Here is a 57,671-nt window from a genome sequence, read left to right on the forward strand (position 1 = left end):
AGAGGGCTATGATTATGAGCCATGAATACGATCGCGTTTTCCCCATGGATATTTTCCCCGAGCAGCTTATCAAAGCCACTATTGCCTACGATATCGACAAAATGGAGGCTCTGGGGATTTACGAAGTGGCTCCCGAGGATTTTGCGTTGTGCGAATTTGTCTGCTCTTCGAAGATGGAATTGCAGTACATCATACGCAACGGGCTCGACCTCCTCTACAAAGAAATGAACTAACCCTTCCCTATAGATATGAAAGGATTCTTTGATAAATATCGTGCGACTTTCTCCGAAGGGGGTAAGTTGCATGCCTTCCATTCGCTTTTTGAGGGGATGGAAACATTTATGTTTGTGCCCCACGATACCGCTCGTAGGGGTACCCACATTCACGACGCAATAGACTCGAAGCGAGTGATGAGTATGGTGATTCTCGCGCTAATCCCCTCGCTACTCTTTGGTATGTACAACGTGGGATACCAGCATTACCTCGCCATTGGCGAGCTCGCCACTCGCTCGTTTTGGGCGCTTTTTGGCTTTGGTTTCCTTGCTGTATTGCCTAAGCTCATCGTAGCTTATGTAGTGGGATTGGGGATTGAGTTTACTGTCGCTCAATGGAAAAAAGAGGAGATCCAAGAAGGATTCCTGGTAACGGGTTTCTTGATTCCCCTCATTGTTCCCGTAGATACCCCTCTATGGATGATTGCCGTAGCAACGGCTATGTCTGTGATTTTTGCCAAGGAAGTCTTCGGAGGTACGGGGTATAATATTTTCAATGTAGCGTTGATCACTCGTGCTATCCTCTTCTTTGCTTATCCAACCATGATGACGGGGGACAGCGTTTTTGTCCGTACGAGTGATAGCTTTGGCGTAGGAGCCGGTACCTTGGTGGATGGATATTCCGGAGCTACTCCCCTCGGGCAGATTGCTACTGCCGGAGAATCTCTCCCCGCATTGCACAATATTGTAAACGAACCTCTCTCTCTTCTTGATGCCTTTTGGGGATTCATCCCCGGCTCTATTGGGGAGGTCTCTACGTTGGCCATCCTACTAGGGGCTGCATTGCTCATTTGGATGGGGATTGCAAGTTGGAAGATTATGCTCTCGGGCGTTGTGGGAGCCTCCCTTATGGCTCTGCTTTTCAACGCTATCGGCTCTACGGCAGCCATGCAAATGACACCCCTCATGCACCTTTTGTATGGGGGCTTTGCCTTTGGTATTGTTTTCATGGCAACGGACCCCGTAACCTCGGCACGCACCGAAACGGGGAAGTGGATCTATGGATTCTTTGTAGGGGTTATGTGTGTCTTTATCCGCGTGCTCAACCCTGGGTATCCTGAGGGGATGATGCTTGCCATCCTGCTAATGAATGTATTCGCTCCCCTTATCGACTACTTTGTAGTGAACGCGAATATCAAACGTCGTGCTCGCCGTCTAAAAAGGGCAAACTAATCAATCCGAGCTTTGTAATAGACAAGAAACTATGAATAGAGAGAGTAATACATACACTATAGTATACGCAGCCATTATGGTTGCTCTCGTAGCTGTTGCTCTTGCTTTCACCTCACAGGTACTCAAGGCACCCCAAGAAGAGAATATCAAGATAGACAAGATGGAGCAGATCCTTCGCTCCGTACATCAGGTTGCCCCCAGTAAAAAAGAGGTGACTAAGCTCTACAAAACCATCATCAAACAGGAGCTTCTCATCAATGCCAAGGGCGAAGTGCTTCGCACGTTTGAGGGCGAGGAGATTGCCAATAATGCCGCATTCAATCTAAATACTGCCAATCAATTTAAGTTGCTCGCAAGCAATCCCGATGCTGAGCTTCCTCTGTATGTCGCAGAAGTTGATGGGGCGAAAAAATTCATTATCCCTCTCAATGGAGCCGGACTTTGGAATGTAATCTGGGGCTATATGGCTATTGATATGGACGGAACCACTGTCTTTGGCAGCGACTTTGGGCATGCCGGAGAAACTCCGGGGCTGGGTGCCGAAATAGCAACAGAGCACTTCTCCTCTCGCTTTATCGGTAAGCATATTGCCAACACAGAGGGGCAAGTGATAGGGATTGCCGTGGTGAAAAATGGAAAGTCGCCCGATGAACGTGAATTTGTAGATGGAGTAACCGGAGGTACGCTTACCAGCAATGGGGTTGATGCGATGCTCACGAGCTCGCTCAAACCCTACGAGAAATATCTTCAAGCCAACGCTACCAAATAAGGAAGAATAGAGATTATGGCAAACAAAAATAAAGAGGTTTTACTAGGGCCGCTCAGTAGCAACAATCCTGTACTTATCCAGGTGCTGGGTATTTGTTCGGCTCTTGCTGTTACGTCGCAGCTCAAGCCCGCTCTTGTAATGGGGCTTTCTGTAACGGCTGTATTGGCTTTTGCCAATGTTATTATTTCGTTGATTCGTAATACCATCCCCACACGTATTCGTATCATTGTACAGCTCGTGGTGGTAGCGGCTCTTGTAACAATCGTAAATGAAGTACTCAAAGCCTACGTCTACGACATCAGCAAACAGCTTTCGGTGTACGTTGGTCTTATCATTACGAACTGCATCCTCATGGGGCGTCTTGAGGCCTTTGCTCTCGGGCATAAACCTTGGGAATCGTTCCTCGATGGGGTAGGTAACGGAGTTGGATACGGCATGGTGCTACTCATTATTGGCTTTGTTCGTGAGCTTTTGGGCAATGGAAGTATTTTCGGCTTCCGCGTTATCCCTCAATCTTTCTACGATGCAGGGTACGCCAACTTTGGTCTTATGAATATGGCTCCCATGGCTCTTATCATACTTGCTTGTATCGTGTGGGTACAACGGAGTTACAATAAAAATCTACAAGAAGCGTAGAGAGAAGAGTAGGATAATTTATACTAGAAAGACTGATTATGAATTACGCAGTAGATCTTCTGAGCCTCTTCTTTCGCTCGGTATTTATCGATAATATGATCTTCGCTTTCTACCTCGGGATGTGTTCGTATCTCGCGGTATCGAAAAATGTGAAGACGGCATTGGGTTTGGGCATTGCAGTGACATTCGTGCTTACCTGTACCCTCCCGATCAACTATTTACTAGAAAACTACATCTTCAAAGAGGGTGCACTCACCTGGCTTAGTCCCTCTTTTGCTACAGTAGACCTTAGCTTCCTTTCCTTCATCCTTTTCATTGCAGTCATTGCCTCCTTCACTCAATTGGTGGAGATGGTAGTGGAGCGTTATGCTCCCTCTTTGTACGCATCACTCGGGATTTTCTTGCCTCTCATTGCTGTGAATTGTGCCATCTTGGGAGGTTCTCTCTTTATGCAACAACGTGAATTTGTAGACCTAGGACAAGCAACCGTCTACGGCTTTGGTTCGGGTATTGGTTGGCTAGTCGCAATCCTTGGGATGGCTGCAATCCGAGAAAAATTGCAGTTCTCCAATATCCCGAAGCCGCTGAGAGGTTTTGGTATAGCCCTCATTGTTACGGGGCTAATGGGGATGGCTTTCGTTTGCTTCTCGGGGGTTAAACTTTAAGAGGCAACCCGGAGAGTTCGTAGAAGACTAAGTAATAAAAAGGAATACACGATATGGCGATTAATTCTATCGTAATCATTGCGAGCGTAGTTATATTCCTCGTAATCACCCTTATATTGGTCATTGCCCTACTTGTTGCCAAGAGCAAACTTGTTCCCTCGGGCAATGCAACCATTACAGTAAATGACGAGCGTAAACTCGAAGTCCCCATAGGAGGCACCCTGCTTAATACGCTACAAAACAACGGCATCTACCTTTCCTCCGCCTGTGGTGGGAGTGGAAGCTGCGGCCAATGTCGCTGCCGTGTGGTAGAGGGCGGTGGCGAAATTCTTCCTACCGAGAAGGGGTTCTTTAGCCGCAAAGAGCAGAAAGCGCATTGGCGTTTGGGCTGCCAAACGAAGGTAAAAGAGGATCTCAAAATCATCGTTCCCGAGTCTGTATTTGGCGTAAAAGAGTGGGAATGCGAGGTCGTTAGCAACCGCAATGTATCCACCTTCATCAAAGAATTCGTTGTAAAACTGCCCGAGGGCGAAGTGATGAACTTCAAGAGTGGTAGCTATGCACAGATCAAAATTCCCAAATATAATATCTCTTATTCCGACTACGATATATGCGATAAAGAGGGGAACGATCGCTTCCGTAAAGACTGGGAGCGTATGGCAAAAGTGGGACTCTTTGGCTTGAAGGCTGTAAATACAGAAGAGACAATTCGTGCCTACTCAATGGCGAATTATCCTGCCGAGGGTAACATCATTACACTCAATGTGCGTATTGCCACTCCGCCCATCGATCGGGCTACGGGCACTTGGAAGGCCGGTGTTATGCCGGGTATTTCTTCTTCCTATATCTTCTCTCTCAAGCCTGGAGATAAGGTGACGATGAGTGGTCCCTATGGAGACTTCCATATTCATGAAGATAGCGATGCCGAGATGCTTTATATCGGCGGTGGGGCAGGTATGGCTCCCCTTCGTGCTCAGCTCTTGCACCTTTTCAATACGGTAAAGACGGGGCGTAAGGTCTCTTATTGGTACGGAGCACGCTCTAAGAGTGAAATTTTCTACGAAGAGGACTTCCGCGAGATAGAAAAGAACTTCCCCAACTTCCGCTTCGTTATCGCCTTGAGTGACCCTCAACCCGAAGATAATTGGACGGGAGCCACCGGATTTATCCATCAGGTTATATACGATATGTACCTCAAAGATCATGAGGCTCCGGAAGATATCGAATACTATATGTGCGGACCGGGCCCCATGTCCAACGCTGTCAATAAGATGCTCGAAGACTTGGGCGTGCCTCGTGAGCAGGTCAACTTCGACGACTTTGGCGGTTGATCTCGGAGGAAACATCAGAAGCGAAATGTACAAGGAGCTTCTCTAGCGAATATCAAGGTACTACCCAAAAGGGGAGATGGCCGAGAGCTTTGCTAGAGAGGCTCTTTTTGTAGAAGAAAGATTCCTTAGATACGATGGATGCAACCCGACATGAGGGGCTGGATGTCCTCCGCGCTCTTGCTGCCTTTTTTGTGATTGGCATTCATACTTCGGGGCAGTACCTCGCTCCGGAGCATTGGCAGAGTAGTAACGGATATGTTGCAGCTTTGGTGCAGGGCTTCGTGCAGATAGGGGTACCTCTCTTTTTTATGCTAAGTGGAGCCTTTCTTCTCACTCAGCCCATTGAGAAACCCTCTACATTCTATCGCAAACGTTTACCTCGACTTCTCATCCCCCTCGCTGTTTGGCTTCCTCTTTACTACCTCTATTTTTGGATTAAAGGGGCTGATGTTGCGGAGTATGCCCTCCATCTTTTTTGGGCAAAAGGCTATTTCCATCTTTGGTTTCTACCCCCTCTTCTCGGGCTATACCTTGTAACGCCTCTCCTTCGCAAGCTCATAGAGCGAGTATCGCGCTCTAGGCATCTTACCCTCATCGCTTTGGCTCTTCTCCTTTTGGAGGTGATCGGTAGCCTTTTTCTCTTCGTATACCAAGTAGAGCTACCTATTCCCATTCTATTTATCCCCTATCTTGGATACTACCTATTAGGGTATGTCTTGAAGGAACATGCGTTGGCGAAAAAGTCTCTTTGGGGTGTGCTTTATGGCACGAGTACGCTGGCTATGATAACTTTGCTCATCCTATACCATGGCTCCTCTTGGGCGGAGTATGTGACGAGCAACCTCTCGCCTCTTGTAGCCGTGGCTACTATTAGTCTTTTTGCGCTCTTCTCTTCGCTCCCTCGCTTATCCCATAATCCTAGGTTCCTAAGCTCCTTTGCTGCTCGTTCTTTGGGTGTTTATCTCATCCATATCGTGGTATTGGATGTGGTTACCAAGCCCTTTCTTTTGTGGTTCCCTTGGATTATGGAGCAGGCTTTGCTCTCTATCCTTTTGCGCTGGAGCCTTACGGCGCTACTTTCTTTTATTGGGGTCTCGCTCCTGTACAAAGTGCGCCCCCTACGCACCTTCCTCTGAAGACACTACACCGCTCCCAAATCCCTTAAATTTTACTCACTGAAAAAGGGATGGATGTCTGCCCTAAAAATTTTCCGTTCTTGCCCTAGATTCTACGAAAAACCACCCGAAAAACATTTCTTTTTTACCCTGTACCCTCCCCAAAAATAGCGCAATATTTTTCTGCGTTTCGCACCTGTCTTTGTTTTTTGTGGGGTAAAGAATCTAGATTGATGGCGCAACGCTTTCAAAATTGTATCTTTGTCCTGCATATGTAAAAGCTTAGTTTGTAAACTCCAATGGATGTTCAACGCAATACATTAACCGAAGAATATAAGAGGGCGGTGCAGGAGGCTTCCAAGGTAGTCAAAGCCGGGGGGATTATTCTCTATCCCACCGATACTATTTGGGGGCTAGGGTGCGATGCCACCAACGAAGAGGCAGTGCAACGTATTTTTACTCTCAAAGGACGTGCCGAGAGCAAGGCCATGTTGCTGCTTATCGATAGTGATGCCAAGTTGCCGGGATTGGTGCGTGAGGTGCCCGATATTGCCTATCAATTGATTGATGCGGCGGTGTCTCCTCTGACTCTTATCTACCCGGGAGGGCGCAATGTCGCCCCTTCGCTGATTGCTCCCGAGGGTACGTTGGGTATCCGTATCACGCACGAGGCTTTCTCGCGAGCCCTCTGTGCAGCTGTTCGGGTGCCTTTGGTTTCTACGAGTGCGAACCTCTCGGGGCAGCCTGCTCCCAAGATTTTTGCCGAGATCTCGGAGGAGATCAAGGCTGCTGTGGACTATGTCGTCCCCGTTCGTCAAGACGAATGCACGCCGGCGCGTCCTAGCGAAATTATATCCATAGGGTTGGGAGGGGAAGTAAAGATCCTGCGTTCATGAGTCGTATCTTATTGTATCGCCTAAGGTATATTCTCTCGGATAGTTTGGCTATGTTGCTGACTATCCTTCTGTTTAATATCTTGCGGTACAATATAGAGGGGGTAACTTCTTCTTGGGGGAGCCTAGGTGCCTATCTCTTGAGCTCGCGCAATTTGCTTGTTAGCGGCTTGGTTTGGTTGGTGTGGATGGCTCTTTTTGCTCTCTCCGGATACTATAATAAACCCATCAATAAGAGTCGTCTTGACGAGTTGTGGGTTACGCTCTGCTCTGTTTTTGTGGGTAGCGTTGTCTCATTTTTATTTTGGGTGGTAGACGATATTGTACTCGATACCCGCGTTTATTTGGAGCTCTTTGTGGGGATATTTGTCCTCGCTTTCTTTTGGGTTTATTTGGGGCGGCTCTGTATTACCCTTGGGGGAATACGAAAGAGGGATAACCCCGAGCATTGGGAGCGCGTGTTGCTTGTGGGCACCAAAAAGAAGGTGGAGCATCTTGCTCAATGCACCAAAACTATGCGCTTTGTAGAGAGAGGGCGAGTGCTGATTGACGAGGAGGCTACACCCGAATGTGCCGATTTGGAACACCTATCCCACAGGATAGCCTCTATATTTTCTACCCTCTCCCCCACGGCTATTTACCTTACAGTCTCTCCTGAGTGGAAGCCTGTAGCTGGGCACCTTCTTTACTCAATGTATCGCTTCCATTGCCCTATCTATATAGAGGCAGAGAGTGTACCGCTCTCTCAACCGCGCCCTAAACTTACCCATGCTGTACTTATGGGGGTACCCATGATCGAAGTGACAGAGACGAATATGAGTGAGCTGGCAAAGAACCTCAAGTACTGCTTTGATCGGGTGGCTGCGCTCTTTGCTTTGGTTGTGCTTTCCCCTCTTTTTTTAGTGCTTTCTATTGCCGTTCGCCGCTCTTCGTCGGGGCCTGTTTTTTACCGGCAGGAGCGCATTGGCAAGCGAGGTAAGCCATTCCTCATTTACAAATTCCGTACCATGTACACCAATACCGAGGGTGAAACCCCACAACTTTCGTTCGAAGGGGATCCTCGCGTTATCCCTTTGGGGCGATGGTTGCGACGCTATAGACTAGACGAATTGCCCCAGTTTTACAATGTATTGCGGGGCGATATGAGTTTTGTTGGTCCGCGTCCGGAGCGGCAATACTACATTGATCAGCTCGTGGAGCACGCCCCCTACTACTACCTCTTGCACAACGTTTTGCCCGGGATTACCTCTTGGGGAATGGTGCGATATGGGTACGCCTCTACCCTCGAAGAGATGCTCGAACGCTTACGCTACGATTGGCTTTACTACGAAAATATGTCGCTAAAGCTCGATTTTGTAGTACTCTTTTATACGATACGTACGATACTAAACGGAGAAGGAAAATGACCTCATCGTCCACTACTACACAATCTGGTGCTCTCATGCGCTTTATCCTCTGGCGTGAGAAGCATATCAGTGAACGTGTATTTGTTTTAATACTTGCTTTTATCGTGGGACTGGCTACGGCGGTAGCTGCGTTTGTGCTCAAAGAATTGGTGCATACACTCCAGCATTTTGCCACCACGGCGGCACAGCGAAATCAATATCTCTATTTGGTGCTTCCCCCGGTAGGTATCTTTGCCACCGCCATGATCGTGCGTTACGTGGTGCGAGACGATATAAGCCATGGGGTTACCAAGATACTTATTGCATTGTCTCAGCGCAAGAGCCGTATCAAACCGCATAATATGTGGTCTTCTGTTTTGTCTAGTGCCATTACCATTGGGATGGGGGGATCTGTGGGAGCGGAGTCTCCTATTGTGCTTACGGGGGCTGCCATTGGTTCTAATTTGGGGCGGTTCTTCAAGATGGAGCAGCGCAACCTGATGCTCCTTGTGGGGTGTGGAGCAGCCGGTGCTATTGCCGGTATTTTTAAGGCCCCTATCACGGGATTGGTTTTTGTCATAGAGGTGCTTTTGATGGATTTGACCCTTGTGAGTATTCTGCCCTTGCTTACCACCTCCGTTACATCAGCCTCTCTCGCCTATATCTTGACGGGTCGTCAGGCTATGTTTAGCTTCATGCAAAGCGAAGATTTTATCTTAGATCGTATCCCCTATACACTCCTGTTGGGCATCCTTTGTGGCTTTGTGGCACTCTACTTCTCGCGCATTATGTTCTTTTTGGAGCGGAGGTTTAAGCGTATCCCTAAGTATGTCAATCGCTTCTTGCTCTCGGCGGTGATTTTGAGTGTTCTCATTGTTCTTATGCCACCTCTCTATGGTGAGGGGTATAGTGTTATCGAGCAGCTTCTGAGCAACGACTACAGCAGCATCATGCAGGGGTCGCTCTTTGCCGGTTTGGGAGACTCGTATTGGTGGATTGTGCTTTTCCTCACCTTAGTGCTTCTCTTTAAGGTATTTGCCTCGGTGGCTACCAACTCAGGTGGAGGTTGTGGGGGGCTCTTTGCTCCTACGCTTTTTGTGGGAGGGCTTACGGGCTTTCTCTTCTCGCATACCCTTAATTACTTCCCCTTTATTCGCGTCTATCTCCCCGAGAAAAATTTTATCCTCATGGGGATGGCTGGGACTATGGCGGCCGTGATGCACGCTCCTCTTACAGGGGTATTCCTTATTGCCGAGCTTACGGGGGGGTATAATCTTTTCCTTCCGCTCATGTTGGTTGTGCTCAGTGCCTATTGTACCATCCGGGTATTTATGCGCCATAGTATCTACTCGTTGCGTCTTGCCGAAGAGGGTAAATTGCTCACGCACCAAAAGGACCAAGCTGTGCTTACTCTGATGAATCTGGATAGTGTTATCGAGACGGAGTTTAGCACCATAGCCCCTGAGATGACATTGGGCGATGTGGTACGGATCATTGGCGAGAGCCGACGCAATGTTTTCCCCGTGGTGGATGGGGACAAACGTTTGGTGGGGATAGTCCTCCTCGACAATATCCGCAATATTATGTTCCGCCCCGAGTTGTACGATCGCTTCCAGGTGGAAACGTTCATGGTTTCTCCTCCTGCCAAAATCTTATCTACGATGTCTATGGAGGAGGCAATGCGCACATTCGACGATACCAAGGCATGGAATCTCCCTGTCGTAGATGCCGAGGGGCACTACCTCGGGTTTATCTCTAAATCGAAAATCTTTAATACATATCGAGAGGTACTCACAGACTTAAGTCAAGGAGATTGACCTCTCTAGATCCTTTTTCGTTGCACTATATGGAACAACAAGATATACGCATTCTCTTTTTGGGTACAGCCCCTTTTGCAGCACGGCATCTTACCTTTTTGATAGAGTCCGGGTACTCTGTGGTGGGGGTGGTGACTACTCCGGATCGACCTGCAGGGCGAGGGCATAAGTTGCAGCCCTCTCCTGTAAAAGTGGAGGCTCTTCGCTTGGGGCTCCCCATTTGGCAACCGGAGCGGCTCCGAGATGAGAGCTTTCTTGCAGAAATGCGTGCCCTACGCCCCACCCTAGGGGTAGTTATTGCCTTTAGGATGCTGCCCGAGGAGTTATGGGCAATGCCTGACCTCGGGACGGTAAATATCCACGCATCGTTGCTTCCTCGCTGGCGTGGTGCGGCACCTATCAATCATGCCCTAATGGCAGGAGACAAGGAGACGGGCGTTTCTCTTTTCCGCCTTACCAAGGGCTTGGATGAGGGGCATATCTTGGGGCAACGCGCTCTCCCCATTGACGAAAATACCCTGTTTGGCGATCTTTATGATACTCTAGCAGAAGAGGGTATTCTCCTGCTCGGGGAGTTTTTACAGGCATGCCGAGAAGATAAAATCCCCGAAGGTGTAGCTCAACCGAAGGATACCGAAGAGCCCTATGCCCACAAGCTGACAAAAGAGAATACACGGATTGATTGGAGCCGATCTGCCCGAGAAATTCATAACTTTGTGCGTGGTTTATCCCCTTTGCCTACGGCATGGACTACCCTTGTCTGCCCTGGCGCGGGAGAGCCTTTGACGTACAAATTGTTTGTCACACGCGTCGTTTCCGAAGAGCCTCTGCCTGTGGGTACAACGCCCGGTTCCGTGTTGCCCTCTCCTCGTCGCTCTCTGCATGTCGCAACAGGAGGCGGCATCTTGGCAATAGAAGAACTGCAAGCCCCTGCTAAAAAACGCTTGCCCATTGCAGACTTTCTCAATGGAGTACAGCTAGGAGAGGGGGCATTTTTTGAATAATTGAAGGACTAATCACACACCATACAGCCCATTTTGAATATGAAAATTCGATCGATTATACTTTCCGTCTCTCTCTGCACTGTCGTGGGAGCTAGTTCGTTGCCCCTTTTGGCTCAGTTGAGTTTGGGAGGGATACCTTCTAATATCTCTACCTCTTCTGAGCTTCGCTCAGCTTCGTTTGGGGCTGAAAAGGTCATTACGTTGCCGGCGCCTCCAAGAGCTGAGATTGAGCGACTTTTGGAGGAAGAGAGCCTTGGTGCTCCCCTTGTGCGCGCCACCTTTAGGATGGGAATCCCACAGGAGGTTGACCTCTCCCCGAGTAATAGTGGCACCCTATCGTACGACAACGAAGGGCGTTTGATTTGGGAATTAGCGATTCGGAGTGAGGGGGCAGCCTATCTTCAGCTCTTCTTCGATCGATATTCCCTAGAGGAGGGGAGCCGTCTCTTTGTGCTCTCTCCCGAGAGAAATATAGTGCGTGGGGCATTTGGAGCCCACAACAATACGGAGTCTAATAGCCTAGCTATTGCTCCTGTGGCAGGGGAGCAGCTTGTCGTTCGCTACGAGTCCCCAAAAGGCGATTACTCTCTCCCCAATCTGCATATTGGTAGTGTTTCTTATGGTTTTCGCTCTCTGATGCATGAAACCGCAGGGGTTTATAAGCCGGGCGAACCCTGGTTTGTGGGGGGGATAGACTGTGCCCCCAATATCGTAACGCATCCCGAACTCGACAATGTGAGTCGTAGCCTCGTGCTGGTCGTTGCTCGAGGTAGTGTTGTCTTCTCCGGTGCTCTCATCAATAATACTGCCGAAAATGGAGAGGCGTACGTGCTCACAGCTTCGCACTGTCTCAACGGATCGTTTAGTTATGCCAACAACCAAGCTTATCGCGAAAATACGGCACGACAGTGTGTTTTTTACTTCAACTTCCGAAGTCCGACGGGCAATGTGCTTACTCGCCCCAGCGAAGAACAGACCCTCTCGGGGGCTGAGATTGTAGCTTGGGATGAGGATCACGACCTTTGTCTCTTGCGCATTACGGGGGTGGAAAAAGAGGACGCGAATTCTGTAGGTCGGGTACCGGCTTCTTATCGTCCTTACTTTGCAGGGTGGAATGCCGGGGAGCATAATCCTCCCTATACGGCCATGCACCATCCTCAAGCCTCTACGGCTCGCTACACTCGCTGCGATAGTAAAATCCCTATTGTGGACTACGATGTAAAGAATAAGGCGTGGACTAACGCGCATTACCACATTGATAAGTGGGCGGTGGGTACCACAGCCGGAGGTTCTTCAGGCTCTCCCCTCTTAGATCCGGAAGGGCGCATTATCGGAGGATTGACAGGGGGAAGCTCCTATTGTAATACCCCCTTTAATGACTATTATTTTGCTATCTCTCGTTGTTGGGAGGGCGCCAATGCGTCAGACGCAACAAGACTACAACCTTGGCTCGATCCTAAGGCTACAGGCAAGCGCAATTTGGGTGGACTTGATCCCTATGCTCCCCTCAATCCGCAACGTTTGTCGCACAATCTCTACTCGCTCCGGCGTGACTCTATTGAACGTACAGCAGAGTATGTTGCGCGCATTTCCGGAGTGCGCACCTTTTACCACCTCTCGGATAGCTCTCGTGTATTGGGGCTTAAAATTGTGGCAACTACGGGCGGAACTTTCCCCTCCGGGGATATAACTCTCTACAGTGGGGATGCGAAAGGACCCAAAGAGGAGCTTTATACAACAAAACTCCGTCACCCCAACTACACACATTTAGGGGGTAAGGCTCCTCGTACGCTCGGGGGAGATATGGAGTTTTTTGTGCCCATTCCTCAGAATGTGACATTTGCCAAAGATGCTTATTTGTACATCTCGGTAACGGGAGCAAAAAACAATTCTTCAACGCCTTTGCAGCTCCCCATCCTACGAAGCAAGCAGCTCCCACGCTCGGGTAACTCTACACAAATCCTCCCCCTTGGGGCTAGTCTGTGGCAAGAGTCGAATAGCGGAAATTTGCCCTCAGACCTGCAATATACCGGATCGTTTTGGATCGATGCTATTGTTCAGCCTATTCAGAATGGGAATTCCAAGGAAGAAGACCCTGCAAAAGAGCGTCCCTTTATTGTCCTACTCGATAATACGATGCGGATTGTTCTTCCTAAAGGGGGCTCCGGCAAAACTGCTGTTGTTTCTCTTTATACCATATTGGGAGAACGCCTCTGCCGTGTGACTACCTCGCAAAGCGTTACCGATGTTTCTCTCCCTCGGCTGGATTCGAATAAATGGGTTCTTTGGTCGATTGAGTACAACGGCAAGGTATATAGGAATTTAACCCAGACTTTCTAAGACTAGAGGGGGAGTGTGTAAATATCAAAGAAGCCCACTATAATGGGGCATCGCGGTGTCTATGTGTACAAAGAAAGATTGGGAATTGGAGGTTTGTGCCTCGCAGTATTACGATGCTCTTGCCGCAGAAGAGGGCGGAGCGCAGCGTATTGAGCTTTGTTCTGCTCTTTCTGTGGGAGGCCTTACTCCCTCGCTGGGCCTTCTGCGTCAGCTCCGAACAAAACTCAGTATCGCCATCTTCCCTCTTATTCGTCTACGTGCAGGAGACTTTTGTTATACCTCGGAAGAGGTGGCAGTAATGGCAGAAGATATACGTTTGATGCGCCTAGAGGGGGCCGATGGATTTGTCTTTGGATGCCTTACCTCTGAGGGCGATTACGATGCGGATGCGAACGCAAAACTCCTAGAGGCTGCGGGGGGATTACCCTGTACTTTTCATCGCGCCTTTGATGTCGCCCCCCGGCGTGCCGCGTTGCTCTCTTCTATCATAGAGGCTGGGTTTGTTCGCCTTCTTACCTCGGGAGGTGCCGCTACGGCTCTTGAGGGAGCTGAGGAGCTACACGAGCTCGTGTCGCTAGCAAAGGGTCGTATTAAGATTCAATGTGGTAGTGGGGTGATGGCGGATAATATCCTCTCTTTGGCACAAAAGACGGGGGCCCGTTGCTTTCATGGTTCTTTCCGTCGCCCCCTTGCGGATGGTTCTCTAGCGACAAGTGCAAAGGAAGTGGCACGTGCTAGGGAGCAACTTCTCTTCCTGTAGAGAAGTTGTCCTTTTCTCTTTTGTTTCCCTTCTTAGTGATAGGTGAGGGTAAAGAGACGCTCGGGAGCGAAAAGCTCCTGCGCCGTGCTTTGGAGTTGCTCTGCCGTGATGGCTTGTATTCGTCGCTCAATAACGTCTAGAGCATCGTACTTACCATAGAACAAAACACTCTTACCCATAGAGAGAAAAGCGTTCTCACGAGCATCGCCCGAGATGGCAAGTTGTCCCATAAGTTGCCGCTTGGCATTGGCAAGTTCGTCCGCTTCTAGAGGGATAGAAGAGAGCTTCATAAGTTCGTCTAGCACTTTTTGAGTTGCCTCTTTGGCGTCTCGATGGGCGCATCCAAAGTAGATTGAGAAAAGCCCACCGCCCGAGAATATCGTGTAGTTGCTATCCACGGAGTAGACCAGTCCGGCCTCTTCTCGTAGGCTTAGATTGAGCCGTGAGTTCATCCCCGGCCCTCCCAAAATGTTGTTGAGCAGCGTTAGCACGATGCGTCGCTCGTCGTACATGCTGTAGGCAAATCCCCCCATAAGTTGGTGTGTTTGGTAGGTGTCGAAACGATGCGTAACATGCCGTTTGTTGGGGAGTAGAGCAGAGGTGGGATCCCAAGAGAGGGGAGGGCGCTCTATTTTTGTGGGAGGGGTACCCCCGAAGTGGTAGTTGCAGAAGTCGAAAATCCACGCAAGGTCGAATTGACCACGGAGACAGAGGATCATATTGTCTGCCCTGTAGTGATGCTGGCGGAAGTCTCTAGCCGCTTTGCTTGTAATGCGTTCTACCGAGGCGGTTGACCCTAGAATATTATGCCCGAGGGCGGTACCATGGAACAGATGCTCTTCAAACTCATCGAAAATCATCTCGGCAGGAGAGTCTCGATAGCTATTAATCTCCTCGATAATTACCGTCTTCTCTTTTTTTAGTTCCTCCTCGGGGATATGGCTGTGTAGCACGATGTCTGTAAGTAGTTGCAGCGTACGTACGGCATACTTCTGCCCAAAGGCGGCGTAGAGGAAGGTCTCTTCTTTGGTCGTATAGGCGTTCAGGTCAGCACCCACCACCTCCATACGATGTATAATCGACTTGGCTTTCCGTAGAGGGGTACCCTTAAACAGCATGTGCTCTACGAGGTGTGCCATCCCGTGGTACCTATTGGGGTCTTGGGCTGCCCCTGTGTGTACGATGTAGCCGGCATAGGATATAGCGCTGGGCTCGGGGTAGTAGGCAATGCGGAGTCCCGAGGGGAGTTGATACACTTGATAAAGATCGGTTTCGACGAGGGGGTGTAGCATAGGTCGGGTGTACGAGAAGACTCTTTTTTCTGTGAGCGAGGGATAGTGGAAAATCTTTGGTAGTGGGACAGGGGAGAGACCCCTCCGTAATAAAAGTACCCCTCAAATCTCTTAAGATAGAGACCTGAGGGGTATTTTCTTTAGGGTTGCTTAGCCTAAGAACCCCGGCTATTACGCTTCGGCAGGAGCCTCAGCAGCGGGAGCTTCTTCCTCTACAGCGGGAGTTTCTGCGCTCATAGAAGCTGCTTCTTCAGCCTCTTTAGCGGCCTCTTCTTCTGCCTTTGCCTTAGCTTCGGCAGCACGCTTTTCGGAGAGGGCTTGAGCCTTTACTTTGTTGATTTCTTGCTCAGCAGAGAGACGTTCTGCATTTGCTTTCGCTTTAGCTTCGTTGCACTTTGCTGTTACAGCGTTGAGTGCATCTTGCTTTTTCTTGCGCCAAGCTTCGAAGCGGCTTTCTGCGGTAGCTTCGTCGAATGCACCCTTCTTCACCCCACCAAGGAGATGCTTTTTGAGAAGAACACCCTCACGAGAGAGAATGTTGCGAGCGGTATCGGTGGGTTGAGCACCTACACCAAGCCAATAAAGAGCACGCTCGAAGTTCAGATCTATCGTAGCAGGATTAGTGTTCGGATTATAAGAACCTATCCTTTCAATAAATCTACCATCACGTGGTGCCCTGCTGTCTGCGACTACGATCTTATAGAAGGCGTGACCCTTGTGACCGTGACGCTGCAATCTGATTTTAGTTGCCATTTCTTTATGTTTCTATTAGTGCTGTACACTTTACAGCGACGCAAAGGTACATCTTTTTCGGGAGATACGCCCCTTTCCACCTGAGTATCTTTTTATTTCTCCCTAGAGTAAGGGGAGAACCCTCTTTGCTCCGATTCTAGGGAACGAGTACTTTTTCCATTCTCGTTATCCCTCCATTAACTTGTTTTTCTACCACAAGATAGCAACCATGCGAGGGGAGAGTGATACTTTTTGTCTCCCCATGCGAGAGTGCAAGGCCTCCGATGGGGAGCCCCTCTATTGTGTAGATCGTATATTCCGCAGCGTGACCGTTGGGAGCTGTGATAAGGAGATTAGCACCATATTGTGCTATGTTTATTCCCGAGTAGAGAGGGCTTGCTAGGTTACTGGGCTCCCCCGGCCAGTTCTCTTTGAGGTCAATGCGCCACCCATTCCGCAGCGGTAGCGTGAGGTCTACTTCGCTAGCTCCCGGGTTGTTGGCCAGCCGTAGCCATTTCTTCCACCAAGCCTTATTCGCACTCACTGTTATGCCGGAGATGTCGGGTAGTTGGTTGACTATCTTTTGTAGTTGGGGAGTGGAGAACTGGTTGTTGGCAAGGAATAGAGAGAATAGATTGCTGGCAAAAGGGGCTATGTCTAGTTCTGTGAATTGGTTGCCATCGAGCCAGAGGAGGTATAGGTTTTTGTTCTCCGAGAGGTCAATTTCCCTTAATTGGTTGTCGGAGGCAAGTAGCTCGCAAAGCTCCTTGTTCGCTTTTAAATCCAATTCTCTAAGTTGGGTTTTCTGGCAAAACAGATATTTGAGTAGAGGAGTCTTCGTTAGGTCTATCTTTTGCAAGGGGTTGTTGCTGCAACGTAGGTCGGAGAGAATGGGCGCCGATATGCTGAGCGATTGGAATTTGTTGCCCATTACCTCTACCTTCTCTAGCTCGGGTTGCTGGGTGAGGGTAAGTTGAGTAAGCTCATTGTTATTGGCATAGAGAACGTGTAGAGCCGGGTTGCCCGATAGGTCTAGCTGGCTTATCCCACAGCCGCTCAAGTTGAGAACTCGGAGGTCGTCTAGCGTACTTACATCGATATGCTTGATGGCACTATTTTCGATAAACAACTGCTGCAACTTTTTGTTTTTGCTTACATCAAGTTGCTCTATTGGGTTGCTTCCACAACGTAGTACCGTAAGGTCTCCTAAGTGATCTACCTGCAAGCTGGATATCTTATTATTCTCGCAGCGCAGTGCCATGAGTCTGTTTAGTTCACTTAGATCGAGAGATTCGATTTCATTCCCATAGCAAATTAGCATGTCAAGTCGGGGAGAATGTTTTACATCCAAGTTCTTGAGATGGTTATTGGCAAGGTGCAACTCTTCGAGCATAAAGCCTGAGGATAGGTCAAGCTGAGAGAGTTCGTTGCATTGACAATGGAGGAAGCGAAGCCTTTTAAGCCGTGTTACGTTGAGTTCTTCGATACTATTCCCTTTGTCGTTGTTGCCTAGGTAGAGGGCAATAAAATCTTGAGGGTCGCTATAAATGCGGATGGTATTCCCTTTTGCCTCCCCTTGGATGCCATCTACTCCGTAGTTCTTTGCTGGGAACTCTTCGCGAACGCCATCTCCCCAGTCTATGGAGAATGGAGAGCGGCAGTGGATCCCTAGGACAACCTCTTTGGGAGCATTCGCGGAGCGTTTGAAGGTAATGGCCTCCTCCTCTTGGGCCTTTGCTCCGATAATAGAGCCTAGAAGCAAGAGCGAACAGACTATTAAGCCACCCTTCTTTACTAGAAATCGTAACATAATCTTTAGCCTTCGTTTTCCATGTAATTACCAGCAGGGGCAAACATGAGTACGAGTACCTTTTTGTCCCCTTCCTCCTCTGTTATCTCGGAGAGCTTGGTGAGGTTAATCATAATGTCGAGGTTTTTCTCCTTGTTTGTCGCTACGAAGCCGTCTTCCCCTAGTGATTGAGGAGTGCTAAATCCGCTTGCAGCGAGTAGCTGAATAAAGGCTTCGGTGAGCGCAAAACTCTCCCCTTTGGGTTGCGTGGCATACTCTACTTGAGGATAGAAGCCCCAAAATTCATCAAATTCACCTGCCCCATTTTTGGAGACAAAGTAGCATCGGAATGAGATTTCATCAGAGGCAACATCGTACCACATAAGCGCGTGAAATCCCTCCTCTGGGTTGCTTCGCTCCTCGTTGTAGGTGCCATTGTGAGCCGCCTCATAGGCTTTGATCTCGTCTTGACTAGCTCCAAATGCCAAGGAGGGCATGGGTAGTGTGCTAAAGGTCTTGGACTCTTCGTAGGCTACAATGTTTGCTTTGGAGAGGTCGATGCTTTGCAAGGATCCTTTTTCTCCACTCATCTCTTGTAGGGTCTTGATGTCGAGGGTGTTGATCTCTCCTGAAACTATGATTTTTGAGGTTTTTGCATATTGCTCGTCCGATAGGAGGCTTCTAAGGCTGCCTGCCTTGTCTACACGGAGAGTTAGTGCTGCTTCGTTTTGGGCGAATAATACGCCGATAGAGAAGAACAGTGAGGTGAAAAAGAGAATTAGTTTAGTCATAACTCAAAATCGGCTTAGAGAGATACTTTTGTTATTCGGTTGTTGAAGGAAACGAAATAAACGCCTTGAGGTAGGGTAATTTCTAGAGCTGTGTTGGCAGAAGCTTTGGTTTGGTATAGGAGCTGGCCTTGAGGATCGAAGATGTGCATCTCTCCTACACTGTTGGGCAGAAGGGAGAGTATGTTCTCTCTCGTGCTTACTGAGAGGGTTCCCTCATTCTGTGTCGGCAAAAGAGCCAAGGGCTTGCCTATCTCAATCTTAGTCTTGCTAAAATGAAACATGGCATTGAGGGCAAGACGCATTTCTTCTGTGGGTACGTAGAGGGTAAGTCCCTCCTGGTCGGGGAAAGCATCAATGTTGAATCGTGTGGGATTGCCCGGGGTAATGATAATTTGTTTCAGTTGGGTATATCCCCTGAAGGCATGCGAGCCGATCTCTTTGAGAGATTGGGGAAGGGTAATCTCTTGGAGCTTTACACTCCCCTCAAAGGCTTGGGCAGGAAGCATATCTTGAGGGTACTTAGGCGAATTTTGGAGCTGCTGTCCATTGAGTAGCAGAGTGCTACCGGAGAAGAAAAATAGAAAAATTAGGACTAGTCTTTTCATCGGATACTTTTCTTGGGAACGTTATACCTGTCTTTGTAAGCTGCTCTCTAGGAAGGAGAAATTACCTTAGATAACCATAGATGGCGTTCCAAGGAAAATACTCCGTGCCAAGAGAAAAAGCTTTCGCCACAAATGTAGTAAAAGATTTTGTTCTTATTATTTTAATAATATCAACGTACTGCTTGTGGGGTGTCCTAGTTGCACGTATCATGTTTTGTGTTCAATAGATTTGGATCTGCTCTGTGGGGCTTGTTTATCTACTTTTTTGCCTTAATTCTGCTAGAGTGTTTGCTTTTCTGTATCTTTGTATCTGCAAGTTTTATCCCTCTTTTAGGGGGCTTATTTTGGAGTGATGGAAAGAAAGATTCAGAGGGCATTGATCTCCGTTTTTCACAAGGAAGGGCTGGAAGATATTGTACGTGCTCTGCACGATTTGGGAGTAGAGATTGTCTCTACCGGAGGTACTAAAGATTTTATAGAATCTCTTGGTGTGCCGGCTGTGGCTGCCGAGGACCTTACGAAGTATCCCTCAATGCTTGGGGGGCGTGTGAAAACGTTGCACCCCGCGATCTTTGGGGGTATTTTGGCTCGTCGTGATGAGGAGAAAGACCTCCAAGAGGTGGCTCAGTATGACCTTCGTCTCTTCGACCTTGTACTTGTGGATCTCTATCCTTTTGCTGCCACTGTTGCCTCCGGAGCCCCTGAAGCCGATATTATCGAAAAGATAGATATTGGTGGAATTTCCCTCATCCGAGGGGCTGCAAAGAACTTCCGAGATGTACTTATCGTCTCTTCTTCTGCGCAATATCCCCTTTTGCTAGAGATCTTAACCAACCAAAAGGGATTCACATCGCTAGAAGAAAGAAAACGTTTTGCCGGAGCTGCTTTTGCCGTGTCGTCGGGCTACGATAGTGCCATCTTCAACTATTTCGATGGAGGAGAAGGTACTGCTTTGCGCATTGCTTACGATGGAGTAGAGACCCTCCGCTACGGAGAAAATCCTCATCAACAGGGGCGTTTCTTTGGCGATTTTGATGCCTATTTCGATAAGATACAAGGCAAGGAAATCTCCTACAACAACCTGCAAGATATAGCGGCGGCTTGCGATCTGATTGCCGAATACAAGGCTCCTACGTTTGCCGTTCTTAAGCACAACAACCCTTGTGGCATAGCTTCTCGTGCAACGATAGAAGAGGCTTGGTTAGCAGCTCTCTCCTCAGACCCCGAGTCGGCTTTTGGTGGGATCTTGGTGGCTAATCGCCCCATTGATAAAGCAACGGCAGAGGCTATTGGGAATCTCTTCTTTGAGGTACTCGTAGCTCCGGATTACGATACAGACGCCCTCACGCTCCTCACGCAGAAGAGCAAACGTATCCTGCTTATCCAGAAGAAGCCTATCGAAAGTCGCTTTACTTTCCGCTCCGCTTTGGGGGGTGTTTTGATGCAAGAGACCGACCTTCGTAGCGAAAATAAGGGAGACTTTGAGGTCGTTACGAAGAAACAACCTACCGAAGATGAGTTAGACGACTTTGTCTTTGCCCAAAAGGTGGCAAAGCACTGCAAGAGTAATGCCGTGGCTCTTGTAAAAGATAGTCACTTGCTGGCTGTGGGGATTGGTCAGACCTCGCGTGTGGCAGCCCTCAAGCAAGCGATTGAGAAGGCGCAGCATTTTGGTTTCGATCTCCGAGGCGCTGTATTGGCTAGTGATGCCTTCTTCCCCTTCGACGATTGTGTGACTCTCGCTGCCGAAGCCGGCGTAACAGCCGTAGTGCAACCCGGTGGTTCGATGCGTGATGGCGATAGTATAGCCAAGGCCGATGAGCTTGGGTTGGCTATGGTATTTACGGGAGTACGCCACTTCAAACACTAACTTGCCCTCTGAAAGACTAACAGACTAGATGTTTACAAGATAATGGGACTTTTCTCCTTTAGACAAGAGCTGGCCATGGACCTCGGTACTGCCAATACCATCATCATGAAAGATGGTAAGATAGTACTAGACGAGCCCTCTGTTGTCGCTTTCGATCTCCGCACCAATGAGGTGCTTGCCATTGGGCACGAAGCGCGTGAAATGTACGAGAAAGCACACGCTTACATCCGTACCGTTCGTCCCTTGCGAGACGGCGTAATCGCAGATTTTAACGCTGCCGAGCAGATGATACGCGGTATGGTCAAGATGCTGAATAAGAAGTCGCATCGACTCTTTACCCCCTCTCTCCGTATGGTGGTAAGTATCCCCTCCGGGAGTACCCAAGTGGAGATACGTGCCGTACACGACTCTAGCGAGCATGCCGGAGGACGTGATGTGTACATGCTTTTCGAGCCCATGGCTGCGGCTATTGGTATCGGAGTGGATGTCCTTGCGCCTCAAGGGAACATGATTGTGGATATAGGTGGGGGTACTACCGAGGTGGCTGTAATATCGTATGGTGGTATTGCCACGAAGCAGAGTATCCGTACGGCTGGTGATGAGTTTACCAACGACATTATGAAGTATATGCGCCAGAAGCATAATGTTCGTATTGGGGAGCGTACTGCCGAGCAGATCAAAATACGTGTAGGAGCTGCCGTTAAGGATTTGGAGAATCCCCCCGAAGACTTTGTTGTTTGTGGGGCCGACCAAATGGATACACTCCCGCGTCAAATCCCTGTCTCGAGCGCAGAGATTGCCGGTTGTTTGGATGAGTCTATCGTAAAGATCGAGGCGGCAATTCTCAAGACATTGGAAGAGACTCCTCCAGAGCTGTACGGTGATGTGATGGAGAATGGTATCAACCTGACGGGAGGTGGCGCTTTGCTGCGTGGGCTTGACCGCCGTCTCACCGATCGTTTTGGAATCCAGTTTATAGTGCCGGAAGACCCCCTTCATGCCGTAGCTAAGGGTACAGGGGTGGCCTTGAAGAATCTGGATACATTTAACTTTTTAATCCGATAGATCTTGATAAATAGAGTGGGGTATGTTTTGTACCCCCTCTCTATTTTGACACTTCTAGCTCGACTTACAATAAAGAGGTGCACAAGGCGACTGAATTCCTCCTCTCCCGAGGGCATTGGATTCTCCTCTTAGTGATTGAGGGGTTGGCTCTTGTGCTGATTTTTAATAGTGGATTTTACCATCGTTTCCTCAATATTGCCTTTTCTAATCGCTTGGTGGGATCTATCCAACAGGTCACGGGGGAGGTCTCTAGTTATATTGGGCTTCGGGAGAAAAATCGCCTACTTACGGAGAGCAATGCGCAGCTAGAAATGCAGTATTTGCAGCTTAAGCAGCAAATGGATTTTGCTCTTGCCGATACCATAAAACCTCTCACTTTTGTACGTGACTCTACTGAAGCGATCCCCGAAATGCAGTTCCTTACCGCTCGGGTGGTTAGCTCAACGATTAATAGAGGGCACAACCTTATTGTGATCAATCGAGGTGCAGAGGCAGGGGTGAAAAAGGATATGGGCGTGATGAGTGCTCGTGGGATTGTGGGGATTGTCTCCTCTGTATCGCAGGGCTATTCGGTGGTGGTGCCCCTAATAAATCCCTCGCTTAAGCTCAGTTGTAAACTTAAACGGACAAACCATTTTGGCTACTTGACTTGGGACTCCCCGGGCTCGGTTACATCAAGACTTACCGATCTACCTTCGCATGTGCGAGTAAACGTTGGCGACACCATCGTGACGAGTGGGTATAGCTCTGTATTCCCTCCCAATTTGTATGTGGGTCGGGTGGATAGTTCGTATCAGGTACGAGATGGGGTTGCTTTGGGCAATGGCAATATCCCTGTTGCTCTGGGTGCCGACTTTGGTACCCTTGATTTTGTATATGTTGTGATGGCGGGAGTCTTTGTTCCGCATGAAGCATTAGACTCTGTTCAATCCCTCTATATTCCATAGATTATGGGGCGTTATCTACTTCTCTTTTGCAAGATTATAGTACTGGTTTTGCTGCAAGTGTGGGTCTTTAGTCCGCTCTATGTCTTCCGGTTGGCTACCCCCTTCCCTTATATCTATATACTCTTTCTTATCCCGATAAATGTCTCTAAAATGGGGATTACTTTGTGGAGTGCCCTTTCGGGCCTTTTACTTGATATCCTATCAGGGACTCCGGGGTTGCACATGGCAGCTTTTACGGCTACAGGCTTTTTGAGGAGCTATCTTTTGCCTCTGTTTGTGGATGCAGATACAGATGGTTCTTATCCCCCTTCGCTTGCTGTTAGTGGCTGGGGAATTGCTCTCTTGCTCCTTATTCTTACGGCATTCCACCACACTCTTTTATTCTTGCTTGATGCGGTAGGTGCGTTTGATTTACCCTATTTCTTGCTTCGCTTGGGTACCAGTATTGTGGCAACTTATATACTTACCCTCGTGTGTCTGTTGCTGCTGGGATATCGCCCTCGTAAGCGTAGAGATTAGCTTCGTCTGCCCCGATGAAACAGGAGAATCGTAACGAAGCGCAACGCTCCATCTTCCTTATGGCTCTAGCCGTACTGCTTGTCCTCGGATATGTGGCGCGGCTCTTTTACCTCCAGATATTGAGCCCGGAGTATAAGTCGAAGGCAGAGAATAACGCCTTTTATCACCATGTTATCTATCCCGAGCGTGGAGCTATTTTCGATCGTACGGGCAAGCTCCTTGTCTACAACGAACCCGCCTATGATGTGATGGTCATTACTAAGGAGGTGGGCGAAAATTTAGATTCTCTGGCTCTCTGTAAATTGCTATCAATTGATATCGAAACTCTCCGGCAACGCTTCGAAGCTGTTCGAAACCGCGACCTCAATCCGGGCTATTCGCCTTATACCCCTCAGCGTCTTTTGGCACAGGTTAGTGCAGGAGATGCCGGTCGTTTTCAGGAGGTTTTGTATAAATTCCCGGGCTTCTCTGTACAGCATCGTAGTATCCGGCGATATGGTACGGAGGTGGCAGCCCATGTCTTGGGGTATATGAGTGAATGCAGTCCCGGCGATTTGGAGCAAGATAGTCTCTTGGCCCCCGGTGACTATGTGGGGAAATCGGGAGTAGAGCGTACCTACGATGCGGTCTTGAGAGGTACTAAAGGCTATGAAGTAATGCTTCGCGATGCACGAGGACGAATACAGGGGCGGTATAATAATGGCGCCAATGACGCAAAGGAGGTGGCAGGGCGTAATCTGACGCTTTCTATTGATGAGGGTTTACAAGCTCTAGGAGAGAGGATGATGCAGGGCAAGCGTGGCGGTATTGTGATGATAGAGCCTGCTACGGGAGAAGTACTCTGCCTCGTTACAAGTCCTGCCTATCCGCCCTCTCTTCTCGCAGGGCGGGATATTGGGAAGAATCACTTGCTCTTGGCATACAATCCGGGTAAGCCCTTGTTTAATCGTGCCCTACAGGGAACCTATCCTCCAGGCTCAACTTTCAAACCGACACAGGCGGCAATTCTGCTCAACGAGGGGGTTATTACACCTCAAACGCTCTACACTTGCTATCGGGGGTATCCCTATATGCGAGGGAGACCTGCCTGCCATGGTCATGGTTCGCCCTTAGCTGTGGAGTTTGCCCTAACCACTTCGTGCAACGCTTTCTTTGCTTGGGGATTGCACTATATGCTCGATGATCGAAGGCGTTACTCCACGGTACAGGAGGCCTTTACGCATTGGAAAGATTATATGGTGCGGATGGGGTATGGCTATCCTCTTGGGATTGACTTGCCGGGAGAGAAGCGTGGCTTTATCCCCAATAGCGAGTACTACGATAAGTGGTATAAGGCAGGATGGAACTCCTCCACCATCATTTCAAACTCCATCGGTCAGGGTGAAGTCTTGGCTACACCCCTGCAAATGGCCAACCTTGCAGCTATTGTTGCCAATAGAGGCTACTATTACCGTCCGCACGTTGTACACGAGATAGAGGGTATGTCGCTTGATACGGCTTATAGTCACAAGCAGTACACGGGCATTGCCGCGCAGCACTGGGAGATCGTGGCAAACGGCATGGCAGGGGCAGTACGTGCAGGTACTTGTCACGCTGCCAACTTTGCGCCCGGGGAGATTGAGGTATGTGGGAAAACAGGTACTGCCGAGAATCCCCATGGCCCCGACCACTCCGCGTTTATCGGTTTCGCCCCTCGCAATAATCCCCAAGTAGCCATTGCCGTATATGTGGAAAACGGAGGCTTCGGGGCTACTTATGGGGTGCCGATTGGGCGTGTGATGCTGGAGTACTATTTGCGTGAAGGGCATCTGTCGCCCGCGGCTGAGGGGATTGCCTCTCGAATGTCTCACTCTTACCTTTCTTACAGAAATGCGCCCTAATGCTCCGTCTTCTATCTTTCGAAGGATTGATTGGATCCTAGTAGGCTTGTATCTTCTGCTTGTCATTACGGGCTGGTTCACCATCTGCGGTGCCAGTTATAGCTTCGAAACGTCGAGTCTGATAGAGTCGGGGAGCCGCCCTGCTATGCAGCTTATTTGGATGGGGCTAAGCGGAGTCCTTATCTTCTTGATACTCTTGAGTGACGTAGGATGGTTTGAGACTTTTGCTCCCATTTTCTACCTCGTGATGATGGGGTTGCTGCTGGTAACAATATTCATTGCCCCCGATATTAAGGGATCGCATTCGTGGCTGGTGTTGGGTCCCATGCGCCTACAGCCTGCCGAATTTGCTAAGATTGCTACGGCTCTGATGCTGGCAACGACGCTCAATCGCTACAAGTTCCGCCTTAACTCTTGGCGCGCCTATGGTGAGGTTTTTGCTATTGTGCTTCTCCCTATGATGCTTATTTTCTTGCAAAAAGAGGCGGGTTCTGCCCTGGTGTATACCGCTCTCTTTTTAGCTCTCTATAGGGAGGGACTCTCGGGGATATTCCTTGGCTTGGCCTTTATCTCCGTGGTGCTTTTTGTGATGGCTCTATCCCTTGCCGATACTATGTGGGGGGCAACAAATGCTGCCTATTGGGCAATTGCTACAGTCATTACTTTTTGCATGTGCATTGCTCTCTTACTCAGCCCAAAGTCTCGCTCTCGCCTCTTCAGTTGGGGGCTGGTAGGCTATGCCGGAGTCTATCTTTTGGCACTTCTCTTTAATCACTTCTTCCCCTTCGATATCAGTTTTGTAGCCATCGGGATCCTCGCTCTACTCATCGGGTATTGCCTCTGGATGGCGGTAAAACGTTTTGCTCGTCGCTACCTACTCACGGCTCTTTTGGGGATTGGATGTGTGCTTTACTCCCTTTCGGTCTCATTTGTTTTCGACAATGTGTTGCAGCCCCACCAGCGAGGGCGTATTGCTGTTGCGCTCGGACTTAAAGAGGATCTAAAAGGGATGGGCTACAACGTAAATCAGGCAAAGATTGCGATTGGATCGGGTGGACTTACGGGCAAAGGCTTCCTGCAAGGAACACAAACGAAGCTCAGCTATGTACCCGAGCAGGATACGGACTTTATCTTCTGCACCGTGGGTGAAGAGCACGGATTCCTAGGTTCCACAGCCTTGTTGCTGTTCTACTTACTCCTTATTTTACGCTTTTTCTACTTGGCAGAGCGGCAGGTGAATGCTTTTGGACGAGTCTATGGCTACTGCGTTGGCTCGATATTCCTTTTCCATCTTGCCGTGAATGTGGGTATGGTACTAGGGCTGGTGCCTGTAATTGGTATCCCTTTGCCTTTCTTTAGTTATGGGGGCTCCTCGCTGTGGGGCTTCACCATCTTGCTGTTTATTTTTGTGCGAATTGACGCTGACCGCAAGAGGGAGCGTTCGCTGCGTCCCTTCTGATTTGTTAGGAGGTACTGCCTATCTTCTTAGTTGTTGATGCGTTTTCGCAGGAACCTTTTGTAGATATGGTAGAGCCAGGGACCCGGTACAAGGCGAGGAGGAATGCGCAGCAGAAGGTTGCGTACATACTCCCATTTGTTGATGAAGCCGATCTTGTAGAAGGTTTTTTGTAAGCAGATGTCTCGCCGGATATAGTACCATCCTCTCCGGCGACCGAGGGTGGCGTGGTTCATACGAAAGTAGAGAAGCGACTCGGGTAGGGAGTGAAGTCGCCCTCCTTGTAGGATAACTCGTGCCCAGAGGTAGTAGTCTTCGAATAGGGGGAAGTGCATATATCCTCCGGCTTTTAGGATGGCGGCTTTGCGGAAGGCTACGGCAGGATGATTGACAGGGCACCGATAACGTGCAAAGCGCACAATCTCCTCGTGCTTCTCGGGTAGGGTGCGGCGAGAGATCACCTCGCTGGGAGAATCTACAAACTCGTCGATACTGCTGCTGAGGAGATCCACCTCCGGATGTTCGTGAAGGAAGGTGATTTGACGCTCAAAACGTGTGGGGAAGGCAATGTCGTCCGTATCCATACGCACTACAATATCGTAGGAGCAATTTTTCATCCCCTCATTTAGGGCGTTGCCCAAACCCCCGTTTTTTTCGAGTCGTACCACCTTGAGCACTTCGGGGTGCTGCGCTTGGTAACCTTCGATAAGGGCGTCTAGCTCCGGGGTGAGAGGTCCATCGCACACGAGTACCACCTCCGGGGCGGGGAGGGTTTGAGAGAAAACGCTATCTAGTGCTGCTGTGAAAAATTGAGGATGCTCCTTGTAGTAGGTGGAGAGAAGTACGGAAAACTCCATCCGTTTTTCGTCGATTGTGGAATTGTTCATCGTGTCAAATTAGTTCCTTCCTCTCTCTTCTAACGAGCTTTTCGTGTGGATATTGTCTCTCCCTGGTTTCTTTTTGAGGGGAGCATTACTCTGCTATGGGGGCGGCTTGGAGTAGTGTGTGGGCATGTTGCAGAGCAAGATGGATGTCTCTGCAGATATTTTCCTCTCCAATCTGTGCGGCAATCCCCGACTTTTCAAGCGTCTCGTGTACTTCTTCCCTCACCCCCGAGAGCACAAGTACGATCCCGGCTGCACGGCACTTCTCCGCCATAATGGCAAGGTTGTGAGCACCGGTTGCATCCACAAAGGGTACTCTTCGCATCCGCAAAATACGCACTTTGGGCTTCCGTGCCACAAACTTAGTAACCTCTTCGAAGCGGTTGGCAATACCGAAGAAGAAGGGGCCTTGGATCTCAAAAATCTCTACTCCTTGGGGTACTTCTAGGGGTTCTTCGGAGGAGGTTTGAGCTACCTCGTTGTCTAGAGGTACCACACGGTCGTGGCGAACCACGTCGCTGGCAAGGTAGGTGCGGCGCATAAAGAGAAGCATACTCAGTAGCATCCCTATCTCAATGGCAATGGTGAGGTCTAGCATAACGGTGAGTACAAAGGTCACCACTAGCACAACGATATCTCCCTTGGGGCCATGTAGTATGGCAAGGAAAGACTTCCATTCGCTCATATTATAGGATACAACCACCAAGATTCCGGCAAGGCAAGCCATTGGGATATAGGCTGTAAGGGGGCCTAAGAAGAGCATGATAAGGAGCAGAACCACAGCATGTACAAGCCCTGCAATAGGGGTGCGCCCGCCATTTTTGATGTTGGTCATGGTACGAGCAATAGCCCCTGTTACGGGGATTCCTCCCACAAAGGGTACCACCACATTGGCGACCCCCTGAGCTACCAACTCTACATTAGAATTGTGTTTCTCCCCGATGGCTCCATCAGCCACAGAGGCACTTAGTAGGGATTCTATCGCTCCCAGCATGGCAATGGTAAAGCCACTCGGGAGCAGCTCTTGGATGGTAGCAAAGTCGAGCTTGAGGGGGTGAATCTCGGGGAGCTTTGAAGAAAAGGTAAAGCGATCGCCAATGGTCTCCAGCCCCGAGACTGTCGTATCCCTTTGTAGTAGGTACACCACCAACGTCATTACGATGATGGCAACGAGAGAGCCGGGTATCTTCTTAGAGATCTTGGGGAAGAGGAAGACCAGAGCCACCGTGGCAATTCCTATGAGAGCCGTAGCCCAATCGAGGGTGCCAAAGCTCTCGAAGTAGACACTCCACTTGCCGATGAAGTCTCCAGGGAGAGCCTCCGTTGTCAGCCCGAATAGGTCTTTTATTTGGGTGCTAAAGATGGTAACGGCAATACCGCTCGTGAAGCCTACTATAATAGGATAGGGGATAAAGCGAATCACACTCCCCAGCCGCAATACGCCCACAAGGATGAGGATAAGCCCGGCTATGAGGGTGGCAATGGCCAGCCCTTCGATGCCGTGTTGTTGGATAATACCGTAGACAATAACGATAAAAGCACCTGTAGGTCCCCCGATCTGTACGGAACTCCCACCCAAAAACGAGACAATAAAGCCCCCGATGATAGCGGTTGTGAGGCCAACCTCGGGGCTTACGCCGCTGGCAATACCAAAGGCTATGGCAAGGGGTAGGGCAACGATACCTACAATGACCCCTGCCATAATATCCTTGGTCAAACGCTCCGTAGTATATCCGCGGAAGCACTTAAACAGCTGAGGCGTGAACCCCTCAAGGGCATGTTGCCATGCTCGTTGCTTTGTTGTATTCATAACGTCGGTAATCCTTAAAAACTACCGCAAAGATAGCCCCTTTTTCTTCATTAACATTATTCCTAGAGGCTGCCGCATGTCTATAGGATAAGGTCTAGTACAGTCTTGTTGAGGTAGAATGTCTGCGTCTTATCCACCCATACAGCATTGTTGGGGGCTTTCAGAAGCTTCTCTTTTCCGCGCTTGAAGTCCTTATCTGTACCGATTGCCATTTTGGGACTAAAGGGATAGATACGGAGCTTCTTGGACTTAGCGAGGGAGACCTCTAGGTAGTTCGGGATTTCGCCTTCGGTGCCTACGATGTGGCAGTCGTACCCTTCGAAGAGCTGTTTGTGTGGGGTATATGCCTCTTGAGTGATGAGGGGAAGTTGACCCTCCAATCCCCAAAGTCGGCATAGATATTCATTGATTTCTGTATTCAATATCATACCCATGGGGCGAGTGTCTTGGGGGTGGTAGGCTGCCAAGAATACCTCTTCGCCCGTGTGGCTATGGGTCGTAAATCCAAAGGGCATGTGCTGCTGATAGATAAGGATAACCACGGCACTCAAAGATCCGTTGTAAAGCCCTGTTTGTGCGGAGCTCCCCTTGCGTTGCTCTAGAGGGATGGGGCTGTGCTCGTATTCTTCGCACTGGTAGAGGGCATCGAGTTCCTCGTCGGAGAGGTCAATAGCGGCGTAGTGGTGGAAGAGCTCGCGAGCTTGGTCGTTGGGAGCTTCGTTGAGCAGTTTGGCAAGCCCGGCAGCGGTACGTTTGATGTCGGTGAGCTGACCGAAGAGTACCTCCGGTCCTTGCTTATCTGCATGACGAAGACGTTGCAACCCAATACTCAAACCACTATTGCCGTGGTCGGGCATGATAACGATGGCGGTATTTCCGTCACGGCGAGCGAAGTCTAGGGCTACCCCTACGGCTTTGTCAAAGGCAAGCATTTCTGAGGCGATCCCTACGGGGTCATTGGCATGGGCTGCCCAGTCTACTTTGCTCCCTTCTACCATAAGGAAGAATCCTTCGCCCTCGGGGTCGTTGAGTAGGGAGATTGCTTTCTCACAACTCTCGGCAAGGGAGGGGATCTTGTAGGGATTTCGATCTAGGTCGTAGGGCATGTCGTACTCTCCAAAGAGAGCCCACATTTGCTTGCCTTGGAAGGTGCGCATGGATTTGAGGTCGTTAGCAAAATAGGGGATGCCTTGTTCTTTGAGCGATTGTTGTAGCGCGGGGGTTATGATCTTGTTACCTCCACCTATCACTACATCTACGGGTAGGTTTACGATCTGCGGTGCAATCCAATCATATTTCTTGCGATTGTAGGAGTGAGCGGAGCAATCCGCCGGAGTAGCATGGGTAAATTCGCATGTAACAACAAGCCCGGTACGCTTCCCTAGCTTCCACTTGCCTGCCTCTAATAGAGTGGCCAGGGGTTGATAGGCGAGCTTAGGGTCTAGGGGCTGTAGGTCGTGATCGGTACTTACGGGATAGGTGGCAATAAATCCGCTCTGTGAGGGAATGCCCGTCATGTAGCAACTGGTGGTGGGGGCGGAGTCGCCGATGGGGGCGTCGGAGCAATAGGTGAGTACCGTCCCGCACAGGATTGAGTCAAGGTGCAAATGTAGCTTATTGGGGTGTTGATAGCGTTGGTACCAGCGTGCTAGAGATAGCGCAGGTAGGGAGGTGCCATCCGGTATCATTACAATAATGTTGCGCACGGGTTTTACCGTGGTAGGGAGTTGCCCCCACAGGGTGCCAAAGCTAAGGGCAAAAAGGACTAAGAGTAGGATTTTCTTACGAATCATAATAGGGAAGGGATAAAAAGATGGGGAATGTTTTTAATTGGCTCGGGCTAACTCGGGAATGATTTGAGCAAGTACGCTCACCACTTCTTCGCGAGAAACCCCATCTGCCGGTATTACGAGTATGGTGTCATTGCCTGCAATCGTGCCCACAATGGCGTTGTTGGCAATGGAGTCTATGTCTACACAGATGCTGTGGGCATAGCCCGAGCGCGTTTTAAGTACAACAAAAGACCCCGAATAATGGATAGAGCGAAACCCCTTTGTCCCCATCACACGGAATACATCTTGTGTGGCCCGAGCCTGTTCGCTGGGCATCCGGTAGCAGCTAATATCCTCTCTGGAGTAGCGATCTTTGGTGATGTTGAGTTCGTACATGTCACGCGAGATGGTTGCCTGAGTGGCACTGATCCCATTGATCAAAAGCAGCTCGCGCAGTGTCTTCTGGTTGGGGACGTCGTTGTTGCGAATGAGACGACAGATGAGAGCTTGTCGTATTTCTTTCTTTGTTGCCATGATGCGTTTTTGATATGTCTAGTGGGCATTCTCCCCCTCTTTTATTGCCCTTTTGCTCTTTGGATTAAGGAGAAGATTGCCACCCTGCAAATGTAGTAAAAATGAATAATATAAGTGATATGAATAAGGTGGCTTTCTGGCTTTTTTGACCTGTATGCCCTATCGCTCAAAATCCTCTGCCTAAAAACCTCTCCTTTTTCAGCTGTTTTCTTGGGGGATTCTGCCCTAAACTTTTTTCATTTCTGCCTGTGGAATAAAAATTTTCTGGCCTGTATCCATTTCTTTTTCACCCAGACTTTTTTTTGTGGTTTCACGCGTGGATTTTTCCTGCTCTCGCGCTCGCTCTAGCGAGGTGGGCTATGTTCGTTTGGGTAATAATAGCTAACTTTGTGGGGCTTAACGCACGAATATATAAATGACTACGTTGTGCCTTCTTCTCTTTCTCCCCCGGGGGTGTCTTTGAGAGGAGAGCGGCAGAACTAGACCTAATGAATATTGCACAATGGATTTGATGAAAGAAATCGTAGCGCGTGCTGCTGCTAATAAGCAACGCATTGTGCTGCCCGAGGGGACAGAACCTCGTACTCTACAAGCTGCCGACAGGCTTTTGGCTGATGGTGTTGCAAACCTCGTTCTCATTGGCGAACCTGCCGCTATCAAGGCTAAGGCTGCTGAGTTGGGGCTTACCCATATCGGTGAAGCAGAATTGATTGACCCCAATTGCCACGCCAAAAAAGAGGCTTACCGTGATCTCCTTATGGAGCTTCGTAAGTCTAAGGGAATGACCCAAGAAGAGGCCGATAAACTCGTGGTAAATCCTCTCTACTTGGCTTGTCTTATGATTAAGGCAGGCGATGCAGATGGCGAACTTGCCGGGGCACAAAATACAACGGGCAACGTGCTAAGACCTGCCCTCCAGCTCATCAAAACAATGCCCGGCCTTAGCTGTGTGAGTGGAGCATTCCTCCTCTTTACCCAAGCAAAGCAATACGGCAGAGAGGGGCTTCTTGTTGTGGCAGACTGTGCCGTTACCCCCAACCCCAATGCCAACGAACTAGGGCAAATCGCTGTGGCTTCGGCTACTACGGCTCGCGCTATTGGTGGTATGGAGCCCCGCGTAGCTATGCTTAGCTACTCTACCAAGGGGAGTGCCAAGGGCGAACTTGAAGATAAGGTGGTAGAGGGGTTGCGCGTGGCCAAAGAATTGGCTCCCGACCTCGCTATTGATGGAGAGTTGCAGGCAGACGCGGCTCTTGTGGAGGCAGTGGCATCCCTCAAAGCCCCCGATAGCCCTGTGGCTGGTAAGGCAAATGTGCTCGTATTCCCCTCTCTTGAGGTGGGTAACATCGCCTACAAGTTGGTAGAGCGCCTCGGTGGTGCTATGGCTGTAGGGCCTATCCTCCAAGGGATGGCTGCTCCTGTAAACGACCTCAGCCGTGGCTGCTCGGTAGACGATATTTACAAGATGGTGGCTATCACCGCCAATCAAGCTATTGCTGCTAAACAATAAAATCACCTCTTAGTCTCATATCTATAATATGAATGTATTAGTGCTTAATTGCGGAAGTTCGTCCGTAAAATATAAATTGTTTCAGATGCCCGAAGGCAAAGTGCTTGCTCAGGGTGGAGTAGAAAAATTAGGTTTGTCGGATTCTTTCCTAAAGCTCAAATTGCCTTCGGGAGAGAAAGTGGTGCTTGAGAAAGATATGCCCGAGCACACGGTGGCTATCGACTTTATCCTCAAAACGATTACCGGTAGCGAATATGGCTGCATCAAAAGCCTCAGCGAAATTGATGCCGTGGGTCACCGCTTGGTGCATGGGGGCGATAAGTTCAGCGAAAGCGTGGTAATTACCGATGCGGTAGTAGAAAGCGTAAAGCAGTGCATTGATCTTGCTCCTCTTCATAACCCCTCTACGCTTAAGGGTGTGGCTGCCGTTACGGAACTAATCCCCGGAGTTCCTCAGGTAGGTGTGTTTGATACCGCCTTCCCTCAGACGATGCCACAACGCGCTTTTATGTACGCACTCCCCTATGAGTACTACGAAAAGTATGGCGTGCGCCGCTATGGCTTCCACGGAACAAGCCACCGCTTCGTAAGTAAGCGTGCCTGCGAGTTCTTAGGGCTCGACTACAACAAAGTACGCATTATCACGGCTCATATTGGCAACGGAGCCTCTATGTGCGCGATCAAAGAGGGTAAGTGTATCGATACCACCATGGGACTTACCCCCACGGAAGGCCTTATGATGGGTACTCGTGTAGGGGATGTAGACCCTGGTGCTCTCGTCTTCATTGGTGAGAAAGAGAGCATGTCCATGGCACAACTCTCCGAGGTAATCAATAAGAAGAGTGGGGTACTTGGTGTGAGTGGAGTCTCTAGCGACATGCGCGAAATAGAAGAGGCTATCTCTCAAGGAAACGAGCGTGCCAAACTCGCGTTGGAGATGTACGACTACCGCATTAAGAAGTATGTGGGAGCCTTTACCGCCGCTATGGGAGGTTTGGATCTTCTCATCTTTACGGGAGGTGTTGGCGAAAATCAGACCACCACACGAGAGTATGTTTGCGAAGATATGCAGTATATGGGTATTGAGATCGACAAGACGCTCAATGCGAAGATACATGGGGACGAAGCTCTGCTTTCTACGAAAGAGAGCAAGGTAAAGGTAGTGGTAATTCCTACCGATGAGGAGCTCATGATCGCCCTCGATACGGTGGTTCTTACCTCAAAGTAAATCTCTTCCCTCCCCACTAAGGGGGAAGAAAGAAGCGGTTCTTACCTGTATGGGTAGGAACCGCTTTTCTATTTCCTCTCCTATCTTTCGACGGGCCCCTCCATAAACCCCCTCTTCTACAGCATCAACAACAAGGCATGAGACGAACGGTACTAGTCTCTTATATATAATATAGGTGTACCCTTTTAGAAGAAGCGGATGTGGTCCTTCCTTTTCCGCCTCTGTCTCCTCTTTTTCTTCCTCAAGAGAGTTTGTTGGAATAAAAGGAGCTATTTATGTCTTCTTTTAGCCTCCAATTTTCTTTTTTGCCGAGGACGGATTTCTCTATTTGCTCCTCTAGAGATGAAAATTTCACCTGTCGAAGCAAAAATGTTGTATAGAAATTTTTGTGAATGCACTTTTTTATATGCATAGGTTATATGCGCTTTCTATTTTCTAGCCTTCCCTATCCTTGTTAATATCTTCGTCTGTTTTGAGCCGCATTTCTTATTATGTGTCTATATTTTATATAACAGTATTTCTTGAGGAAGGCGTCTTGGGGAGAAAAGTTGGTGCTTAAATCAATATTCTTTTTACCTTTGCACAGCGAAGTGTATACAGCGGTATATGCGGAACCATGTCGCAAGTGGGGTTTTATTTGAGGAAAAAGGGCATGTTACGCCTTTCGTGCTTAAAGATTTTGTGCCGGAGGTGTGACGTGGGTTTTTGTCTTGATTCTATTTTGAGATAGCCTGTAGGGGAGAGCTCTTTATTTGATGGTAGAAATGCTCTTTTCATCTTTTCCCTTGATGGATTTGCTCCATTTTCTATGCTTGCGACCTCTTGGATACTCGGGTATAACAGATTATTATTAATTTAATTTGAGACAGAATGAAACAAAAAAACTTCAGTAAATGGATTTTTGCCGGAGCAGCCTTACTCCTAGGGCTTACTTCGTGCAACAACAAGAAGGAGGACGACCTCTCTAGGGAAAAGGGGTACGATACCTACACGACGATCGCCCTATCCCTTCCCTCAAGCCTTCGCGCTGGTGATGATGATTATAATAAGCAAGGGACCCCCTATACGGGAGTTGACCATATTAAGACTCTCACCCTCTATATTATTGATGATGCTAAGCCTGCAGAGAAGCCTGAAGTTCATCATTTTACGGAGGATAATTTGCACCTTGATGGGGCAACAGGCAAGGTGACAATGGCTCCTTTCCGTACGAAGAGTGGGAAAAAGATTGTGTATGCTGTAATCAATATTACTAATACCATTAAGACCGATCTTGATGCTGCTAATAATAGGGCAGACTTTGATGCAGCATACAAGAAGGACTATGAAGCATTCTCTGCATCAGCTCCTATTGCTTCGCTTGATAATAACAATAAGGATGTAATCGTGATGACAGGGAAGCCTGTAACCCAGGATATAAAGCCCAATGTGTCCGCACTTAATGCACCTGCGGTCAATAATGTTGTTATCACGGTGTCTCGTGCAGCTGCCCGTGTCTCTGTTACAGCTACAGCTACAGAGAAGGCTGCTAACACCGGAGTGTATGAGGTGAAGGCGACTCTTACTGGGGGACAAACAAAGACATTCGGTGAGATCTCTAACCTTAAATGGTCGGTAGCTCAATACGAAAAGAAGTTTTATCTCCTCCAGAAGGACGACCGTAAGAGTCCTAACTATGATTGGACCCCTAATCATAATTATACCACAGAAGCTCCTAAGCGTTATGACTACACACAGCTTAAGGGTGATAAATTCTTTGATATTAAACACGTTGATTCTTATGGACTTCCTCAAGTAGCATCTATAAAGTACAAGTACATCTCAGAGACGACTCATGCTAATGCAACGGATCCTTCAGATCCTAAGACCTCTGGTTACCGCAAGGGGAATACTACCTATGTGTTGATCAAGGGAAAGTTTACTCCTGCCGATGATATGTGGGCGCCAGGAGAAAAGGTCCTTATGGCTCCTGATGGGGATTTGTTTTATGGACTCGCCACTCAGAAGTTCTATAGCTCAGAGCTAAAGGCGAAGAATGCCGGTAATGCTGCCAACAAAATTGTAACCTATAAGAAGGGGATGGTATTCTACTTCCTCTGGGTGAATCCGAATATAGTTGATATGACCAAGTGGTCAATGTCTCCTGTGTATCGTAACAATATCTACAACGTAGACATTAAGTCCTTCCAAAATATCGGTCTTTCCGGTAATCCATTTAATCCGGATGATCCAAGTGATCCCGATAAACCAGACCCAGATGATCCTGACACTCCAGATCCTGATGAGCCTCTGCCAACCGAGAAGACCTTTATGGTAGCAACTATTACCATCACTCCTTGGACGTGGCATAACTATAGTATTGATCTCTAAAAACTAAAGCTCTTGATCGCACGGAAGTGGCACTTGTGCGGCTTCCGTTGCGAGAGAGAAGCGACTAGCTACTAATCAAGTCTAATGGGGGAGAGGAGTCTTCTCTTTTCCTGAGGAGTTCTGCCCTCTCCCATTTTCTAAACTTATCAGAGTGTAGTAATGAAGAGTATTTATAAGCTGTTGGGAGGTCTCCCCCTCGTGATGTTGTCTCTAGTGGGGCTGACTTCTTGTGACAAATGGATATATGAAGGCTTTGAGGATTGCCCTCAAGCAATAAAGGTGGGATTCTATTCTCAAACAGAGTGTGCGAATCAGAAATCCTATCCCCAACGGGTAACTCGGCTGAATATCTACGCATTCGACAAGAATGATGTACTCTATAGTACTCATATTGTGGATAATGTACGTCTGTCTGATGCCTATGAGTATTCTATCCCGGTGGATAAACCCGGATTGTATTCAGTTCTTTCATGGGGAAATCTTGCTGACCATTACTACAATATTAATGGAGTGCAAGTGGGGAAGACTACGAAGAAAGACGTCCTTTTCCGTTTGCGACAAGAAGGCAAGTGGGGAGAAAATCTTCGAGAGACAACGCTTTGGTACGGCGAGAGCCCTGTTGTACAAGTAGAACGGAATACAACGAACTACGAGCGTTTTACCCCGACTTCTGTAAACCTAAGAGAGTATACCAATCGTATTGCTGTCGTTATTGAGAAGATTCCCCATCCGGAAGATTATAAGATAGAGATAGCCTCTAGCAATGGTACATACCAAATGAATGGGCGTATTGCAAGTACCGACTCAACCTTTTACCCTGGGGAGACCAAGGTGGTAGGAGATAGTACTTGTCGAGCCGATTTTACCACCCTCAAATTGGAGAGTGGGCATAAAAATACCCTCATCGTCACCAATAAGGCAAAGGGCGTGGAGATGTTCCGTACAGACCTTGTAGGGGTAATTCTCTCCAGTAGCTATGCCGAGAATATCAACCTTCGCTGCCTCAACGACTTTAGGGTAAGGCTTGTTGCGCATCATTGCGATTGCCCGGAAAATACCTATCAGATTGTTGAGATCTGGGTTAACGATTGGCTTATCCATTCCTATAGCATCGGTGTATAGAAAGGACAATGAAGGAGAGGACTTCTTCTCCAAAATCGAGGATCTTAGAATCTATCTATCCTCGCTACACTCACACGTGCGCATTTGCCGTGGTATTTGATAAAGGATATAACAATGATCAGTAAGTCATATTTGTCTCTCATCAGAGAGTCTGTCATTCATCTCTCTTGTCTCGTACTGGGAGGTTGGCTCTTGGTTTCGTGCGAAACTAAGGGTCCCGGGGGGGGCGATTCTCCCATCGATCCCAACCAGGAGCAAGCTTCTGATAGTACGCAGCTCTCCGTCGGGTTTCGGATGGCAGAGCCTGCTCTCAGAGCCGGGGGGACTATAAATACGGATAACGAAGACTACGTGTCTGAGGTACGTCTCATCCTTTGCAAGTCTGCGACAGGGGCGGTTGTTTTCAATAGTAAATTGGATTTCCCGGCATCGGGTATTGGTTCTAACTCTAGTGGCTATTCCAATAGGAGCCTTCCTGCACGCGTTTTGCCGGGGCTCTACAATGTTTATGTTATAGCAAATGAGTCTTACTGCACTGGCATCTCGCCAAGTGCTCTCAACGCCCTAAGTACCGAGAGCGATGTGCGAGCTTTGCAGTGTAACTTTCCAAAAGACTTTGTGCCCTCTCAGGTAGACCACAAGGGGTTGCTTATGACCTCTCAGAAAAGTAATTATCAGATCCCTAAGGGGTATAATAAGGCAACGAATCCTTTTGTTTTAGAGGCGGAGCTTGAGAGAGTGGTGGCAAAGCTCTCCATCAAGATCCTGAGACCTCATGGGAGCCCTGCCGAACTAAAAAAGCTATATGTAAGCGATATGGGGCTGTCTAAGGTGCCCTCAAAAAGCTTTTTGTTCACGGATGCCGCTCATCCCGCTTTTGCCGGATCTTTGGATGTACAGCATACTTTTGTAACTTCCGGCACTCCTCTTGGGATCGCTTTTGACTCCCAGCAATCTCGCTATATCCCCGAATATTTGGATACACAGCGTCTTCGACTGACCCTGACGATCCGCCAGGAGGGAGCCTCTGAAGAACAGACACGCATAATTGAATTGGGGAAAGATGATAATTATCTTTTCCGCCGTAACCATCACCATAACTACGAACTCACGCTCAAAGACTGGAGCGATATAGCCGTAGGCATCTCCATCGCAGATTGGAAGGAGGATACCTCTTGGGGCTATGTCGGTGAGTATTTCAATCTTTGGTGTGCATCTAAAATTAAACCGAATTCGGATGTAATGCTCCGCTTGTACACCTCTAAGCACAAGGTGCCCAAAGGGCATGAGGTGATCCTTAAGCCCGTTAATGGAGCAACAATCAATGGCTCCACCAATGAGGTCTCGTTCACCGAGTTGAACTATGGAGCCTTTACCGAGTACACACTACACACTGCTTCGGCGGGGAAGTCCCTCATGGTCTTTTATAAGGTGAGTGGCCGCACCTCCGTAAAAGAGACAGAGTTCTAGGAAGCGTACATTTAACCTCAACAAAGATGAAAAGATTCTTTTCTCATACGCTATATTGGCTATTTTGGAGCGTTCTGCTCTTCTCCTCGGGGGCGTGTCGCCGCCAAGGGGGAGATGAGTTGCGCCCCAACGAGACGCTGAGTTTAGCCCTTAAAGTACAAGATTCTAAGGTTTTACGACAAGGCACTGCAACCTCTGACGAGACGAAAATAGACAACATCATGATTCTATTTTTCGAGACAAACAGTCAAGAGACGCTTTGGAGAAATAAAATCTATGAGTACGACGCCACAGCCACGGGGCGCGCCGATGGAGCCAAGTGGGAGGATGGGCAGACCATGCTATTCCCCCTTATCCCTGAGGAGGTGGGCACCAAAAAGGTTGTTGTTATTGCTAACTATAAGGGAAAAGGCAATCTCGAAACCAAGTTGCGTGCTGTGCAGAAGTTTGGAGACTTCTCGGATGCAACCAAACAGATTTACTACGACTCTGCCGACGAAAATTCTAAGATAACTGCACCGCTACTCTTGATGGAGGGCTCTGTTGTGCACACCTTTACGAAGGAGAATCGCAAGGCACAAGTCGTCCTCAATAGGGCTGTTGCTAAGGTGACTGTAAAGCTAGATTTGCGCTGGGGTCCCCTTGATGCTAGACGCGCAGCAACCGCGGAGCGCTCTTTTTATCAGTTTAGAGATGTGGCAAAACGAACCCATGTTGTGGAGCATGCCAACCTCTTGCTGAATGCCTCTAACCGTAGCGAACGTTACAATGATAACCCTACTATGGCTATGCCTCTCCTCGCAGAGAATAAGCATATGTGGGAGTTTACCCCTTTGGCAGCTACTGCCCCTCGAGAAGGTCCCTTCGTGGTTACTGCCTACATCAATGAGTATAATCAGGGCACAGACAAAACCAATGTGCCTCCTTACCTCTATCTTGCTCTTTATGCCGATGTGCCGGAGTCGCATGCCGATGATCCAGAAGGGAAATACCCCCCTCCTGCAGGAGGGGATATATACCCGGCTCATAAAGGTTACTATTACTATAGGGTGATCTTGCCTCGGGAGGTCAAGCGTAATACACACTATATCCTAGAGTCTCAGGTCTTGTCGGCCGGCTCTGGGGATGCTGCAAAGCCTGTAGATCTTTCTTCCAACGTTTCTATCAAGGAATGGTCCGAAGTCAATTTGTCAGGTAAGGGTGAGGAGAAAATCTACAATTAAATAGTGATCCCTATGAGTAAGTATACTAAGATTACCCTAAGGCTGCTTGTCGCAATGGCTCTAATGGGGAGCCTGGGAGCTTGTGCAGATCGTAATGCAAAGGAGCCCCAAGATGCCCTTACTACGTCCGTGAAGGCTTCGTCTGTGGACGGGGATCTCCGTGCGGGTGAGATAGATAAATTACGTGTGATATCCTCCGTTCTGAACTATAACCAAGAACTTGACGTCCTGAGTGACAAGGTGTATTTCAAGCTCCCGAGCAACGAGAAGCAGACTCTATTCTTTGTTGCCGGAGAGCGAGAAAGCCTGAGTACACTACGGGCTACAGAGTTTAATCAGAAGGAGTTTAATACCGAAGATTACTTTGGTACCGATGGCAAAACAGAGCCAAAGCTATATGTTGGCTCCCTATCCGTTAGTGACGGGGTAAAGGCGATCCCCTCCCCTCTTTCTCTCACACCCACCTATGCCAAGCTTTCGTACAAGATCCGCTTTTTAGACGAGCGTACTTCTTCCGCTTCGAAGCCGGAGCTTAGAGCGATACATCCTAGGGAGGTCACGAAAGTGTGGATTGCGAATGTCCCCCCCACGTTCTTTTTGGGAGGAGTAAAGACTTACTATACAAGCCCCTCCACTAATTATAAGACTTTTAATATGGGAGGAGGTAAGATCGGAGCCTGTTACCTACCGGAGCATGATCCCTCAGATGTCAATAATCGTACCTATATTGGGGTTGAGGTAAAAACCCCTTGGGAGGCTACAAATAATCTGCAGGAATACTATGTAGTGGTGCATGAGCCGTACGATGATGTCAATTATGGAAAGATTATACGGGGGCGACATTACAAGATGACGATAACTCTTCCTGTGAAGATCTTCGACTGAAAAAACTCCTGTAATGGGCTTTGGTTTATAAAGAAATAGAACGAAATAGCGTATTGTCTTCTATGAAGAAATATATATTACTCCTGTTGAGCGTGGTGCTGTTTGTAGCTGAGGTGAGGGCTCAGGGAGCCTCTTATCCCAACTTTCACAATGCTACCCAGTTAGTGGAGTTTACGACGACTAAGGCTGGAGGTCAGGACTTTTCCTTTACCTTGGCTCCTGATAAGACGGTGGGGCGCCCGCAGTTCCCTGTGGTATTTATAGACTGGAACGGGAATGGGAATCGGCAGATGATAAACCTCAATCAAGAGGAGACATTTGTTGTCAAGGTGCCTTCTAATAGGGTCATTAAGATTACCGGAGAGAATGGACTTTGGACGGTAAAGGCGGTAGATCAGTCCGTTACGGAGGCCAAGACGAGTTCAGCCACTATCCTGCGGCACCTCTATTTGGATAAGAATTTATTGGGAAAAGCAGGCAACGGGGGAAGTGACTTTAAGTCCAATAAATCCCTTGAAACCCTCTCCGTCTCAAGCAATTACTATAAGACGCTGGAGGTGAAGGAGAATAAGAATTTAGAGAAGCTCAATGCCTCCTCTAACCTCTTGGAGAATATAGATTTGACAGGCCTGAGCCATCTTGTTGATTTGGATTTGAGTAAGAACCTATTTGCAGGTTCCCTCGTTCTTCCTCAAAATACATATAGGAACATAGACCTGAGGGTGAATAAATTCAAGATCTCTACGCTTCCGGAGCTCCCCAACGGCACTCTGGCAAGTGCTTACCATTACAATTTGCAGGAGCGTTATAAGCTTACGGAAGACCAACTTACAGTGGGGAAGGATTGGATTGATCTCTCCTCTGAGCTTCATGCAAAAGGCGTGACTTCTTCCCAAAAGACCACGAAGTATACTTGGTATGTCGAAGATGATGCCGCAACCGATAGGTATACTCGCCTCAAGGAGGATGTCGACTATGAGGTGGTGAATGGGAGGACTCGTTTCCTTCGCAACGTGAGAGGGCGTTTGTTTGTTGCAATGAGCACGGAAGCCTTCCCCCACTTCGATAGTTTTGAGCGCACTCCCGGAGCCTTTACAGTATCCGGGGAACAGAATATCAAGACGCGTCATGGGCACTTTGACCACGAAGAGTTATACACTCGCATTGCGGATAAGTACGAAAAGAGAGAGCCTATCTATAGAAGTAATACCCTATCTCTAAAGTACAACCTGTGGTATGGTGGTACTGATAATACGTGGTCTAAGGCCGAAAACTGGACCGGGAACTATGTGCCTAAGACGCTGAAATCGGATGGCGACAAGGTGGTGGAAGTTGAGTTTGCTACCAAAACCAATAACGATGGGCACCCCGCTTTGCGCGATTTGCACGTGGCAAAGGGGGAAGATCGCGTTGTTACTGAGCTTATCAATAAGAGTGAATCAGGTAAGGGAGTCGTTGTGAATGCCGGATCTTCTCTGCGCGTAAAAGATAAGGTCGAGGTGGATAAGGCAACTGAGACCTCTTATGGGAATGCCGATCCTGCCTACCGTGTCCGACTAAAGTCAATCCCCGGAGAACCCAATGGAGCTCTGTTTTTCGATGCTCCGGAGAGGAATAAAGATTTGTTCGCCACCGTGGAGTTTTATACCAAGGGCTACGACGGAAACTTTGATAAGCAGCACGCCAAATGGCAATACTTCGGTACACCCATCAAGGATGGAGCTGTGGAGAAAACTTTCCCTTCGTCTGCTATTGTGCGCAAGTATAACCAAAGTAAAAACGATGAGTACGACGAGAAGTGGGTGGCTACACAGCCTGGGGATGTCTTGACTCCCTTCCATGGGTATGAAGTAACGCAACCAGTACCGGCTACCTATATCTTTAGAGGAAAACTCAACCTTGAGGCTCCCAACGACCTAGAGGTTGCGGCCAAGGTGCCGGGAGTCTTGTATGGTGCGTTCAATTCGTTTGCCAATAGTTATACTGCTTCATACGACATCTCTTTAATAGAGTTTGGCATGGGGCTAGAGAAGACAGTCTTTCTATACAATACGGGAAGTCGTATAGAGTGGCTTGCACACAATCAAGACGAGAGCTCAACTTTGGCAGGAACTTACCTTTCTGTTCCGAAACATCTTGCCGGTTCGGGGGACCTGCCTCGTGAGATCCCCTCTCTACAAGGCTTTATGATCTGTAATAAGAGAACGGTAAAGGCTTCCCTCACGATGCCCTACTCCGGAATCGTAAAAGAGAAGGCTTCTGAGAAGCTTAGAGCCGGAGACGAAGAGGATGTGAGAGAGTTCTTACATATAGATGTAGCATCTAATGAGGGTGCAGACCGCTTGTTCGTATTCCGCAAGGAGGGTACGACTGCCGGTTTCGATAACGGATGGGATGGTAGCAAGATCTTGGTCGGAGGCCGTCCGCAGCTCTATGTGATCTCGTCGGAAGGTCCTCTACAAGTAGCAACCTCTGCACAGATTGAGGGCTTGCGAATCGGTTTTGAAGCACCCAAAGATGGGGCCTATACGCTTTCATTCCGTGTTAGTCCTGAGCTACAGGGTCGCTATCCTTCGCTATGCCTTAGAGACCGTGTGACGGGCACGCTTACCCCCGTGGGGCAGACCAGCTCTTACACCTTTGTTACTACTAAGTCTCTAGATAAGCATCGCTTCGATCTTGTAACTGAGGGTGAAGATAGTCTCTCTCCTGCCACCGAGCCTATTCGTGTAGTAGGGCTAGGTGATACGAGAGTGTTGGTAGATAATACTACAGCTCTCGACTCTAAGGTTCTCGTTTTCGATGCTACAGGAGCCTTGGTGCTACAGGCTGAGATACCTGCCCGTTCGGGAAAGGAATACTCTTTGCCTCTCCCTGGAACTTATGTGGTGAAGGTGGTTAATAACCAGACTTCTACAATTGCAAAAGTGTTGTTACCCTAATCTTGATGGAACATAACATGAGTCAGAATACTATTTTTAATTGCACTTCGAGGGGAATGGCGAGGCTATCGGTTATTCTATTGCTTCAGTCTCTAGCCTTCTCCCTCCTTGCTCAGAATACCAACAGCGTGGGGATCAATACCGGGAATTCTCCTGTAGACCCCTCCGCTATAATGGAGGTAAAAGCCGATACCCCGGGAAGCTCTACGAAGAAGGGCTTCCTCCCTCCTCGTGTAGAGCTTAAAAATCAAAGAGATAAAAGGACTGTTCCCATTACTGTGGGAACGGAGGCCAAGGCAATGCTTGTATACAATACGAAAGACACATATGACTTCGTTTGGAAGCACGTCTATGCCGATAACTATTACTATTGGCTGGGCGATCGCTGGGAGCGTATGGTATACACTCCACTTGTGTACGAAGCTGTTATCCCGCGAGAGTTTTATGTTGAGGGGAAGACCAAACAGGAGTTTACAACTCAGCAATTAAACCCCCCTCATAGCCATGGAAAGGTTAATGGTATCGATCTCCCTCTCAAGTTCACGGAGGAGCCTGTTCTCAATAGAGGGAATATATTTACCAAATTAGATAATGAGAATTTTAGGGTCAATGTAACAGGGACCTACGATGTAAGTGCCTTCGTTCACTACAATCCGTTTGCTACAAAAATTGTCGAGAAGCCAGTTCCTAGTGAACCTGAAGTTACTTATCATAAAAGGGCCTTTCTCAATTTGAAAATTCAGAGACAGGCTTCTAGAGCGGCTGTTTGGGAAGACCTTGTGGTGGTGCGTGCGGCTTGGGGTTTTGATGCTGGTGGCTTTTTGAAGACAGCGACGATCAATGCGGTCGCTGTCCGGCTTTCCAGTGGAGACAAGATACGTCTTGTCATACAGTCTCCTTACAAGAATAGTAGTCAGGGGTATGGAATTGAAAAACCCTATACGGGGACTGATGCCGATCATCCTGTGGCAAGAGGGTTTCGTGCGCTGCTATTAGACTTTAATCTTTAAGAGAAGAGAGATAGAAGAGATAGAACTATGTGTATGAAAAGATGTGGACTCTTTTGGATTGCATCGCTTTTGATGATGCTTCCGTTCTCTGGGAAAGGTTTTGCCCAGTCTGTAGGTGTTTTTACTAAGACCCCCGATGCTTCTGCAGCTTTGGATGTAGATGTTTCTGCTCTCCCTGCTAATGGGAAGAAGGGGATGTTGCTCCCTCGTGTGCAGCTTACGGGTAAGAACGACCAGACAACGATCCCCAGCCCTGCCGTAGGATTGGTTGTTTATAACTTGCAAGATCGTGGTACAGGGGATAATCAGGTCGAGCATGATATGTTCTATTTTTGGGATGGGGAGAAGTGGCTTGATATGACCAATATTGATATTGTGATTCGAGAGCTATTGCCCCAAGTTTTCTTTATCCTACAGGGAGACGCTCAGAATGTGGCTTCGAAAAAGAACCATCCCTCTTTATACTACGATGAAGAGGTGCCGTTGACTTACTCTGAGAAGAGTGTAGATGATGAGGGGAATGAAATTGACCATATCACCCTTAATACAGGGAATAATGTCCGGTTGAATGACGCCGAGGATACTTTTGAAATCTTAAATCCCGGGGATTACGAGATATCTGGAATTATTGGTTATAATCCCAATATAAGTAACCTTCTTAATGCAAGTACTAATCTAGAGTTTATCATCCAACGGAGGTCTTCTCAGACAGGAGGGCCGTGGCGAAATATTGCTCGCTGTGTCTCTGCTTGGGGAAATAATACAGTCTTGAATAGCCGCCATATGGTGATTTCTCCTATGGTGGTAAGGTTTGAGAAAGGGGATAAAATCCGTGCTGTTGTTAAACGGACAATGGGTCATAAGCCTGGTGATAACAGAGGTGGAAAGGATCCAGATTGGATAGCCAATATAAACCCTGCCGGGGGGTCTAATACCTCTAAGGTGATCAAGATTCAGAAACTCTCTTAGTCAATTATTTTGTGATGAGATACAAATATATACTATACTATAGCCTTCTTGCCTTGAGTTTGAGCTCCGTGGTAATCCCAGCGCAAGCTCAGCAAGAGCAGAGTGCCGTTGGTGTGGGTACGCGCACTCCCTATTCTTCTGCATTAGACCTTGATGTCTCTCACCTTCCCGATGGGAGGAAGAAAGGTTTTTTGTTGCCGAAAGTGGCTCTTACAGGGAAGCAGGATACCCATACGATACATTCCCCTAAGAAGGCAATGATGGTGTATAATACGCAGACTGCCGGGAGTGGAGATCAGCAGGTGTATGCAAATCTTGTCTATGTTTGGACGGGGCAAGAGTGGGTACCTTTTTCTAATCTAAAAGAGATTCGCCGACTAAAGAAGCCCATTCACTTTGTGCTTGCCTCTAAACGGAAGATTCCTATTGAAATCTCAAAGTTTAATAGCTATCAGGGGATGCCCTTGAAGTGGAACACTGATGAGGTATACTTGAAAAATGAGAAGGACGTAAAGGTTTCGACCTTTTCTCCTTTCGAAGAGATTGAGATTCTCAGGGAGGCTTACTACGAGTTTACCGGAAGTTTCAACTTCAAGTCTGATGCAGACGGTGCCACTTCAGTGGTCGTCCTGCTTCAGAAAAAATCAAAATATGGCTCTTGGTCTACAATTGCCTCCTCTTCTCTTCCTTTTGAGAGAGGGGTTCAGACTTGGTCACAGACGATAGTTTTCCCGGTTTTTACTCATAAGTACCAAGAAGGAGATAAGCTACGCATTATGCTTAAGAAGGGAGAGGGGCAAAATCAAAAGTCAGGAGCCAAGATTGCTTACGACCCGGAGAATCCCGAAGATGTAACGATGAATATACGTCTTACTCGTTTGAGAAATGAAGGAGAAACCTATGATGATTAAGCTCTGAGGTTTCTCTCTACGGAGAATGCACTTTCGTGTCTTGGATGTGCAGAACCTGTTTTGCCCCCTTTGCCTCTAGAGGCGAAGGGGGCTTTTTATAGCCTGTTACGTATAAGGAAGCTGAGAAAAGGAGAGAAATATAGGGCAGAATTCGATCTGTTACAGGCTGGTTTCGTGCCGGAATTTGGCGAGAATGAAGGAGGAACTAGGCCTGTGCGTGCTCCTTTGCTAACGGAGATGCCGCGCTCCTGTTGAAGGGAGTTGCCGGCATACTCGCTGGGGCGTAGGGTGCTAGTCGCAGATTAGTAGCTATCTTTGTAGCATGGAAGTATATCCGCGTTATGTAGTTGAGGAGCCGCTCCTTCGGCGTAATTTGAGCCTTATTCGCAAGGTGGCGGACGAGGCCAAGGTAGAGATTATTGTCGCTTTTAAGGCCTTCGCCCTATGGAAGCTCTTCCCTATCTTTCGGGAATACGGCTTTGGTAGTACTGCCAGTTCTCCCTGGGAAGCTCGTCTGGGGTATGAGGGCTTGGAGCGTAAGGCACATGCTTTCTCACCGGCTTATCGGGCGCAAGATTGGGCAGAATGGACACGTTGTTGTAGCCATATAACCTTCAATTCCCTCAGTCAGTACCGAGCGTTCTGTACCCCCTCTTCGGAGGTCTCTTACGGCTTACGTATCAACCCCGGTTACTCTCCTGTGGAGACGGACCTTTATAATCCGGCTCTACCCGGCTCGCGTTTTGGGCTCTCGCCCGAGGAGTTGGGCTTGCATCTCCCCGAGGGGATAGAGGGGTTGCATGTACATGTTTTGTGCGAGGGGAATAGCTTCCAGCTAGAGAAACTGCTCTCCATTATAGAGCAACGTTTTGCCTCGCCCCTCTCAGAAGCGTGTTGGCTTAACCTAGGTGGCGGTCATCTTATGACCCACAAAGAGTACAACGTGCCTCATTTGATTGCCGTACTCAAGGCTTTCCGTCAGCGTCACCCCCATCTACAACTTATCATGGAGCCGGGGTCGGCATTTGCTTGGCAGACCGGTTTCTTAGAAAGTCATGTGCTAGATATTGTAGAGCACGATGGTATTAAAACGGCAATTCTCGATGTTTCGTTTACCTGCCATATGCCGGATTGCTTGGAGATGCCCTACAAACCCGTGATACGAGGTGCGCACCACGACCCTGTGGAGGGGCTACCTACCTATCGACTCGGGGGCAATAGTTGCCTAAGTGGCGACTTCTTGGGAGACTGGAGTTTCGATAAGCCTTTGGAGGTGGGAGATACTCTTATCTTTGAGGATATGATCCATTACACAACGGTTAAGACCCATATGTTTAATGGAGTAGCGCATCCCGACCTCGTGTTACAAAAGTCTAATGGCGAAGAGGTGCTACTACGCCGTTTCGGCTATCAGGACTACAAAGAGCGAATGGATTGACGCCGGAAGACAGTTTTAGTAGAGAGAAATTTAGATAGATATGGGATTATTCGGAATCTTTTCTAAGAAGAAAAAAGAGACACTCGATACAGGGCTTGAGAAGACCAAAGACTCGGTGCTTGGTAAGATCTCTCGTGCACTCGCAGGTAAGAGCAAGGTTGATGACGAAGTACTCGACAACCTCGAAGATGTGCTTATCTCCAGCGATGTTGGGGTAGATACCACCCTCAAGATTATCAAGCGTATAGAGGAGCGAGTAGCTCGCGATAAGTATGTGTCTACCGCCGAACTTAACGGTATCTTGCGTAGCGAGATAGAGGCTCTACTTACCGAGAGCGGCACCATAGACGGAGATAGTTTTGTACTGCCGACAGAGAGTAAGCCCTACGTAATAATGGTGGTAGGGGTCAATGGAGTAGGCAAAACCACGACAATCGGCAAGCTCGCTTACCAGTTCAAAGCGGCTGGTCACAAGGTGGTAATTGGTGCTGCCGATACCTTCCGCGCTGCTGCTATTGACCAATTAAGCGTTTGGGCAGAGCGTGTGGATGTACCCATGATCAAACAGAAAATGGGGGCAGACCCTGCTAGTGTGGCCTATGATACGGTGGCTAGTGCCGTGGCACAAGATGCCGACGTTGTGTTGATTGATACAGCCGGTCGTCTCCACAACAAAGTGGGGCTGATGAATGAGCTTACCAAGATAAAGCGTGTGATGCAGAAGGTAGTACCCGATGCCCCTCAGGAGGTATTGTTGGTACTCGATGGCTCCACGGGGCAGAATGCTTTTGAGCAAGCACGCCAGTTTACCGCGGCTACCGAGGTTAATGCTCTTGCCGTGACCAAACTTGACGGTACGGCTAAGGGCGGGGTAGTGATTGGGATTTCTGATCAGTTCAATATCCCTGTAAAGTATATTGGCTTAGGGGAGAAAATCGAAGACCTCCAGGTCTTCCGTAAGCATGAGTTTGTAGCTTCGCTCTTTGGCGAATGAGAAGAAACGAAGTAAACGTAATTACGCTCGGTTGCTCCAAAAATCTTGTGGATTCGGAGCTCTTGATGCGGCGTTTTGCGGCGGCAGGCTACTCGGTGCGCCATGATCCCAAGCGCATAACGGGGGAGATTGTCGTGATCAATACCTGCGGCTTCATTGGTGCAGCTCAAGAGGAATCTATCAATACGATACTCGCTTTTGTGCGTGCTAAAGAAGAGGGGCGCATTGGCAAATTGATTGTAATGGGTTGCTTGAGTGAGCGATTCCGTGGTGACCTTAAGGCCGAAATCCCCGAGATCGATGCTCTCTACGGCAAGTTCGATTGGAAAAATCTAGTGGCCGACCTAGGCCCTTCCTTCGCTCCCGAGACGGATACGGCACGCCTCCTAACCACCCCCAAACACTACGCCTATGTGAAGATTTCGGAGGGGTGTGATAGGGGTTGCTCCTACTGCGCTATCCCTCTTATCACGGGGCGGCAAAAATCGCGTACCATAGAGTCTCTTGTAGATGAAGTGAAAACGCTTGTAGACGAGGGCTGTAGCGAATTTCAATTGATCGCACAAGACCTTACTTCGTACGGCCGGGATCTTGGAGGCAAGGTGCTATTGGCTCCCCTTTTGGAGCGACTTTCGGATCTCCCGGGGGTGCGTCGCCTTCGTTTACACTATGCCTATCCTACGCAGTTCCCCCGAGAGATTCTCCCCATAATGAGGGAACGAGATAATATCTGTAAGTACTTGGATATTGCGCTGCAGCATGCAACCGACAATATGCTCCAAAAGATGCGTCGCAATATCACCCAGCTCGAGACAGAGCGGCTCCTTGATGAGATTCGTAAAGAAGTGCCGGGGATTGCGTTGCGTACCACGTTGATTGTGGGGCATCCCGGGGAGACGGAACAAGACTTTCGAGCCCTATGCGAGTTTATAGAGCGCAGGCAATTTGAGCGCATGGGCGCCTTTGCCTATAGCCACGAGGTTGGTACTTATGCTTATAAACACTATCAAGACGAGATACCCGAGGAGGTGAAAATGGAGCGTCTGGAGCAACTTATGGCACTGCAGGAGCCTATTGCCGAGGCGTATAGCCGTAGCTTGGTGGGGACTACTCAGGAGGTGCTTATAGACCGCAGGGAGGAGGAGTTTGTTGTGGGGCGCACGCAATACGATTCTCCTGAGGTGGATCCCGAGGTGCTTATCCCTGTAGAGCAAGCCCATTCTCTCCGTGTTGGGCATTATTACCCCCTACCTATCGTAGGAGTAGATGGCTTTGATTTATTGGCGCAAGCCCCATTGTCCCGATAGTTATGATAGAGACCCTACAATGGATTAGTCAACTTGCCGAGCGATCGGAGTTGCAATACGAGAGTTGCGAAGAGCTGTGGAGCCTTCTGGGGCGCATAGTTTCGGATCGGCTTGCATCCGCCATTCCCGTTTCTGTAGCGGGGGTTGTGGCGTGGCACGTGCGTAAAGAAATGGAGTACGTCGCTCTTTTGCCTTCTGGGAGTCGGCTTCTCGTTCCTCCCCGATTGCACCTTGAGACCGGTCTAGCCTCAAGTGCTGCCCCCGATGACCTCGAGGAGATACTGCAAGAGTCTTCCCCTTTATCCCCCAAGAGTGTACATGCTTTTTATCAAGCTCTCACCGAGCAGATGTTGCACCATTTGCACAGCGGTAATGCTTTTCTTTGGGAGGGGATTGGACTATTTGAGGGCGAGGCTAAAGAGGAGCTGGCTTTTACATTTACGCCCTCTGAGCGACTTCTCCAGAGTATCAATAAGCCTTTTGATGCGTTTTCTCCCATTGCGTTGCCTCAAGACAAAGCTTTTGACGACTTGCCTCAGCGTGCTATTGAGCAGGAAGAGGAGCTTACAAAAATTCCAGTATATTCTGTCTGTCAGGCTTTCCCAGCCGAGGTGGTTGAGGAATCCGCTCCATCTCCCAACCTTTTGGAGGAAGAGGAGATCGCGTCTAAGGAGGAGAGTGGGGAACCGCTTTTACCCACAGACGATCTTTTGTCACAGCAAGAAGAGGAGGTTGAGCTCCCCTCCTTGCCGACTTTTCCTCCCGAGCTACCCTCTCTCCCGGAGGAGGAGTCTATGGAGCCTTTACCTAAAGAAGAGGATGAGGCGTGCTGCGCATCCGAGAAGCCTACCCCCCCTATCCCTCGCCATCCCCACTCGCGGCGTAAGGTATGGCTTTGGATTGTTCTCCCCTTGTTGTGCCCACTCCTTGTAGGGGGCTACTTTGTGGGAGCGAGGTTTCTTTCCCGCTCCTCGTCTAAACCCAGTCGAGAAAAAACGGCTGCCGCCCCTCATCGTACAGATTCTACCCCCACAGATTCGGTGGTAGTTGCCCCAGTACCCGAAGTGATTGAAGAGGTCTACATCACGATCAAAAAGGGGGATCGCCTAGCCGATTACGCCCGAGAGCATTACGGTAATAAGAAGTTTTGGATTTATATCTATCTTGCCAACGAAGAGAAAATCTCCAATCCCGATAATGTACCCATCGGTACAACCCTGAGAGTGCCTCGCCCAGAGGAGTATAACATAGATGCCCAAGACCCCGAAGCTCTAGCGCGGGCCGATAGTCTCATTACCGTAGTGCGTAGTCGTCGCTAACAGCCTAGAAAAAGTTGTACATTTGCACCCAGAAAGATTGTAAGTAACCCTGAGAAGAAGAAAAAGAAGAATGAGCAATATCTTTGGAAACATCATCCCCAACACCTTTTTTGTGACCAAGGGGAGCGGAGAGAGTGATCTCGAACTCCACGCCGGTAGCTACCACATGGCTCTCTACGATGCCGGTATCTCCGACTATAATATCATGACTTATTCGTCCGTGCTACCTGCAACGGCTCGCCTTGCCACCATGGACGAAGTGGACATGCCCCCCTTTGGCTCAGAAATGAAGACGATTATGTCCGTTTCGCATGGCTATCAAGATGAGTTTGTATCGGCAGGAATTGTCTACGCTTGGATGTACAAAGACGAAAACTTTGATGAGAAAGTGGGAGGTCTTGTATGCGAGGTAAACGGACGCTACCGCATTGAGGAACTTGAGTCTCGTCTTATTCGCGTGATTAACGACCTGCATCAGAAAACCTACAGCCAGTACTACCTTGGCGAGCTTACCTTCCTCACAGAGGGTATAACCATCACAAAACGCTATGGAACGGCACTTGCCTCACTCTGTTTTGTAGACTTCGTTCAGCCCTCATCTCCCATGCTAGAGAGCTAATTCTCACCCTTAACTCACAAACAAATAATGAACAAATGCTACACCTGGGTAGTGCGCTTTGCCTTGCTTTGCGCGCTATCCTTTGTTTTTTTATTCCCCCTTTGGGGGCAACCCTCGGCCCCACGAGCTACGGATCGGATCGTTGTAACACTATCCCCTCAACCCCTAGAAGGGAATCAAAAAGTTTACTTTTCTATCTCCGAAGGGGACCAAGTCTCCCTTGAGTCTCCCTCCTCGGGCACACTCTCGTTAGGAGAGATAAAGAATCGTAAGCAAGCGGTTTCGTTGGAGTTGCCCTCGGGCACTACGTCTTTTTCTCTAGTGGGTTCTCTGCGAGAATTCTTCATCCCATACAGAGCGAAGGGCGAGAATACCCCTAAGGTAACGGCTCTTGATCTACAGGGGGTGCCTCGTCTTCTTACGCTCAACTGTGCGGGCAATGACATTACCTCCCTTGATGTTTCTAAGAACACCAGCCTTACTTATCTCTTCTGTGACGCCAATCCCATAGCCGAGTTAGATTTATCGGGGCTGCCCAATCTCACTTCGCTCTCGGCTTCGGATCTGAAGCTAAAGAAGTTGGATCTCTCGGCAAATCCTAAAGTCGCAGCCCTAGGGATAGGGGGGAATCCCTTTGACCAAGACTTCAATCTCTACGCCTATAGCTCCCTGCCCTTGCTCCAACTTACGTGCGATCGCTTGGGGCTAGAGGAGTTTGATTGCAGCAAGTTCCCCAAATTAGAGATGCTCTACATCCATGGGAATAAGCTGAAATCTATGGGAGACCTTCGCCCTCTTCGCTCTTTACTGCACCTCTCCATTGGGGATAACCCTCTTCGCGATTTTGACGAAAACAAGCTACCCCATGGGCGGTTGCGCTCTCTTTATTGCTTTGGTCTGGGCATTTCTTCTCTCGATTTGAGCGGCTTTACCTATATCAATAAGGTCGACTGTAGCAACAATCAATTGACCCATCTCAGTGTCAATCGTTGCGAAAATCTAGAGGTCTTGCGTTGTGGGCGCAATGCACTAACGGAGCTTGATCTGACGTCCCTTTGGCTCAAAGAATTGCAGTGCGACCGCAATCAGCTATCCGCTATCCTCTTGAGTGATAGAGCGAATATGCAGAAGCTCTCTTGCTATGGCAATAGATTGTCTTTGGAGCGCATGGAGCAACTTGTTGAGCGTTTGGTTAAGAGTAGCCCTGAGCAGTCCCCGAGAGTTTTTACTCCTTTTACTACTCGAGCAGAGGTGCCAGAGTCTAACGTCTGTCCTAAAAGCCTCGTTGACAGGGTGCGTACTTCCGGATGGGAAGTGCGCGTCGTTACCGGTGTAGATGCCCAAGGGAGGGAGATTACAGAAGATTTTGAGGGCTCGCCTATGGCTCTAGAGCCTACACCACAACAATCTATTTTTCTCTACCCGAATCCTGCCGGAGAGTATCTTTTGGTAGAAAATCTATCTCCAAATACTTGGCTATACCTCTATAATGCATCGGGAGAGTGTGTACAAAAAGAGTTGACGGGAGCCTCGGGGAGCCTAAAGTTGCCCCTATCTCACCTACCTGTTGGGAGCTACTTTTTACGTACTGATGAGGGCGTATTCCCTTTTATTATAGAGAGATAGGGAAAGGGTCTTCTCTGCTTCTAGAGGGACTTCCGAGAATCCCTTTGCTGTTCTATTGCTTTGTCTCTTAGGAGATTTAGGGCATTCTACTTCCAACTTTACATAAAAAAAGAACCCTGCTTCCCAGCGGGGTCCTTTCGTCTTGTTAAACCTAAATCCAATACTATTATGAATAAACCACGGTGCAAATGTACGATAAAATTTGATATGTGCAAGCGTTTGGTAAGAAAAATATCTAGATTCCTTTCTTTTTGACTTTGACCTGTCCGCTTTAAGGGCGAAAGTAGACCTTGTATTCGTAGGAAGCTAAGCGTAGAATAGGAGATGGGTTTGAAGAAAAATTTCCTTTCCCTTCTATGGGATTAGCCTTGCCTATTCGGGTAGATTTCGGGAGAGTTACTGGGGGTTTAGGCTAGGAGAAATACATCTTTCCATTGTGCCGTGTTTTCCCTATTTCCCTACTTTGTGGATTTGTAATTTTTGTCAGTTCAATTTTTAATTCTAACTTTAGTCCGTCGCGCTCAGATCGGGAAGATATTCATCCAGAAAAGCTACCCATTCGAGAACGTTCGCTTGATTGTTATTAGAAATTAGTTTTATTGTCTGGCCTATAACGGCCTAGGCTTTAGTGAGAAATGAAGATGAAAAGTAGAGCTTTTTGTATTGTATTTGCATGGGTGTTTTTGCTGAGTACTACTAGCCTTTTTGCTCAAGACGCAGCAGGGGCGAAGGGAAAGAACCAGCGTGGCGGTCTCTCAAGATGGCTTACCTCTGTAGTAGATGTTTCTTATGAACGGGGGATTTTATATTCAGATTATCGCCTTGGGCGTACTGCGGCATTGCATACTCAGTTGGATGGATTTCGAGTGCAGTATTCGCTTTTTCCTCACTTTGCAAAAGAGGGAGGAGACTGGTTGGGCTTGTATGTTGCCCTCTCGGAATATACTCGTAGAGCAGAAAATGACCCCTCAAGCCTCTCGGCTCTCTCGGGTTTTTATGGAGGATTGACCACAAAGCTTTATTTGCACAATAGGGGGAAGGTGCGTGTCTCTTGGGTTCAGAATGTAGGAGCTGTTCTTACAAATTTTTCCTTTGGTGTGGGATCGGCCACTCCCTTCGCGAAGAGTAAGTGGGGCATTGGCCTACAAGAAGCTGTCAAGTATGATTACATTTTGTCCTCAGGAGCCGCTTTGGGGGTGAAGGCTTATATTGATTATAGTTACCTATTTCGCAACTCCTCCTTCACCGGTTTTGCTGTTAATCCTCAGCATATTACTTCTCTAGGTGTTGCGGCTTCTGTTACTTTCTAGTACTAGTCGTACTTTACTCTAAGGCAATTCTCTAATTTTAATCTTACGCGGGGAGGGCACTATCTTTGCCCTCCCCATTTTTTATTTAGGGTAAAATATGCGCCCGCCTTGCCTAGTTTTTGGGGGAATTTTGGCTAGAAAATGCGCTGGCACTAGGCAGAACTTCGTACTTTTGCAGCCGTAAATAGACTTTGTAAACCTACGGATTGATGAATTTCTACAAGTTATTGGGTTTCGACCCCTCTCGGCACAATCGTCGCACTGAGCTAATGGCTGGTTTTACCACCTTCCTTACAATGAGTTACATTTTGGCGGTAAATCCCGACATTTTAAGTCAAGCGGGGATGGATCAAGGGGCTGTATTTACAGCTACGGCACTTGCTTCTGCCATTGGTACTATCCTGATTGCTTTCCTTGCTAAGCTGCCTTTTGCCCAAGCTCCGAGTATGGGTATCAATGCATTCTTTGCCTTTACGCTCGTAAAAGGGATGGGGTATAGTTGGGAAACAGCTCTTGCTGCCGTATTTGTAGAGGGGATTATCTTTATCATTCTTACGGCATTTAATATCCGAGAGCAGATTGTAAAATGTATCCCGCTCAATCTTCGCTATGCCATTTCTTCGGGGATTGGTATGTTTATTGCCTTTATCGGGCTGAAAAATGCAGGTATAATCGTCTCCAACGAAGCTACATTTGTCACCCTTGGGCAGTTTACTCCTACGGCTATTTTGGCTTGTATCGGGATTGTAGTAAGTGGTGTACTTATTGCCCTCAAGGTGCGTGGAGCCCTCTTTTACGGAATCTTGATCTGCACCCTTATAGGGATCCCTATGGGGGTTACTCAGTTGCCCGATGGTTTTATTCCGGTCTCTATGCCCAAGTCGTTGGATCCTACCTTCCTAAAATTTGACTTCAGTTCGCTCCTTAATATGGACATGGCGCTCACCATCTTTGCCCTTGTCTTTATGGATATATTCAATACGGTGGGAACCCTCATCGGGGCTGCTGCCAAAACGGAGATGATGGATGAGAAGGGGAATGTGCGCCACATCAAGCAGGCAATGATGGCCGATGCTCTTGCTACGAGCGTGGGCGCTGCATTGGGTACCTCCACGGTTACAACTTTTGTGGAGAGTGCATCGGGGATCGCTGAGGGCGGTCGCACGGGGCTTACTTCCTTTACTACGGCGGCTCTTTTCATCTTGGCTCTCTTTTTTGCTCCTCTCTTTTTATTAGTGCCCAGTGCGGCCACCACAGGGGCCTTGGTCATGGTGGGAGTATTTATGTTGGATGCTGTACCCAAGATTGATCT

General features: G+C 48.6%; 47 protein-coding genes (2 of these 47 running past the window's edge). 38 read left to right on the forward strand and 9 right to left on the reverse strand.

Annotated elements, in window-relative coordinates; translation table 11 throughout:
* The 13 genes from POREN0001_RS05195 to POREN0001_RS05255 form a co-directional block, all read left to right on the forward strand.
* A protein-coding gene (locus POREN0001_RS05195) for a Na(+)-translocating NADH-quinone reductase subunit A (RefSeq protein ID WP_040580840.1) crosses the window boundary here: on the forward strand, positions 1-233 show its final stretch. Its footprint begins 1,126 nt before the window's first position; 233 of the gene's 1,359 nt are visible here — the last part of the coding sequence; its start codon lies off the left edge, out of view; its stop codon occupies positions 231-233.
* A 15-nt stretch (positions 234-248) separates the two neighbouring features.
* Positions 249-1,445, forward strand: a complete 1,197-nt coding sequence (nqrB, locus tag POREN0001_RS05200) for an NADH:ubiquinone reductase (Na(+)-transporting) subunit B (protein WP_004333654.1) — start codon at positions 249-251, stop codon at positions 1,443-1,445.
* Positions 1,446-1,476: 31 nt separating this feature from the next.
* Positions 1,477-2,214 (forward strand): NADH:ubiquinone reductase (Na(+)-transporting) subunit C, encoded by a 738-nt coding sequence (gene nqrC, locus POREN0001_RS05205; RefSeq protein WP_004333831.1) that lies wholly within the window; start codon positions 1,477-1,479, stop codon positions 2,212-2,214.
* A 15-nt stretch (positions 2,215-2,229) separates the two neighbouring features.
* Positions 2,230-2,850 (forward strand): NADH:ubiquinone reductase (Na(+)-transporting) subunit D, encoded by a 621-nt coding sequence (locus POREN0001_RS05210; RefSeq protein WP_004333846.1) that lies wholly within the window; start codon positions 2,230-2,232, stop codon positions 2,848-2,850.
* Between the two features lie 38 nt (positions 2,851-2,888).
* Positions 2,889-3,515, forward strand: coding sequence for an NADH:ubiquinone reductase (Na(+)-transporting) subunit E (gene nqrE / locus POREN0001_RS05215; protein WP_004333542.1), 627 nt, complete (start codon positions 2,889-2,891; stop codon positions 3,513-3,515).
* A 53-nt stretch (positions 3,516-3,568) separates the two neighbouring features.
* Positions 3,569-4,846, forward strand: coding sequence for an NADH:ubiquinone reductase (Na(+)-transporting) subunit F (gene nqrF / locus POREN0001_RS05220; RefSeq protein WP_004333674.1), 1,278 nt, complete (start codon positions 3,569-3,571; stop codon positions 4,844-4,846).
* 134 nt (positions 4,847-4,980) lie between these two features.
* Entirely contained in the window at positions 4,981-5,982 is a 1,002-nt protein-coding gene (locus POREN0001_RS05225) for an acyltransferase (RefSeq protein ID WP_004333788.1), read from the forward strand.
* Positions 5,983-6,260: 278 nt separating this feature from the next.
* Positions 6,261-6,857 (forward strand): L-threonylcarbamoyladenylate synthase, encoded by a 597-nt coding sequence (locus POREN0001_RS05230; RefSeq protein WP_004333848.1) that lies wholly within the window; start codon positions 6,261-6,263, stop codon positions 6,855-6,857.
* Positions 6,854-8,260: a sugar transferase gene (locus POREN0001_RS05235; protein WP_040580776.1), complete on the forward strand. Its 1,407-nt coding sequence runs from the start codon at positions 6,854-6,856 to the stop codon at positions 8,258-8,260. The genes POREN0001_RS05230 and POREN0001_RS05235 overlap by 4 nt, the downstream gene beginning before the upstream one ends.
* Positions 8,257-10,056, forward strand: a complete 1,800-nt coding sequence (locus POREN0001_RS05240) for a chloride channel protein (protein WP_052296687.1) — start codon at positions 8,257-8,259, stop codon at positions 10,054-10,056. Before POREN0001_RS05235 ends, POREN0001_RS05240 begins: the two co-directional genes overlap by 4 nt.
* A gap of 29 nt (positions 10,057-10,085) precedes the next feature.
* A complete protein-coding gene (gene fmt / locus POREN0001_RS05245; RefSeq protein WP_040580842.1) occupies positions 10,086-11,060 on the forward strand; it encodes a methionyl-tRNA formyltransferase in 975 nt (324 codons plus the stop codon).
* A gap of 39 nt (positions 11,061-11,099) precedes the next feature.
* Positions 11,100-13,400, forward strand: a complete 2,301-nt coding sequence (locus POREN0001_RS05250) for a S1 family peptidase (protein ID WP_040580778.1) — start codon at positions 11,100-11,102, stop codon at positions 13,398-13,400.
* A gap of 61 nt (positions 13,401-13,461) precedes the next feature.
* Positions 13,462-14,160 carry a copper homeostasis protein CutC gene (locus tag POREN0001_RS05255; RefSeq protein ID WP_052296688.1) on the forward strand — a complete coding sequence of 233 codons (699 nt, stop codon included), beginning with the start codon at positions 13,462-13,464 and terminating at the stop codon, positions 14,158-14,160.
* 32 nt (positions 14,161-14,192) lie between these two features.
* Here the strand turns inward: POREN0001_RS05255 and POREN0001_RS05260 are convergent, their stop codons facing one another.
* The 5 genes from POREN0001_RS05260 to POREN0001_RS05280 form a co-directional block, all read right to left on the reverse strand.
* Positions 14,193-15,452, reverse strand: a complete 1,260-nt coding sequence (locus tag POREN0001_RS05260; RefSeq protein ID WP_004333737.1) for a M16 family metallopeptidase — start codon at positions 15,450-15,452, stop codon at positions 14,193-14,195.
* A 171-nt stretch (positions 15,453-15,623) separates the two neighbouring features.
* Positions 15,624-16,205 carry a 30S ribosomal protein S16 gene (locus POREN0001_RS05265; protein ID WP_004333562.1) on the reverse strand — a complete coding sequence of 194 codons (582 nt, stop codon included), beginning with the start codon at positions 16,203-16,205 and terminating at the stop codon, positions 15,624-15,626.
* A 136-nt stretch (positions 16,206-16,341) separates the two neighbouring features.
* Positions 16,342-17,994 (reverse strand): leucine-rich repeat domain-containing protein, encoded by a 1,653-nt coding sequence (locus POREN0001_RS05270; RefSeq protein WP_147286671.1) that lies wholly within the window; start codon positions 17,992-17,994, stop codon positions 16,342-16,344.
* Between the two features lie 5 nt (positions 17,995-17,999).
* Complete coding sequence (locus POREN0001_RS05275; RefSeq protein ID WP_004333818.1) at positions 18,000-18,764, reverse strand: hypothetical protein; 765 nt, start codon at positions 18,762-18,764, stop codon at positions 18,000-18,002.
* 14 nt (positions 18,765-18,778) lie between these two features.
* Positions 18,779-19,369 carry a leucine-rich repeat protein gene (locus POREN0001_RS05280; RefSeq protein ID WP_004333519.1) on the reverse strand — a complete coding sequence of 197 codons (591 nt, stop codon included), beginning with the start codon at positions 19,367-19,369 and terminating at the stop codon, positions 18,779-18,781.
* Positions 19,370-19,721: 352 nt separating this feature from the next.
* On the opposite strand from POREN0001_RS05280, the gene purH reads away from it, so the two are divergent.
* The 6 genes from purH to rodA all read left to right on the forward strand — a co-directional run bounded on the left by purH (position 19,722) and on the right by rodA (position 27,109).
* Positions 19,722-21,239, forward strand: coding sequence for a bifunctional phosphoribosylaminoimidazolecarboxamide formyltransferase/IMP cyclohydrolase (gene purH, locus POREN0001_RS05285; RefSeq protein WP_004333859.1), 1,518 nt, complete (start codon positions 19,722-19,724; stop codon positions 21,237-21,239).
* Between the two features lie 42 nt (positions 21,240-21,281).
* Positions 21,282-22,304 (forward strand): rod shape-determining protein, encoded by a 1,023-nt coding sequence (locus tag POREN0001_RS05290; protein WP_004333527.1) that lies wholly within the window; start codon positions 21,282-21,284, stop codon positions 22,302-22,304.
* Between the two features lie 77 nt (positions 22,305-22,381).
* Positions 22,382-23,251: a rod shape-determining protein MreC gene (gene mreC, locus POREN0001_RS05295; RefSeq protein WP_004333656.1), complete on the forward strand. Its 870-nt coding sequence runs from the start codon at positions 22,382-22,384 to the stop codon at positions 23,249-23,251.
* 3 nt (positions 23,252-23,254) lie between these two features.
* Positions 23,255-23,770 carry a rod shape-determining protein MreD gene (locus tag POREN0001_RS05300; protein ID WP_004333618.1) on the forward strand — a complete coding sequence of 172 codons (516 nt, stop codon included), beginning with the start codon at positions 23,255-23,257 and terminating at the stop codon, positions 23,768-23,770.
* Between the two features lie 14 nt (positions 23,771-23,784).
* Positions 23,785-25,650: a penicillin-binding protein 2 gene (gene mrdA / locus POREN0001_RS05305; protein WP_004333704.1), complete on the forward strand. Its 1,866-nt coding sequence runs from the start codon at positions 23,785-23,787 to the stop codon at positions 25,648-25,650.
* On the forward strand, positions 25,640-27,109 hold the full coding sequence (gene rodA / locus POREN0001_RS05310) for a rod shape-determining protein RodA (RefSeq protein WP_040580784.1): 1,470 nt from the start codon (positions 25,640-25,642) through the stop codon (positions 27,107-27,109). Before mrdA ends, rodA begins: the two co-directional genes overlap by 11 nt.
* 26 nt (positions 27,110-27,135) lie before the next feature.
* Here the strand turns inward: rodA and POREN0001_RS05315 are convergent, their stop codons facing one another.
* The 4 genes from POREN0001_RS05315 to POREN0001_RS05330 form a co-directional block, all read right to left on the reverse strand.
* On the reverse strand, positions 27,136-27,963 hold the full coding sequence (locus POREN0001_RS05315) for a glycosyltransferase (protein WP_004333863.1): 828 nt from the start codon (positions 27,961-27,963) through the stop codon (positions 27,136-27,138).
* Positions 27,964-28,078: 115 nt separating this feature from the next.
* A complete protein-coding gene (locus POREN0001_RS05320) occupies positions 28,079-29,800 on the reverse strand; it encodes a SulP family inorganic anion transporter (RefSeq protein ID WP_004333523.1) in 1,722 nt (573 codons plus the stop codon).
* Positions 29,801-29,880: 80 nt separating this feature from the next.
* Positions 29,881-31,593 carry an alkaline phosphatase gene (locus tag POREN0001_RS05325; RefSeq protein WP_004333851.1) on the reverse strand — a complete coding sequence of 571 codons (1,713 nt, stop codon included), beginning with the start codon at positions 31,591-31,593 and terminating at the stop codon, positions 29,881-29,883.
* Between the two features lie 33 nt (positions 31,594-31,626).
* Positions 31,627-32,106 (reverse strand): arginine repressor, encoded by a 480-nt coding sequence (locus POREN0001_RS05330; RefSeq protein WP_004333639.1) that lies wholly within the window; start codon positions 32,104-32,106, stop codon positions 31,627-31,629.
* Positions 32,107-32,608: 502 nt separating this feature from the next.
* Here POREN0001_RS05330 and pta point away from each other — a divergent pair.
* From pta to POREN0001_RS05425, 19 genes are all read left to right on the forward strand, one after another.
* Positions 32,609-33,616, forward strand: coding sequence for a phosphate acetyltransferase (gene pta, locus POREN0001_RS05335; protein WP_004333546.1), 1,008 nt, complete (start codon positions 32,609-32,611; stop codon positions 33,614-33,616).
* Between the two features lie 28 nt (positions 33,617-33,644).
* Positions 33,645-34,844, forward strand: a complete 1,200-nt coding sequence (locus POREN0001_RS05340; RefSeq protein ID WP_004333633.1) for an acetate kinase — start codon at positions 33,645-33,647, stop codon at positions 34,842-34,844.
* A gap of 870 nt (positions 34,845-35,714) precedes the next feature.
* Complete coding sequence (locus POREN0001_RS05345; RefSeq protein ID WP_004333844.1) at positions 35,715-37,214, forward strand: Mfa1 family fimbria major subunit; 1,500 nt, start codon at positions 35,715-35,717, stop codon at positions 37,212-37,214.
* A 159-nt stretch (positions 37,215-37,373) separates the two neighbouring features.
* Entirely contained in the window at positions 37,374-38,336 is a 963-nt protein-coding gene (locus tag POREN0001_RS05350) for a FimB/Mfa2 family fimbrial subunit (protein ID WP_004333801.1), read from the forward strand.
* Positions 38,337-38,450: 114 nt separating this feature from the next.
* Positions 38,451-39,806 carry a FimB/Mfa2 family fimbrial subunit gene (locus POREN0001_RS05355; protein WP_004333861.1) on the forward strand — a complete coding sequence of 452 codons (1,356 nt, stop codon included), beginning with the start codon at positions 38,451-38,453 and terminating at the stop codon, positions 39,804-39,806.
* Between the two features lie 26 nt (positions 39,807-39,832).
* Positions 39,833-41,029 (forward strand): fimbrial protein, encoded by a 1,197-nt coding sequence (locus POREN0001_RS05360; RefSeq protein ID WP_004333571.1) that lies wholly within the window; start codon positions 39,833-39,835, stop codon positions 41,027-41,029.
* 12 nt (positions 41,030-41,041) lie between these two features.
* Positions 41,042-41,914 carry a hypothetical protein gene (locus POREN0001_RS05365; protein ID WP_004333614.1) on the forward strand — a complete coding sequence of 291 codons (873 nt, stop codon included), beginning with the start codon at positions 41,042-41,044 and terminating at the stop codon, positions 41,912-41,914.
* 62 nt (positions 41,915-41,976) lie between these two features.
* Positions 41,977-44,856, forward strand: a complete 2,880-nt coding sequence (locus POREN0001_RS05370; RefSeq protein WP_004333533.1) for a VWA domain-containing protein — start codon at positions 41,977-41,979, stop codon at positions 44,854-44,856.
* A 56-nt stretch (positions 44,857-44,912) separates the two neighbouring features.
* Positions 44,913-45,866 (forward strand): hypothetical protein, encoded by a 954-nt coding sequence (locus POREN0001_RS05375; RefSeq protein ID WP_040580788.1) that lies wholly within the window; start codon positions 44,913-44,915, stop codon positions 45,864-45,866.
* Positions 45,867-45,899: 33 nt separating this feature from the next.
* A complete protein-coding gene (locus POREN0001_RS05380; RefSeq protein ID WP_040580789.1) occupies positions 45,900-46,835 on the forward strand; it encodes a hypothetical protein in 936 nt (311 codons plus the stop codon).
* Positions 46,836-46,849: 14 nt separating this feature from the next.
* On the forward strand, positions 46,850-47,746 hold the full coding sequence (locus tag POREN0001_RS05385) for a hypothetical protein (protein ID WP_004333672.1): 897 nt from the start codon (positions 46,850-46,852) through the stop codon (positions 47,744-47,746).
* A 322-nt stretch (positions 47,747-48,068) separates the two neighbouring features.
* Positions 48,069-49,184: a carboxynorspermidine decarboxylase gene (gene nspC / locus POREN0001_RS05390; RefSeq protein ID WP_004333500.1), complete on the forward strand. Its 1,116-nt coding sequence runs from the start codon at positions 48,069-48,071 to the stop codon at positions 49,182-49,184.
* Between the two features lie 40 nt (positions 49,185-49,224).
* On the forward strand, positions 49,225-50,178 hold the full coding sequence (gene ftsY, locus POREN0001_RS05395) for a signal recognition particle-docking protein FtsY (protein WP_004333620.1): 954 nt from the start codon (positions 49,225-49,227) through the stop codon (positions 50,176-50,178).
* Complete coding sequence (rimO, locus tag POREN0001_RS05400; RefSeq protein ID WP_004333793.1) at positions 50,175-51,485, forward strand: 30S ribosomal protein S12 methylthiotransferase RimO; 1,311 nt, start codon at positions 50,175-50,177, stop codon at positions 51,483-51,485. Before ftsY ends, rimO begins: the two co-directional genes overlap by 4 nt.
* Positions 51,486-51,487: 2 nt before the next feature.
* Entirely contained in the window at positions 51,488-52,804 is a 1,317-nt protein-coding gene (locus POREN0001_RS05405; RefSeq protein ID WP_004333572.1) for a LysM peptidoglycan-binding domain-containing protein, read from the forward strand.
* A gap of 70 nt (positions 52,805-52,874) precedes the next feature.
* Positions 52,875-53,423, forward strand: a complete 549-nt coding sequence (locus POREN0001_RS05410; RefSeq protein ID WP_004333776.1) for a pyruvoyl-dependent arginine decarboxylase — start codon at positions 52,875-52,877, stop codon at positions 53,421-53,423.
* 27 nt (positions 53,424-53,450) lie between these two features.
* Positions 53,451-55,049: a T9SS type A sorting domain-containing protein gene (locus POREN0001_RS05415; protein WP_004333667.1), complete on the forward strand. Its 1,599-nt coding sequence runs from the start codon at positions 53,451-53,453 to the stop codon at positions 55,047-55,049.
* Between the two features lie 635 nt (positions 55,050-55,684).
* Positions 55,685-56,359 (forward strand): hypothetical protein, encoded by a 675-nt coding sequence (locus POREN0001_RS05420; RefSeq protein ID WP_115321298.1) that lies wholly within the window; start codon positions 55,685-55,687, stop codon positions 56,357-56,359.
* Between the two features lie 209 nt (positions 56,360-56,568).
* Positions 56,569-57,671: the 5' portion of an NCS2 family permease gene (locus tag POREN0001_RS05425; protein WP_004333718.1), read on the forward strand. The gene runs 196 nt beyond the window's last position; 1,103 of the gene's 1,299 nt are visible here — the first part of the coding sequence; it begins with the start codon at positions 56,569-56,571; the stop codon falls past the right edge of the window.

This window comes from Porphyromonas endodontalis ATCC 35406 (assembly GCF_000174815.1).
In the GTDB taxonomy this organism is placed as follows: domain Bacteria; phylum Bacteroidota; class Bacteroidia; order Bacteroidales; family Porphyromonadaceae; genus Porphyromonas; species Porphyromonas endodontalis.

Excerpts from the sequence above, each read along its gene's own strand:
- POREN0001_RS05365 (WP_004333614.1), top strand. The coding sequence starts at position 41,042 with ATGAGTAAGTATACTAAGATTACCCTAAGGCTGCTTGTCGCAATGGCT.
- POREN0001_RS05370 (WP_004333533.1), top strand. The coding sequence starts at position 41,977 with ATGAAGAAATATATATTACTCCTGTTGAGCGTGGTGCTGTTTGTAGCT.
- nqrC (WP_004333831.1), top strand. The coding sequence starts at position 1,477 with ATGAATAGAGAGAGTAATACATACACTATAGTATACGCAGCCATTATG.
- POREN0001_RS05420 (WP_115321298.1), top strand. The coding sequence starts at position 55,685 with ATGAAGATGAAAAGTAGAGCTTTTTGTATTGTATTTGCATGGGTGTTT.
- POREN0001_RS05240 (WP_052296687.1), top strand. The coding sequence starts at position 8,257 with ATGACCTCATCGTCCACTACTACACAATCTGGTGCTCTCATGCGCTTT.
- POREN0001_RS05260 (WP_004333737.1), bottom strand. The coding sequence starts at position 15,452 with ATGCTACACCCCCTCGTCGAAACCGATCTTTATCAAGTGTATCAACTC.
- POREN0001_RS05405 (WP_004333572.1), top strand. The coding sequence starts at position 51,488 with ATGATAGAGACCCTACAATGGATTAGTCAACTTGCCGAGCGATCGGAG.
- POREN0001_RS05340 (WP_004333633.1), top strand. The coding sequence starts at position 33,645 with ATGAATGTATTAGTGCTTAATTGCGGAAGTTCGTCCGTAAAATATAAA.
- POREN0001_RS05385 (WP_004333672.1), top strand. The coding sequence starts at position 46,850 with ATGAGATACAAATATATACTATACTATAGCCTTCTTGCCTTGAGTTTG.
- POREN0001_RS05380 (WP_040580789.1), top strand. The coding sequence starts at position 45,900 with ATGAAAAGATGTGGACTCTTTTGGATTGCATCGCTTTTGATGATGCTT.
- rodA (WP_040580784.1), top strand. The coding sequence starts at position 25,640 with ATGCGCCCTAATGCTCCGTCTTCTATCTTTCGAAGGATTGATTGGATC.
- purH (WP_004333859.1), top strand. The coding sequence starts at position 19,722 with ATGGAAAGAAAGATTCAGAGGGCATTGATCTCCGTTTTTCACAAGGAA.
- POREN0001_RS05315 (WP_004333863.1), bottom strand. The coding sequence starts at position 27,963 with ATGGAGTTTTCCGTACTTCTCTCCACCTACTACAAGGAGCATCCTCAA.
- POREN0001_RS05375 (WP_040580788.1), top strand. The coding sequence starts at position 44,913 with ATGGCGAGGCTATCGGTTATTCTATTGCTTCAGTCTCTAGCCTTCTCC.
- POREN0001_RS05350 (WP_004333801.1), top strand. The coding sequence starts at position 37,374 with ATGAAGAGTATTTATAAGCTGTTGGGAGGTCTCCCCCTCGTGATGTTG.
- pta (WP_004333546.1), top strand. The coding sequence starts at position 32,609 with ATGGATTTGATGAAAGAAATCGTAGCGCGTGCTGCTGCTAATAAGCAA.
- mrdA (WP_004333704.1), top strand. The coding sequence starts at position 23,785 with ATGAAACAGGAGAATCGTAACGAAGCGCAACGCTCCATCTTCCTTATG.
- POREN0001_RS05265 (WP_004333562.1), bottom strand. The coding sequence starts at position 16,205 with ATGGCAACTAAAATCAGATTGCAGCGTCACGGTCACAAGGGTCACGCC.
- POREN0001_RS05210 (WP_004333846.1), top strand. The coding sequence starts at position 2,230 with ATGGCAAACAAAAATAAAGAGGTTTTACTAGGGCCGCTCAGTAGCAAC.
- POREN0001_RS05280 (WP_004333519.1), bottom strand. The coding sequence starts at position 19,369 with ATGAAAAGACTAGTCCTAATTTTTCTATTTTTCTTCTCCGGTAGCACT.
- nspC (WP_004333500.1), top strand. The coding sequence starts at position 48,069 with ATGGAAGTATATCCGCGTTATGTAGTTGAGGAGCCGCTCCTTCGGCGT.
- POREN0001_RS05345 (WP_004333844.1), top strand. The coding sequence starts at position 35,715 with ATGAAACAAAAAAACTTCAGTAAATGGATTTTTGCCGGAGCAGCCTTA.
- nqrB (WP_004333654.1), top strand. The coding sequence starts at position 249 with ATGAAAGGATTCTTTGATAAATATCGTGCGACTTTCTCCGAAGGGGGT.
- POREN0001_RS05330 (WP_004333639.1), bottom strand. The coding sequence starts at position 32,106 with ATGGCAACAAAGAAAGAAATACGACAAGCTCTCATCTGTCGTCTCATT.
- POREN0001_RS05230 (WP_004333848.1), top strand. The coding sequence starts at position 6,261 with ATGGATGTTCAACGCAATACATTAACCGAAGAATATAAGAGGGCGGTG.
- fmt (WP_040580842.1), top strand. The coding sequence starts at position 10,086 with ATGGAACAACAAGATATACGCATTCTCTTTTTGGGTACAGCCCCTTTT.
- POREN0001_RS05355 (WP_004333861.1), top strand. The coding sequence starts at position 38,451 with ATGATCAGTAAGTCATATTTGTCTCTCATCAGAGAGTCTGTCATTCAT.
- nqrE (WP_004333542.1), top strand. The coding sequence starts at position 2,889 with ATGAATTACGCAGTAGATCTTCTGAGCCTCTTCTTTCGCTCGGTATTT.
- POREN0001_RS05250 (WP_040580778.1), top strand. The coding sequence starts at position 11,100 with ATGAAAATTCGATCGATTATACTTTCCGTCTCTCTCTGCACTGTCGTG.
- POREN0001_RS05320 (WP_004333523.1), bottom strand. The coding sequence starts at position 29,800 with ATGAATACAACAAAGCAACGAGCATGGCAACATGCCCTTGAGGGGTTC.
- POREN0001_RS05270 (WP_147286671.1), bottom strand. The coding sequence starts at position 17,994 with ATGTTACGATTTCTAGTAAAGAAGGGTGGCTTAATAGTCTGTTCGCTC.
- ftsY (WP_004333620.1), top strand. The coding sequence starts at position 49,225 with ATGGGATTATTCGGAATCTTTTCTAAGAAGAAAAAAGAGACACTCGAT.
- POREN0001_RS05300 (WP_004333618.1), top strand. The coding sequence starts at position 23,255 with ATGGGGCGTTATCTACTTCTCTTTTGCAAGATTATAGTACTGGTTTTG.
- POREN0001_RS05360 (WP_004333571.1), top strand. The coding sequence starts at position 39,833 with ATGAAAAGATTCTTTTCTCATACGCTATATTGGCTATTTTGGAGCGTT.
- POREN0001_RS05325 (WP_004333851.1), bottom strand. The coding sequence starts at position 31,593 with ATGATTCGTAAGAAAATCCTACTCTTAGTCCTTTTTGCCCTTAGCTTT.
- POREN0001_RS05290 (WP_004333527.1), top strand. The coding sequence starts at position 21,282 with ATGGGACTTTTCTCCTTTAGACAAGAGCTGGCCATGGACCTCGGTACT.
- POREN0001_RS05275 (WP_004333818.1), bottom strand. The coding sequence starts at position 18,764 with ATGACTAAACTAATTCTCTTTTTCACCTCACTGTTCTTCTCTATCGGC.
- rimO (WP_004333793.1), top strand. The coding sequence starts at position 50,175 with ATGAGAAGAAACGAAGTAAACGTAATTACGCTCGGTTGCTCCAAAAAT.
- POREN0001_RS05415 (WP_004333667.1), top strand. The coding sequence starts at position 53,451 with ATGAACAAATGCTACACCTGGGTAGTGCGCTTTGCCTTGCTTTGCGCG.
- POREN0001_RS05225 (WP_004333788.1), top strand. The coding sequence starts at position 4,981 with ATGGATGCAACCCGACATGAGGGGCTGGATGTCCTCCGCGCTCTTGCT.
- POREN0001_RS05410 (WP_004333776.1), top strand. The coding sequence starts at position 52,875 with ATGAGCAATATCTTTGGAAACATCATCCCCAACACCTTTTTTGTGACC.
- POREN0001_RS05255 (WP_052296688.1), top strand. The coding sequence starts at position 13,462 with ATGTGTACAAAGAAAGATTGGGAATTGGAGGTTTGTGCCTCGCAGTAT.
- POREN0001_RS05235 (WP_040580776.1), top strand. The coding sequence starts at position 6,854 with ATGAGTCGTATCTTATTGTATCGCCTAAGGTATATTCTCTCGGATAGT.
- nqrF (WP_004333674.1), top strand. The coding sequence starts at position 3,569 with ATGGCGATTAATTCTATCGTAATCATTGCGAGCGTAGTTATATTCCTC.